The organism is Duganella fentianensis (assembly GCF_964031615.1).
Classification (GTDB): domain Bacteria; phylum Pseudomonadota; class Gammaproteobacteria; order Burkholderiales; family Burkholderiaceae_D; genus Rugamonas; species Rugamonas fentianensis_A.
Genome location: NZ_CAXIQN010000019.1, coordinates 1 through 56,597, shown reverse-complemented (window position 1 = coordinate 56,597; position 56,597 = coordinate 1). Strand labels below are relative to the sequence as shown.

The 56,597-nt window shown below is 61.8% G+C and carries 54 protein-coding genes and 2 tRNA genes (1 of these 56 running past the window's edge); 20 read left to right on the top strand and 36 right to left on the bottom strand.

What is annotated here, in order from left to right:
• Both ABNT42_RS12925 and ABNT42_RS12920 read left to right on the top strand, forming a co-directional pair.
• A protein-coding gene (locus ABNT42_RS12925; RefSeq protein ID WP_348697538.1) for an HD domain-containing protein crosses the window boundary here: on the top strand, window positions 1–86 show its final stretch. It extends 583 nt beyond the left edge of the window; only the last 86 of its 669 coding nucleotides appear in the window; its start codon lies beyond the left edge, outside the window; its stop codon occupies window positions 84–86.
• 15 nt (window positions 87–101) lie between these two features.
• Complete coding sequence (locus ABNT42_RS12920; protein WP_348697537.1) at window positions 102–1,358, top strand: TCR/Tet family MFS transporter; 1,257 nt, start codon at window positions 102–104, stop codon at window positions 1,356–1,358.
• Here the strand turns inward: ABNT42_RS12920 and ABNT42_RS12915 are convergent.
• Entirely contained in the window at window positions 1,355–3,304 is a 1,950-nt protein-coding gene (locus ABNT42_RS12915; RefSeq protein ID WP_348697535.1) for a CocE/NonD family hydrolase, read from the bottom strand. The genes ABNT42_RS12920 and ABNT42_RS12915 overlap by 4 nt on opposite strands.
• 292 nt (window positions 3,305–3,596) lie before the next feature.
• Between ABNT42_RS12915 and trpS the strand changes: the two genes are divergently transcribed.
• From trpS to ABNT42_RS12900, 3 genes are read left to right on the top strand one after another with little or no spacing between them, the layout of a single operon-like run.
• Window positions 3,597–4,646 (top strand): tryptophan--tRNA ligase, encoded by a 1,050-nt coding sequence (gene trpS / locus ABNT42_RS12910; RefSeq protein ID WP_348697533.1) that lies wholly within the window; start codon window positions 3,597–3,599, stop codon window positions 4,644–4,646.
• Entirely contained in the window at window positions 4,646–4,948 is a 303-nt protein-coding gene (locus tag ABNT42_RS12905) for a DUF1294 domain-containing protein (protein ID WP_348697532.1), read from the top strand. Before trpS ends, ABNT42_RS12905 begins: the two co-directional genes overlap by 1 nt.
• A 4-nt stretch (window positions 4,949–4,952) precedes the next feature.
• The gene (locus ABNT42_RS12900) at window positions 4,953–5,912 is read left to right on the top strand and encodes a DMT family transporter (protein ID WP_348697530.1); all 960 of its coding nucleotides are present in this window, start codon (window positions 4,953–4,955) and stop codon (window positions 5,910–5,912) included.
• Window positions 5,913–5,936: 24 nt separating this feature from the next.
• On the opposite strand, the gene ABNT42_RS12895 is transcribed toward ABNT42_RS12900, so the two are convergent.
• From ABNT42_RS12895 to ABNT42_RS12885, 3 genes are all read right to left on the bottom strand, one after another.
• The gene (locus ABNT42_RS12895) at window positions 5,937–6,569 is read right to left on the bottom strand and encodes an LON peptidase substrate-binding domain-containing protein (protein ID WP_348697529.1); all 633 of its coding nucleotides are present in this window, start codon (window positions 6,567–6,569) and stop codon (window positions 5,937–5,939) included.
• Between the two features lie 65 nt (window positions 6,570–6,634).
• Window positions 6,635–7,972, bottom strand: coding sequence for an amidohydrolase family protein (locus ABNT42_RS12890; protein ID WP_348697527.1), 1,338 nt, complete (start codon window positions 7,970–7,972; stop codon window positions 6,635–6,637).
• 79 nt (window positions 7,973–8,051) lie between these two features.
• The gene (locus ABNT42_RS12885) at window positions 8,052–8,342 is read right to left on the bottom strand and encodes an H-NS histone family protein (RefSeq protein ID WP_348697526.1); all 291 of its coding nucleotides are present in this window, start codon (window positions 8,340–8,342) and stop codon (window positions 8,052–8,054) included.
• Window positions 8,343–8,670: 328 nt separating this feature from the next.
• Here ABNT42_RS12885 and ABNT42_RS12880 point away from each other — a divergent pair, with 328 nt between their 5' ends.
• The 5 genes from ABNT42_RS12880 to asd all read left to right on the top strand — a co-directional run bounded on the left by ABNT42_RS12880 (window position 8,671) and on the right by asd (window position 13,512).
• Window positions 8,671–10,053 carry a HAMP domain-containing sensor histidine kinase gene (locus ABNT42_RS12880; RefSeq protein ID WP_348697524.1) on the top strand — a complete coding sequence of 461 codons (1,383 nt, stop codon included), beginning with the start codon at window positions 8,671–8,673 and terminating at the stop codon, window positions 10,051–10,053.
• Entirely contained in the window at window positions 10,050–10,799 is a 750-nt protein-coding gene (locus ABNT42_RS12875; protein ID WP_348697522.1) for a response regulator transcription factor, read from the top strand. Before ABNT42_RS12880 ends, ABNT42_RS12875 begins: the two co-directional genes overlap by 4 nt.
• Before the next feature lie 133 nt (window positions 10,800–10,932).
• Window positions 10,933–11,619 (top strand): choice-of-anchor E domain-containing protein, encoded by a 687-nt coding sequence (locus ABNT42_RS12870; RefSeq protein WP_348697520.1) that lies wholly within the window; start codon window positions 10,933–10,935, stop codon window positions 11,617–11,619.
• Between the two features lie 109 nt (window positions 11,620–11,728).
• Window positions 11,729–12,589, top strand: coding sequence for an MHFG family PEP-CTERM protein (locus tag ABNT42_RS12865; protein WP_348697519.1), 861 nt, complete (start codon window positions 11,729–11,731; stop codon window positions 12,587–12,589).
• A 77-nt stretch (window positions 12,590–12,666) separates the two neighbouring features.
• Window positions 12,667–13,512, top strand: coding sequence for an archaetidylserine decarboxylase (asd, locus tag ABNT42_RS12860; protein WP_348697518.1), 846 nt, complete (start codon window positions 12,667–12,669; stop codon window positions 13,510–13,512).
• Here asd and ABNT42_RS12855 read toward each other — a convergent pair.
• Window positions 13,509–14,420, bottom strand: a complete 912-nt coding sequence (locus ABNT42_RS12855; RefSeq protein ID WP_348697516.1) for a LysR family transcriptional regulator — start codon at window positions 14,418–14,420, stop codon at window positions 13,509–13,511. The genes asd and ABNT42_RS12855 overlap by 4 nt on opposite strands.
• A 119-nt stretch (window positions 14,421–14,539) precedes the next feature.
• On the opposite strand from ABNT42_RS12855, the gene ABNT42_RS12850 reads away from it, so the two are divergent.
• Genes ABNT42_RS12850 through ABNT42_RS12840 form a run of 3 tightly spaced genes read left to right on the top strand, consistent with a single transcriptional unit; the run spans window position 14,540 to window position 16,537 of the window.
• The gene (locus ABNT42_RS12850; protein ID WP_348697514.1) at window positions 14,540–15,139 is read left to right on the top strand and encodes an NAD(P)H-dependent oxidoreductase; all 600 of its coding nucleotides are present in this window, start codon (window positions 14,540–14,542) and stop codon (window positions 15,137–15,139) included.
• Window positions 15,140–15,157: 18 nt separating this feature from the next.
• Window positions 15,158–16,027, top strand: a complete 870-nt coding sequence (locus ABNT42_RS12845) for a pirin family protein (protein ID WP_348697512.1) — start codon at window positions 15,158–15,160, stop codon at window positions 16,025–16,027.
• 45 nt (window positions 16,028–16,072) lie between these two features.
• Entirely contained in the window at window positions 16,073–16,537 is a 465-nt protein-coding gene (locus ABNT42_RS12840) for a hypothetical protein (RefSeq protein ID WP_348697510.1), read from the top strand.
• Here ABNT42_RS12840 and ABNT42_RS12835 read toward each other — a convergent pair.
• Window positions 16,534–17,706, bottom strand: a complete 1,173-nt coding sequence (locus ABNT42_RS12835) for an acyltransferase (RefSeq protein WP_348697508.1) — start codon at window positions 17,704–17,706, stop codon at window positions 16,534–16,536. The genes ABNT42_RS12840 and ABNT42_RS12835 overlap by 4 nt on opposite strands.
• A 92-nt stretch (window positions 17,707–17,798) precedes the next feature.
• Here ABNT42_RS12835 and ABNT42_RS12830 point away from each other — a divergent pair, with 92 nt between their 5' ends.
• Complete coding sequence (locus ABNT42_RS12830; protein ID WP_348697506.1) at window positions 17,799–18,758, top strand: succinylglutamate desuccinylase/aspartoacylase family protein; 960 nt, start codon at window positions 17,799–17,801, stop codon at window positions 18,756–18,758.
• Window positions 18,759–18,781: 23 nt separating this feature from the next.
• On the opposite strand, the gene ABNT42_RS12825 is transcribed toward ABNT42_RS12830, so the two are convergent.
• Window positions 18,782–19,099 (bottom strand): SMR family transporter, encoded by a 318-nt coding sequence (locus ABNT42_RS12825; protein ID WP_155433842.1) that lies wholly within the window; start codon window positions 19,097–19,099, stop codon window positions 18,782–18,784.
• A 113-nt stretch (window positions 19,100–19,212) separates the two neighbouring features.
• Between ABNT42_RS12825 and ABNT42_RS12820 the strand changes: the two genes are divergently transcribed.
• The gene (locus tag ABNT42_RS12820; protein ID WP_348697503.1) at window positions 19,213–19,572 is read left to right on the top strand and encodes a DUF1304 domain-containing protein; all 360 of its coding nucleotides are present in this window, start codon (window positions 19,213–19,215) and stop codon (window positions 19,570–19,572) included.
• Here the strand turns inward: ABNT42_RS12820 and ABNT42_RS12815 are convergent.
• A complete protein-coding gene (locus ABNT42_RS12815; RefSeq protein ID WP_348697502.1) occupies window positions 19,543–20,607 on the bottom strand; it encodes a hypothetical protein in 1,065 nt (354 codons plus the stop codon). The genes ABNT42_RS12820 and ABNT42_RS12815 overlap by 30 nt on opposite strands.
• A gap of 157 nt (window positions 20,608–20,764) precedes the next feature.
• Between ABNT42_RS12815 and ABNT42_RS12810 the strand changes: the two genes are divergently transcribed.
• Both ABNT42_RS12810 and ABNT42_RS12805 read left to right on the top strand, forming a co-directional pair.
• On the top strand, window positions 20,765–21,055 hold the full coding sequence (locus tag ABNT42_RS12810) for a helix-turn-helix transcriptional regulator (protein WP_155433839.1): 291 nt from the start codon (window positions 20,765–20,767) through the stop codon (window positions 21,053–21,055).
• A gap of 9 nt (window positions 21,056–21,064) precedes the next feature.
• Window positions 21,065–22,120, top strand: a complete 1,056-nt coding sequence (locus tag ABNT42_RS12805) for an alkene reductase (RefSeq protein ID WP_348697500.1) — start codon at window positions 21,065–21,067, stop codon at window positions 22,118–22,120.
• A 55-nt stretch (window positions 22,121–22,175) separates the two neighbouring features.
• On the opposite strand, the gene ABNT42_RS12800 is transcribed toward ABNT42_RS12805, so the two are convergent.
• The 7 genes from ABNT42_RS12800 to ABNT42_RS12770 form a co-directional block, all read right to left on the bottom strand.
• Window positions 22,176–23,132 (bottom strand): MBL fold metallo-hydrolase, encoded by a 957-nt coding sequence (locus ABNT42_RS12800; protein WP_348697498.1) that lies wholly within the window; start codon window positions 23,130–23,132, stop codon window positions 22,176–22,178.
• Between the two features lie 71 nt (window positions 23,133–23,203).
• A complete protein-coding gene (locus ABNT42_RS12795; protein WP_348697496.1) occupies window positions 23,204–24,151 on the bottom strand; it encodes an acetate kinase in 948 nt (315 codons plus the stop codon).
• A 123-nt stretch (window positions 24,152–24,274) separates the two neighbouring features.
• Window positions 24,275–24,763: a hypothetical protein gene (locus tag ABNT42_RS12790; protein ID WP_348697494.1), complete on the bottom strand. Its 489-nt coding sequence runs from the start codon at window positions 24,761–24,763 to the stop codon at window positions 24,275–24,277.
• 10 nt (window positions 24,764–24,773) lie between these two features.
• Window positions 24,774–25,466 carry a C39 family peptidase gene (locus ABNT42_RS12785; protein WP_348697492.1) on the bottom strand — a complete coding sequence of 231 codons (693 nt, stop codon included), beginning with the start codon at window positions 25,464–25,466 and terminating at the stop codon, window positions 24,774–24,776.
• Window positions 25,463–25,876: a hypothetical protein gene (locus ABNT42_RS12780; RefSeq protein WP_348697490.1), complete on the bottom strand. Its 414-nt coding sequence runs from the start codon at window positions 25,874–25,876 to the stop codon at window positions 25,463–25,465. Before ABNT42_RS12780 ends, ABNT42_RS12785 begins: the two co-directional genes overlap by 4 nt.
• A 78-nt stretch (window positions 25,877–25,954) precedes the next feature.
• Entirely contained in the window at window positions 25,955–27,670 is a 1,716-nt protein-coding gene (locus ABNT42_RS12775; protein ID WP_348697488.1) for a hypothetical protein, read from the bottom strand.
• Between the two features lie 282 nt (window positions 27,671–27,952).
• Window positions 27,953–29,344 carry a sigma-54 dependent transcriptional regulator gene (locus ABNT42_RS12770; RefSeq protein WP_348697486.1) on the bottom strand — a complete coding sequence of 464 codons (1,392 nt, stop codon included), beginning with the start codon at window positions 29,342–29,344 and terminating at the stop codon, window positions 27,953–27,955.
• A 171-nt stretch (window positions 29,345–29,515) separates the two neighbouring features.
• Between ABNT42_RS12770 and ABNT42_RS12765 the strand changes: the two genes are divergently transcribed.
• Entirely contained in the window at window positions 29,516–30,154 is a 639-nt protein-coding gene (locus ABNT42_RS12765) for a 1-acyl-sn-glycerol-3-phosphate acyltransferase (protein WP_348697484.1), read from the top strand.
• Between the two features lie 13 nt (window positions 30,155–30,167).
• Here ABNT42_RS12765 and ABNT42_RS12760 read toward each other — a convergent pair whose 3' ends face one another.
• From ABNT42_RS12760 to ABNT42_RS12670, 19 genes are all read right to left on the bottom strand, one after another.
• Window positions 30,168–30,725: a HupE/UreJ family protein gene (locus ABNT42_RS12760; protein WP_348697482.1), complete on the bottom strand. Its 558-nt coding sequence runs from the start codon at window positions 30,723–30,725 to the stop codon at window positions 30,168–30,170.
• A gap of 24 nt (window positions 30,726–30,749) precedes the next feature.
• A complete protein-coding gene (gene ureG / locus ABNT42_RS12755) occupies window positions 30,750–31,379 on the bottom strand; it encodes an urease accessory protein UreG (RefSeq protein WP_348697480.1) in 630 nt (209 codons plus the stop codon).
• 13 nt (window positions 31,380–31,392) lie between these two features.
• Window positions 31,393–32,073 carry an urease accessory UreF family protein gene (locus tag ABNT42_RS12750; RefSeq protein ID WP_348697479.1) on the bottom strand — a complete coding sequence of 227 codons (681 nt, stop codon included), beginning with the start codon at window positions 32,071–32,073 and terminating at the stop codon, window positions 31,393–31,395.
• A complete protein-coding gene (ureE, locus tag ABNT42_RS12745) occupies window positions 32,073–32,603 on the bottom strand; it encodes an urease accessory protein UreE (RefSeq protein WP_348697477.1) in 531 nt (176 codons plus the stop codon). The genes ABNT42_RS12750 and ureE overlap by 1 nt, the downstream gene beginning before the upstream one ends.
• Before the next feature lie 15 nt (window positions 32,604–32,618).
• Window positions 32,619–34,319, bottom strand: a complete 1,701-nt coding sequence (ureC, locus tag ABNT42_RS12740; RefSeq protein WP_348697475.1) for an urease subunit alpha — start codon at window positions 34,317–34,319, stop codon at window positions 32,619–32,621.
• A gap of 11 nt (window positions 34,320–34,330) precedes the next feature.
• Window positions 34,331–34,657 (bottom strand): urease subunit beta, encoded by a 327-nt coding sequence (locus ABNT42_RS12735; protein ID WP_155433827.1) that lies wholly within the window; start codon window positions 34,655–34,657, stop codon window positions 34,331–34,333.
• An 87-nt stretch (window positions 34,658–34,744) separates the two neighbouring features.
• Complete coding sequence (locus ABNT42_RS12730; protein WP_161034481.1) at window positions 34,745–35,047, bottom strand: urease subunit gamma; 303 nt, start codon at window positions 35,045–35,047, stop codon at window positions 34,745–34,747.
• Window positions 35,048–35,074: 27 nt separating this feature from the next.
• Window positions 35,075–35,932: an urease accessory protein UreD gene (locus ABNT42_RS12725; protein WP_348697473.1), complete on the bottom strand. Its 858-nt coding sequence runs from the start codon at window positions 35,930–35,932 to the stop codon at window positions 35,075–35,077.
• 157 nt (window positions 35,933–36,089) lie between these two features.
• On the bottom strand, window positions 36,090–37,904 hold the full coding sequence (locus tag ABNT42_RS12720; RefSeq protein ID WP_348697471.1) for a DUF885 family protein: 1,815 nt from the start codon (window positions 37,902–37,904) through the stop codon (window positions 36,090–36,092).
• 19 nt (window positions 37,905–37,923) lie between these two features.
• Window positions 37,924–40,131 carry an EAL domain-containing protein gene (locus tag ABNT42_RS12715; protein ID WP_348697469.1) on the bottom strand — a complete coding sequence of 736 codons (2,208 nt, stop codon included), beginning with the start codon at window positions 40,129–40,131 and terminating at the stop codon, window positions 37,924–37,926.
• 55 nt (window positions 40,132–40,186) lie between these two features.
• Window positions 40,187–42,379: an ATP-binding protein gene (locus ABNT42_RS12710; RefSeq protein WP_348697467.1), complete on the bottom strand. Its 2,193-nt coding sequence runs from the start codon at window positions 42,377–42,379 to the stop codon at window positions 40,187–40,189.
• 107 nt (window positions 42,380–42,486) lie between these two features.
• A complete protein-coding gene (gene sulP / locus ABNT42_RS12705) occupies window positions 42,487–44,157 on the bottom strand; it encodes a sulfate permease (protein ID WP_348697465.1) in 1,671 nt (556 codons plus the stop codon).
• Between the two features lie 94 nt (window positions 44,158–44,251).
• Window positions 44,252–45,718 (bottom strand): diguanylate cyclase, encoded by a 1,467-nt coding sequence (locus ABNT42_RS12700; RefSeq protein ID WP_348697464.1) that lies wholly within the window; start codon window positions 45,716–45,718, stop codon window positions 44,252–44,254.
• A gap of 250 nt (window positions 45,719–45,968) precedes the next feature.
• Window positions 45,969–46,685: an FxDxF family PEP-CTERM protein gene (locus tag ABNT42_RS12695; protein WP_348697461.1), complete on the bottom strand. Its 717-nt coding sequence runs from the start codon at window positions 46,683–46,685 to the stop codon at window positions 45,969–45,971.
• Between the two features lie 240 nt (window positions 46,686–46,925).
• Window positions 46,926–48,410, bottom strand: a complete 1,485-nt coding sequence (locus tag ABNT42_RS12690; RefSeq protein ID WP_348697460.1) for an efflux transporter outer membrane subunit — start codon at window positions 48,408–48,410, stop codon at window positions 46,926–46,928.
• Window position 48,411: 1 nt separating this feature from the next.
• Window positions 48,412–51,594, bottom strand: a complete 3,183-nt coding sequence (locus tag ABNT42_RS12685; protein ID WP_348697459.1) for an efflux RND transporter permease subunit — start codon at window positions 51,592–51,594, stop codon at window positions 48,412–48,414.
• Window positions 51,595–51,600: 6 nt separating this feature from the next.
• Complete coding sequence (locus ABNT42_RS12680) at window positions 51,601–52,899, bottom strand: efflux RND transporter periplasmic adaptor subunit (RefSeq protein WP_348697458.1); 1,299 nt, start codon at window positions 52,897–52,899, stop codon at window positions 51,601–51,603.
• A 144-nt stretch (window positions 52,900–53,043) separates the two neighbouring features.
• Window positions 53,044–53,916, bottom strand: a complete 873-nt coding sequence (locus ABNT42_RS12675; protein WP_348697457.1) for an alpha/beta hydrolase — start codon at window positions 53,914–53,916, stop codon at window positions 53,044–53,046.
• Window positions 53,916–54,122 (bottom strand): hypothetical protein, encoded by a 207-nt coding sequence (locus tag ABNT42_RS12670; RefSeq protein ID WP_348697456.1) that lies wholly within the window; start codon window positions 54,120–54,122, stop codon window positions 53,916–53,918. The genes ABNT42_RS12675 and ABNT42_RS12670 overlap by 1 nt, the downstream gene beginning before the upstream one ends.
• Window positions 54,123–54,247: 125 nt before the next feature.
• Here ABNT42_RS12670 and ABNT42_RS12665 point away from each other — a divergent pair, with 125 nt between their 5' ends.
• Both ABNT42_RS12665 and ABNT42_RS12660 read left to right on the top strand, forming a co-directional pair.
• Entirely contained in the window at window positions 54,248–55,204 is a 957-nt protein-coding gene (locus tag ABNT42_RS12665) for a LysR family transcriptional regulator (protein WP_348697453.1), read from the top strand.
• Between the two features lie 12 nt (window positions 55,205–55,216).
• Window positions 55,217–56,188 carry a D-2-hydroxyacid dehydrogenase gene (locus ABNT42_RS12660; RefSeq protein ID WP_348697451.1) on the top strand — a complete coding sequence of 324 codons (972 nt, stop codon included), beginning with the start codon at window positions 55,217–55,219 and terminating at the stop codon, window positions 56,186–56,188.
• 89 nt (window positions 56,189–56,277) lie between these two features.
• On the opposite strand, the gene ABNT42_RS12655 is transcribed toward ABNT42_RS12660, so the two are convergent.
• Together ABNT42_RS12655 and ABNT42_RS12650 are read right to left on the bottom strand one after the other, a co-directional pair.
• Window positions 56,278–56,354 (bottom strand) — tRNA-Arg (locus ABNT42_RS12655).
• A 145-nt stretch (window positions 56,355–56,499) separates the two neighbouring features.
• Window positions 56,500–56,576 (bottom strand) — tRNA-Arg (locus ABNT42_RS12650).
• Between the last annotated feature and the right edge of the window lie 21 nt (window positions 56,577–56,597).

Sequence of the window (56,597 nt, the reverse complement as noted above, 5' to 3'; positions counted from 1 at the left end):
AGCTGGCCAACGCCCGCCTGCTGGCACTGACCAGCTTCCGTGACGACTTTATCGCCGAATGGGCTAGCAGCCCAGCCACTCCCTGAAATCCGAATCTATCCATGTCCAGCACTCCCGCCACTCCCCGCCGCATCGGCGCTACGGCTCCGGCCAGCCTGAACTTCATCCTCATCAGCGTGTTCATCGACATGCTGGGCATAGGCCTGATCGTGCCCGTACTGCCCATGCTGGTGGGCGAATTTACCGGCGACCGCGAACATCAGGCGCACTGGTTCGCCATCCTCAGCGCTGTATTCGGCCTGATGCAGTTCCTCTGCATGCCCATGCTGGGCGCCATCAGCGACCGCATCGGCCGCCGCCCCGTGCTGCTGTATTCCATGGCCGGCATGTGCATCAACTTTCTCACCACGGCATGGGCGCCGAATCTGGCCTGTCTGTTCATCGGCCGCGTGGTAGGCGGCATGTCCTCGGCCAGCATGTCGGTGGCCTCGGCCTATGCGTCCGACATTTCCACGCCGGACAACCGTGCCAAGAGTTTCGGTAAAGTGGGAGCTGCCTTCGGTCTGGGCTTTATCTGCGGCCCCATGCTGGGCGGCCTGCTAGGCAGCGTCGATCTGCACCTGCCATTCTATGTGGCCGGTGCCCTGTCGGCGCTGAACTTCGTGTATGGCTATTTCGTCGTGCCGGAATCGCTGCCGGCCGAGCGTCGGGCGCCCTTCAGTCTGGCCCGTATCAATCCGCTGACAGCCCTGCTGCGCCTCGCCCAGCGCAAGGATATCCGCGGGCTGGTGATCACCTTCGCCCTCGTCACCTGTGCCCAGATGATGTTGCAGACCACTTGGGTGCTGTACACCCACTTCCGCTTCGACTGGACGCCGGGCCAGAATGGTGCCGCGCTGTTCTGCGTGGGACTGACAGCAGCGGTGGTGCAGGCCGGCCTGCTCGGTGTGCTGATCAAACGTTTCGGCGAAGTGCGTCTGGCCCTGCTGGGCATGACGTCGGGCGCGCTGACCTTCCTGCTGTATGGTCTGGCGACGCAGGGCTGGATGATGTATGTGCTCATCCTGTGCAACATCCTGTCCTTCGCCGTTGGCCCTGCCCTGCAGGCGCTCACTTCCAAAGCCACGCCACCGGCCGAACAGGGCGAACTGATGGGTTCTCTGCAATCCGTCAACAGTCTGGGCATCATCTTCATGCCCCTGATCGGCGCCGAGATACTGGGCCGCGTCAGCCACCTGTCTTCCGGCGACTGGCGCATGGGCGCCAGCTTCTACTTCTGCGCCCTGCTGCAAGTGCTGGCCATCCTGGTGGCGCGCCATTATTTCAAAGCACACCAGCAGGCCAGCACTACCGCTTAATCCACCACCGGCAGTTCGATCGCGCTGGCACTAGTGCCACCATGATAGATGCGCATGGTGGCCTTCTGGTAATCGGCCGGCTTGGCGTAGAAGATGTTCGGCACATAGGTCTGCGGATTGCGCTCATACAGGGGGAACCAGCTGGACTGGATCTGCACCATCACGCGGTGACCGGGCAGGAACACGTGGTTGGCATTCGGCAGCGCAAAGCGATACTGCTCGACAGCGTTGGCCACGATAGGCGCCGGCTGCTCCAGACTGTGGCGATAGCGGCCACGGAAGATATCCATCGCCACGCCCAGCTGATAACCGCCCAGCTCCGGCTGTGACGGCACTTCATCCGGATACACGTCGATCAGCTTGACCACCCAGTCGGCATCCGTGCCCGTGGTGGCGGCATGCAGCTGCACCTGCGCGACACCGGCGATGCGCAGCGGCGCGGTCAATGGCGGCGTCACATAGGTCAGCACATCGGGCCGATCCGAATAGCTGCGCTGGTCGCTAACCAGCCATGGCCGCCAAACCGCGGCGTCGTTCATGCGCACGGGACGGGGCACGAACGGCACCGGCTTGGCCGGATCGCTGACATATTCGTCGTAGCTTGCCGCACCAGCCGGTGCCGTGAAAGCCAGCTGGTTACCCGGCTGCAGATACAGTGGACGCAGGGGCGCAGCGCAGCCCTGCGCACAGGCCAGCGGCCATTGCTGCAAACGCTGCCAGCGGTTGCTGCCGCTCTGGTAGAACAGCACGGGCGGGGTCTCCGCCACCGGTGCACCATCCTTCAGATACTGGTCGAGGAAAGGCTGCATCACGTCGCGACGGAATTCCAGTGCCGTGTCGCCGGTGAACTTGAATACGCCCAGACTGGAGCCATCGTAATTCACCCCGCTGTGGCGCCACGGCCCCACCACGAGGAAGTTTCGGCGATTGTCCGTATCCTTGGGCTCCAGTGCTGCATACACGGCATAGGCGCCGTAGATGTCTTCCTGATCCCAGTAGCCCACCACCGTCATGGTCGGCACTTTCAGGGGACGCTGTGCCAGCAACTGATCCACCGCCTGATGCTGCCAGTAGCTATCGTAAGCGGGATGCTCGAACAGTTTGCGGGTGAAATTGAGTTTATCGAGGCCGAACTGGCGCGCGTAGTCGGCGGTGGAACCGGCGCGCAGCACACCGTCGTAATCGTCATACACACCGGTGGGCAGCGCCATGCCACTGCCATGGGCTGTGGTCTGGTGGGCGATGTACGCGATATTCGTCATGCGGAACACGCCGTTATGGAACCAGTCGTCGCCACGCCAGCCGTCCACCATGGGGCTCATCGGCACCGCCACCTTGAGCGCCGGATGCGGGTCGATCAGCGCCATCAGCACCGTATAGCCTTCGTAGGACGAACCTATCATGCCCACTTTGCCATTACTCTCGGGGACATTCTTCACCAGCCAGTCGATGGTATCCCACGCATCCGTGGAGTGGTCAGTACGGGTGTTATTGAGCGGGCCACGCAGCGGCCGCGTCATCACGTAATCGCCTTCCGAACCATATTTACCGCGCACATCCTGATACACGCGGATATAGCCGGCGCCCAGCAGCACTTCATCGCCCTGCCCGCCCGTCGCCAGCACGCTAGGACTATCGTTACGGCGCGAGCGTCCACTGGCACTGTACGGCGTGCGGCTCAGCACCATGGGGGCGTTCCGAGCCGTCTTGGGGATCAGCAGCACGGTATGCAGGCGCACACCGTCGCGCATGGGGATCATCACTTCGCGCCGCACATAATCGGCATCCGGCATGCGCATCTCGAAACGGGCAGGAACATCAGGCGCCATCGGTGCCGTCTGGGCATGGGCATGGGCGGTAGGCGCCAGCACAGCACTGGCAGCGATCAGAGCAACTCCCAAGGTAGCATTCAGGGCAGTAGATACGGCAACAGCAGGTAAAGACATTCCGGCTCCGGTAGTTAATTGAATGGAAATAGCGCGAAAAAAGCAATACTACTCCATGCCAGCCCTTCCTGACGAGTTACGCGGCTTGACAGACCGCCAGCGAACTGCAACCATACGGCCATGAATTTTCTGTCCACACTACGTCCCTGCCTGAATTGGCGCCGCTGCTGACCAGCGGCCCTGAATCACCCCTAGTGATGTGATATTTTTATCAATGCCGCCCTCGTCTGGTGGCGTTTTCACGACTGTGCGCCACCGTCAGGGCTAGTGTAAGCAACCTGAAGGAAGTCTGATGAGCCAGTCCCCTACCGCCGAAGTTATTGCCACCCCGGGCGCCAGCAAAGGCCCCAGCATCATCCTGACCGGCGACCGTCCGACCGGCCCGCTGCATCTGGGTCACTATGTGGGCAGCCTGCGCAACCGCGTAACCTACCAGCACGAATATCAGCAGTACATCATGCTGGCCGATTCGCAGGCCCTGACCGACAATATGGACGACACCAACAAGGTGCACCGCAATGTGGTGGAAGTGGCGCTCGACTATCTGGCCGTGGGCATCGACCCCGCCAAATCGACCATCCTGATCCAGTCGCAGATTCCGGAACTGGCCGAGCTGACCTTCTACTACCTCAACATGGTCACCGTAGCCCGTCTGGAACGCAATCCGACGGTAAAAACCGAGATTGCCCTGCGCGGCTTCGAGCGCGACATTCCGGCTGGCTTCCTCACCTACCCGGCTTCGCAGGCGGCCGACATCTCGGCCTTCAAGGCTTCCATCGTGCCGGTGGGTGAAGACCAGATCCCCATGATCGAGCAGACCAACGAGATCGTGCGCCGCTTCAACCGCATCGCCAACCGCGAAATTCTGGTCGAGTGCAAAGCACTGGTGCCGGAGATCGGCCGCCTGCCGGGCACGGACGGCAAAGCCAAGATGAGTAAATCGCTGGGCAACACCATCAATCTGGGCGCCAGCGCTGCAGAAATTACGGCCGCCGTGAAAAAGGTCTACACCGACCCGCTGCACCTGCGCGTAGAAGACCCCGGCCATCTGGAGGGTAATGTGGCCTTCATCTATCTGGACGCCTTCGATCCGGAAAAAGACAAGCTGGAAGAAATGAAGGCGCATTACGTGCGCGGCGGTCTGGGCGACTCCATCGTCAAGAAGCGGCTGGAAGTGGTGCTGCAGGAAATGCTGGCGCCGATCCGTGCCCGTCGTGAAGAACTGGCACAGGACCGCGGCTACATCATGCAGATCCTGAAAGAAGGCACGGCCCGTGCACGCGAAGTGGCTGCCAAGACAGCCGACGAAGTCAAGGCCGCACTGGGCCTGAGCTACTTCTGATGCCAGAACTGGCGCCTACCCTGCTGGGCCTTGCGGCACTGTACGGGTGCGCCAGCATCATCTGCTATGTGCTGTATGCGCTGGATAAATCGGCCGCCATCGGCCAGCGCCGCCGCATCGCCGAACGCACGCTGCTGCTATGGGGCCTGTGCGGCGGCTGGCCCGGCGCATGGCTGGCACAGCAGACGCTGCGCCATAAAACCCGCAAGCTAGCTTTTGTGCTGGCGTTCTGGTTCAGCGTCATACTGAATCTGGCTGCCCTGACGGGTTTCATGCACGTATATTTCAACCAGCAGGGATAGCATTATGTGGCAAGGTGTGTTGTGCGGTTTGCTGGCAGGCGCCATGTGGGGACTGGTGTTCGTGGCACCGGCCTTCCTCACTGCGTTCACCCCGCTGGAGCTGGCCTGCGGCCGCTACATCGCCTACGGCCTGATCTCGGCCACCCTGCTATTCAACCGCCTGCCCGCGCTATTGCGCCGGCTGGACCGCGCCGACATGGTGGCACTGGTCAAGCACGCGCTGGCCGGTAACATCGTCTACTACATGCTGCTGGCCATGGGGGTCAAACTGGCGGGTGTGGCCGCGACCTCGCTGATTATCGGCGTGCTGCCCATCAGCGTCACCCTGCTGGGCAAGAACGACCACGGCTCGGTGCCGCTGCGTCAGCTCGCCTTGCCGCTACTGCTGGTGGCAGCCGGCATCAGCTGCATCAATTTCGAAGTATTCTCGCAGCCCACCGCCGCCAGCGGCCCGCTGGCGCACAAGATCATCGGCGTGCTATGCGCTACCGGTGCGCTGCTATGCTGGACGTGGTATTCGGTCGATAACGCGCGCTACCTGAAACGCAACCCGCACTACAGCAGCGGTGAATGGTCGGCCCTATATGGCGTATCCAGTGGCCTGATCGCGCTGCTGATTGCACTGGTGGCGCTGGCCATCTTCCATGCCGACGTGACGGGGGCTGGCGCACAGGCCAGTGGCCGCGACTGGGGACTGTTCTGGATCGTCAACGGCCTGCTGGCACTGGGCGCTTCCGTGATCGGCAACCATCTGTGGAATATCGCCAGCCGCAAAGTGCCGCTGACCCTGTCCGGCCAGCTGATCCTGTTTGAGACCCTGTTCGCCCTGCTGTACGGCTTCATCTACAAGCAGCAGCTACCACAGCCGCTGGAAATCGCCGCCATGCTGCTGCTAACCTCGGGGGTAATGTGGTCGCTGCGCGTGCACGCGCTGGACGAAGAAAGTGAAGCCCACGCGGGCTAAGCTTGCGTCCCGCTAGGCAGCCCGCTAGGCAGTCGTTTCGCCGGAACCCAGCAGACCATTAGCACCCAGCACATCCTGTATCAGTTCCAGTCGCACCAGCGGATTTTCCTGCACCAGCAGGCGCTGTTTTTCCAGCGTATCGAGCCGCAGCAGTTCGCACCAGCGATTGGCCACCCAGCCTGCATCGTCCAGCCGGTAAGGCGGGGCCAGTTGCATGCGCTCGGCGGGTATCTGTTTTTTCTGCAGGGAGCGGATCAGGGTTGCCAGCGCATTCGCCACATCCTGCTGCTCGCTGGGCACAGGCACATCGAGATCATCATTGAGCGCCACCACTTCGCCCAGCCACAGACCATTCTTCTGCTGCTCGCACGACAATATGCGGAAACGGGTAGTACCGATGCAGTGGATCTTCAGCAGACCGGCGGCCGGCGCATCCCAGTTGATGATGCGCGCCATGGTGCCGGCGCCGCTCAGCTTTTCCTGCTGGCCCGGCACCCGCACCTCGCTACCTTCGAGCAGCGGCACGACGCCGAAAGCCTCGCCGTTCTCGATGCAGCGCTTGACCAGATCGAGGTAGCGCACCTCGAAGATCTGCAAAGGCAGATGGCCACCGGGGAATAAAACCGTGTTCAGCGGAAATAAAGGGAGCGTTACCATAGCCATATCATCGCACGAACTGGCGCACTTGGGATTAGTGAATCCCTTACAAGTTTTATGTTTTTTTAAGGACGACGCACCAGCTGTCCGTTTTTCACCACCGCCACCACCTCGCGCAGCGCCGCGATCTCGCGGGTAGGATCACCGCGCACGGCCACCAGATCGGCCAGATAGCCTTCGCGGATCTGGCCCAGCGTGCCGGCACGGTCCAGCACGGCGGCATTGACCACAGTGGCAGCCCGCAGCGCCTCCACCGGCGACATGCCCAGCTTGACCATCCATTCCAGTTCGCGCGCATTGCTGCCGTGGGCGAACACACCCACATCGCTACCGTTGCCGATCACCACGCCCAACTGGCGCGCCAGCCGGAACGCCCGCGCCGCCGCCTGCATGGCTGGCGTGGGTGCGCCGCCGCGCTGGTATTTCTGGAAGTATTCGCTGGTGGCTTCCGGCGCGGTCAGCGTGGGGAAATACGCCACCTTGCGCTCGGCCATCAGGCGGAAAGTGGCTTCGCTGCCGCCATAACCATGTTCTATGCTGTCCACGCCAGCCAGCGTGGCACGCCGCATACCCTCGTCCGTACTGGCATAGGCACTAACCTTGCGCCCCGAAGCATGGGCCGTACTGACCAGCGCATCAAGTTCGGCCTGGGTAAAAGTGGCGTGCGCGCTGCCGTCCGGCCCGTTGCGGTAATCGGCATACACCTTGATCCAGTCGGCGCCACGGGCGCTCTGCTCGCGCACTGCACGCACTACTTCATCTACCCCGCTGGCCTCCTGCGCGCCCTTGGGCAGCTCGACATCGGCCCGATAACTACGGGGCGAGGGACCATAACTGCCCGTCGCCACGATAGCGCGGGTGGCAATCCACAGGCGCGGGCCCGCAATCACGCCATCCTCGATGGCTTTTTTGATGGCCACATCGGCATACAGCGCACCTTCGCTGCCCAGATCGCGCAAGGTGGTGAAACCCGCTTGCAGCGTCGCAGCGGCATGGCGTGCCGCCAGCAAGGTACGGTATTCGACTGATTCTTTTAAAACCTGATCGTCCCACGAGGTTTCATTATAAGGATGCAGTAAAACATGGGCATGCAGATCCATTAATCCGGGTATCAGCGTAGTATCCGGCAATACCAGCCGCTCGGCTTCCGGGGCAGCTTTTATTTCAGCCGTCGGCCCCACGGCCGCAATCCTGTTCTGGACAATTAATACCGACCAGCCAGTATGCACATTACCCTCGCCCGTCCACACCCGCGCCGGCGTAATTAACAGCTGCCCACCTGCAACAGCACTGCTATCGGCGGCAAATAAAGACTGGGCTGCACTCAGCATTAGAACCGCAGCGATTAAAGCGCCGCAGCGCTGCTTTACTGACAACATGGCATGCTGAATAACTGGCTTCATGACTGGTATCCGGTAACGAAAACGACAACAGCGGGTTTATATCCACTATAAACCCGCTGTTAAAAACCGCGCGTAACGATTATTTGATCAGATACTGATCTTTGTTTTTACCTTCCAGCCATTTCGGCGCGCGACCGCGCCCCGTCCAGGTCTGGCCAGTGGCGTCATCGCGATATTTGGCAGGCACCGGCGCGCGTTTCTTGCCAGTCTTGGTTTTAGCGGGAGCACCCAGATCGGCAACACTCAGACCATACTCGCGCATAATGGAACGGATCTGTTCAATCGCAGCCGCTTTCTCGTTCTTGCGCGCGGTTTCTGCCAGAGTTTCCAGTTCGGCGATCTTTGCTTTGTATTCCTGATAGGTTGTCATCTTATTTCCTTCTTATCGGCAGCAGGGGTTATAAAACACGGCAGATTCTTCCTGAAAAATCTACTGGCGAAATTTACCATAAGCTGAATATCTGAAACACATCAGTGACCGATAAATATCAATATAATCGGCAAATCGGGGCATTTCCAGTAGCAAGATAATAATTATCCTCCACTCCACGGGAATTAAAGATTATTACTGCGCGGCTGGCATTAATCAGCGCGGCGGCAAGCGATACTGCAGCGCTTATAGCATAGGAATTAATTTATTTATGCAATAAAATCCCTATCGGTGCTACATTCCCGCATCAGCACTCACCCGCGCCCCTATGGATACACCTACCGCCAGCCTAGCCCTTGCTATTACCCAGCTATGCATCTCCTTTGTCATGGTCGGGGTATATTTTGCGGCACCGGGTGAACGCCATACCCGGCTATGGGCACAATTCGGCGTCTGCAGCGCGGCTGGTATGACCCTGATCGTCGTCAGCGCCGCCAGTGCTCCCGGTGTAATGCTAGTAATTGGCAATGTCCTGCTCTATACGGGTTGCCTGCAAGTCTGGGCCGGCCTGCGCGAGTTCTTCGGCCATAGCACCCGTCACAGCGCCGTAGGGCTGGGGCTGGCATTCGCGCTGGTGTACATCCTGATGATTGCGCTGGAAGCGACGCTGAGCACCCGTTTGCTGGTCAGCAGCGCCAGCCTGATACTGGTTTTCGCGCTCTGCCTGCACACCTTGCTGGTGTGCGCGCGCGATCACAGCAGCGCGCGCCATGCCTATGCGCGCCGCATGGCCATCACCGGTCTATGCCTGCTGCTGACGGGGCATGGCGGCCGTATCCTGCTGCTGCTGACACAGCAGGGGGAAAGCGCACAGGCCGCCGTTTCCCAGCTCAATGCGCTGCTGGTCTACCTGATACCGCTGGCCGGTACGGTGCTGTTCTTCCCTGCCCTATTGCTGCTGAATTTCGAGCGCATCAAGGACCAGTTGCTGCTGTCGCTCGATGCGCGGCAGGATGCGCTGGAAACCCAGACCCGCTTCGTCGAAATGTTCTCGCACGAATACCGCACACCGCTAGCCATCATCCGCACCAACCTCGACATCCTGCACACCAAGCTGCAGGCAGGTAGCCCGGGCACGGGACAGAATCTGGAAAAAATGCAGCGCGCCGTGGGGCGGCTGGTGGAAGTGGCCGAGACGGCCGTGCGCAGCGACCCGCGCGAAGATGGCAAGATAGGGCCGATCCGCGCGACTATCCAGCTGAACGCACTGCTGCAGGAAGTCGTCGCCGAGGCGGCCGAGTTCTGGAGCGAGAAAGCGCCGCAGCTCACGCTCGACGCCGCACAGGAATACCACATCATCGGTGACCGTGCGCTGCTGAAGACGGCCATACTGAATCTGCTCGATAATGCCATCAAATACGGTCCGCCTGCCGGTCAGGTTGGCCTGCAACTGGCCACGCAGGGCGATAGCCTGCGTCTGATCATCACCGATCAGGGGCCGGGCATCCCCGAACACGAACTCGATCTGGTATATGGAAAATATTATCGCGGCAGCCGTACCCGTCTGGTCGCCGGCAGTGGCATGGGACTGTATCTGGTGCTGCGCATCATCAGCCAGCATGCCGGCGGCGTCGGGCTGGCCAACCGCCCCGAAGGCGGCACGGCCGTGACCATCACCCTCCCCTTGACTGCGCAGGAGTTAGCAGTTTGACCGAGCAAATCAAAGTATTACTGGTAGAAGATGATCCCGACCTGCGCGATAGCGTGGTCGAGTGGATGGAACTGCACGGCACGCCCGTGACGGCAGTGCGGAATGCCGCCGAGTTCTATCAGGCCTTACCGAATAGACAGTTCCACGTTGCCATCATCGATGTCGGCCTGCCCGATCAGGAGGGCTATGTGCTGGCCGAATACGCCCGCGCCAATACCCGCATGGGCATCATCATCCTGACGGCCCGCAGTACGCTGGACGATAAGCTGCGCGGCTACCAGTCCGGTGCCGACCTGTTCATGGTCAAGCCGGTGGACTGCCGCGAACTGGCCGCGGTGGTCCACAGCATGGGCGCACGCGTGCAGGCGACCGCGGCAGCTGTAGCGCCGCCCGCCGTCAGCGTTGCACCGCCATCCTCCGCCAGTACTGAGCAATGGCACTTCTCCGCCACGCTATGGGAATTGCGGCTGGGCGATGGAGCGGCCGTCACCCTCAGTCAGAAGGAATTACAACTGATGGATTTACTGGCGGCCCAGCCCGGCACTGCAGTGCAGAAGCGCGCCATCCTCGCCCGGCTCTACCAGCGCGACGATTATTCCAGCAGCCGTTCGCTCGATACGCTGGTGCGCCGCCTGCGCGCCAAGATATTCAACCAGCTAGGCGTCGAGCTGCCGCTGCGCACAGTCCATGCGGTCGGCTACTGTTTTGCTGCCGAAATCAGTGTGGAGGAGTCCGAAACGGGCTAGCGCCCGAGCGCATGTCACATCCGGTCACATTCGGTCAGGATTGGTGGTTTGCCCCATGTAGAGGGCAACAACTATTATTGAAATGTAACTTTTAGTTTTCACTACATTCCATCACTCCTGTTCCGAGGTCGCCATGAAAAAGATCCTGATCGCACTCGCCTGCACCAGCCTGTTAGCCGCCACCAGCGCCCACGCCAGCGTTATTTCCTATGATGTCAGCAAAGCCAGCACCATTACCAACTGGAGCGACGTGCTGAGCGTTAAGAAGTTCGATAGCACGCTGGGCACGCTCAACTCCATCACCTTCGAGCTTGGCGGCAGCGTTGCCGGCAGTGGCCGCGCCGAATCACTCGATGCAGCGGGCAGCACCATTACCCTGTCGCTCAGCTCCCTGCTGACCCTGACCCGTCCCGATGGCTCGACCATCGTGGTAACCAATCCCGTGTTCAGCAATAGCTACGGGGTCACGGCTTTCGATGGCATCATCGACTTCAGCGGCAAGTCCGGCGTCGCCACTGGCACCGTCGGCAGCAGTCATACGGAGAGCAAGATCTCCACTTCCGCCAGCGACTTCGCCCTGTTCTCGCAGGCTGGCGGCGGCACTATCAGTCTGTCCCTGCAGGCAAATGGGCTGTCCAGCGCTTCCGGCGCCGGCAACCTGATCTCGCAGTTCAGCACCTCTGCCGCGGGCGACCTCAAAGTCAGCTACGACTACACCGCAGCTGCACCGGTACCTGAACCGGAAACCTACGCCATGCTGATCGGTGGTCTCGGTCTGCTGGGTCTGGTACGTCGTCGCGCCGCCAAACAGGCAGCCTGATAACGCTGCTGCGCCGGCTGCCTAAGCGGTGGCCGGAGCGGCTATGCGCCGCTGCACCCGCACCTATCAAGCGCGGGCGCAGCGCGCTTTCCACTCATCTCTGTTTGACATGTCGATTACTCTAGCCTTCGCGCTCGCCAGTGCCAGCGTAGTGCCTGCCGAGCCACCCTGCTCGTGGGATCGCCCCGGGGTCCATCCCTACCGGGGCAGCATCGGGGCGGCAATAGACCGCTATACCGATATTCCGCCCGCCGTCGCCAGCACACTGAAGCGGCGCATGGCGGAGAACCAGCCAGACGACAACGTGATCATCACGCGCGATGCCATTACGGGCCGTGAACGCTATGCCGCGCAGATCCGCGACATGCACTTCGGCGCCGCTTCCGTATGCCATAGCGTTACCCGTAGTGGCTGGAGCGAGCGGCGGCAGGAACCAGCCAAGGTGTATTGCGTCGGTCAGGTCTGCATATTGGTACCTAAAATTTGCGGCAACATCAGCCGCATCACCCGGCTGGAGGCACCCGCTACCGGCCACGCAGCCTATGGCGGCGCAACGGCAGGGCAGACACCTGCGGCGGCAGCGCTTCCTACACATCGCAGCGTGGCAAGCGCCGCGCCCCCTGCCGCCAGTCCGGCAGCGCCATTGCGCAGCGCCATGCGACCGCTTGCCGATACCACCGCAGCGCCCGGCGTGCCGCAATTCGAGCTCGACACACCGGCGCCGGCAGAGGAAGTGGCGCAGGCCGGGCTTGACGATGCCGATCGCAACCGCCTGCCCGGCCGCACCACGGTGAGCTGGCAGGCCACAGACACCGGCTGGCATAACCCGGGACGGGATAGCGGTGGCGGTGGCGGTGGCGGTAGCATCCCGTCGCCAGTGCCGGAACCATCAACTGGCGCCATGCTGGCACTGGGTCTGGCAGGCATCGCACTACTTCAGCGTTTGCGCCGCAAAGACAAAAACCGCTAGCACTACGGCCGGCTGCGCAATAGCGGCCAGATGTAGCGCTATAATGCGCCATCTTTCACTTGTAGGAATCTGCCATCGTGTCCGACCGTCTTGCCGTCCTGCCGCAATATCTGCTCCCGAAAGGAGCACTGACCAATTTCGCCGGACGTATTGCCAATGCGCGCGGCGGCAGCCGTACCACGGCGCTGATCCGCTGGTTCGTCGGCCGCTACAACGTGAATATGGATGAAGCGCTCGATCCCGATATCAGCCACTACACCAGCTTCAACGAATTCTTCACGCGCGCCCTGCGTCCGGATGCGCGCCCGTTGGCAAATGCCGATTTTATCTGCCCTGTAGATGGTCGCATCAGCCAGTTCGGCGCCATCAACGACGACCAGATTTTTCAGGCCAAAGGCCATAACTTCAGCACCACCGCACTGGTGGGCGGCGATGCCGAACTGGCCGCACAATTCCGCAATGGCAGCTTCGCCAATCTGTATCTGAGCCCGCGCGATTACCACCGCATCCACATGCCTTGCGATGGCCGCCTGACCCGCATGATCTATGTGCCGGGCGACCTGTTCTCCGTCAACCCCACCACGGCACGGGGCATACCGGGTCTGTTCGCCCGCAACGAACGCGTGGTCTGCGTGTTCGACACGGCGCACGGCCCCTTCGTCATGACGCTGGTGGGCGCCACCATCGTCGGCAGCATGGCTACCGTCTGGCATGGCGTCGTCAACCCGCCCCGCTCCAGCCATGTGCGCGAGTGGCAGTATGACGACCAGAACATCATGCTGAAAAAAGGCGATGAACTGGGCCGCTTCCTGCTTGGTTCTACCGTGGTCATGCTGTTCCCGAAAGATGTACTGACATTCAATCAGTCCTGGCAACCGGCCGCCGCCGTGCGTCTGGGCGAAACCATGGCCAACTGCCGCTAGACTGTGGTTCCGGCCTGCGCTTCGAAGACACTTTGCAGCAGGTCGAGAAATACCCGGGTCTTGGCCGGCATCAGCCGGCGCCCGGGGAACACCGCCCACGCCGTCACTGGCGGAAACGCCCACTCGGGCAGCACCCGTACCAGCTTCCCCGTCCTCAGTAACTCCCCCGCAATCAGTTCGGTCGAAGTAGCAATACCGATGCCGGTGCTGGCCATGCGCACCAGCAGTTCCGGTGAATTGGCCTGCAAGCGCACGGGCAGATCGCGCTCCCAGCGGGTTTTGCCACGCTCCAGCGTCCAGTGCACCATACCGCCCGTGCGTGGCGGCAGACTCAGTAGATCATGCCGGAACAGTTCATCAGGATGCTCGGGCAGGCCACGCAAACTGGCATATTCGGGCGCCGCATACAGCGCGATCGAGCTGCGGGTAATCGCCCTTGCGGCCAGCGAAGCATCATCGGGCAGATTGCCCATGCGGATAGCCAGATCGAAATTCTCCGCCAGCAAATCGACCCGCCGTGGCGACAGATCCAGTTCCAGCGAAATAGCCGGATAGTCACGCAGCAGACGCGCCATCAGCAACCCCATGGTCTGGCTGGCGAAATCAGCCGGCATCGACACTCGCAACAGACCACTGGGCTGGCCCTGCCGGTGCTGCGCCAGCGCGCCCGCTTGCGCAGTTTCTTCCGCCACGCGGCGCGCATGTTCGAGCAGGCTGGCGCCAAATTCCGTCAGCGTTAGCTTGCGCGTGGTACGCAGCAGCAAGCGTTCGCCCAGCTGGCCTTCCAGTAGTGAAATGCGGCGCGACACGGTGGATTTGGGCAATTGCACGCGCTGGGCTGCCAGACTGAAACTGCCACATTCGACGATGCGGGCAAACAGCAAGAGGTCGGCTGGATCGATTTCCATAATTGTTCCATGTATGGACTAATGTTATCCATTTTAACGACTTCTGGCATGAATATGGAACTGATAAAGTACCTCCATCGCAGCACAGAACTCGACAACACCCCAACACCGGAGGCTTTATGAACATCCTGCAAATTAATTCCAGCGCCCGCAGCAGCGGTTCCGAATCCACCCGTCTGGCTGACGCTCTGGTCGCCAAAATCCGCGCCGCCAACCCGCAAGCGCAAGTGCAGCGCCGCGATCTGGCCAGCGATCCCCACCCTGTGCTGGACGAAGCGGCGCTGGGCGCCCTGTTCACGCCAGCCGACCAGCGCAGCGCCGAGCAAGCCGCCCGCGTCGCCCTCGATGATGCGCTGATCGCACAGGCCCAAGCGGCCGACGTGATCGTGATCGGCGCACCGACCTACAACTTCGGCATCACCACCCAGCTGAAAAGCTGGTTCGATGCCATCGCCCGCGCCGGTGTCACTTTCAAATACACGGCGACGGGCCCGGTAGGCCTGCTGACCGGTAAAAAAGTCTATGTCGCGCTGTCGCGTGGCGGCCTGCATCGCGATGCGCCGACCGACACCCAGCTGGCACACATCAAGATGTTCCTTAACTTTGTGGGCCTGAGCGATGTACAGTACGTCTTCGCCGAAGGCATGGGCATGGGTCCGGAAGCAGTGGCCAAAGCCCAGGCACAGGCCGAAGCCGAAATTAACGCCATTCTGGTTTAAACCGACAGGGAGCAAAACATGACGCAAGCAGTCACACAGGCACGCAGTGTCGAACGTATCATCACCGGCCAGGCCGTCATGGATGGCGCGGGCGTCAAGATCAACCGCATCCTGACCCAGACGCTGCAGCGCCGGCTCGATCCTTTCCTGATGCTGGATAACTTCGGCAGCGATCAGGCCAACGATTACATTGCCGGCTTCCCCAGCCACCCGCACCGTGGCTTCGAGACGGTAACGTATATGCTGGAAGGCCGCATGCGCCACAAGGACAGCGCCGGTAACGAAGGTCTGCTGACCAATGGCGGCGTGCAGTGGATGACGGCAGGCCGTGGCGTGATCCACTCGGAAATGCCGGAACAGGAAGAAGGCCTGATGTCGGGCTTCCAGCTGTGGCTCAATCTGGCCGCCAAGGACAAGATGTGCCAGCCATGGTACCGCGACTTCAATGGCGATCAGGTGCCTGCCTACACCACCCCTGACGGCGTAGCGGTGAAAGTGATCGCCGGTAGCAGCCATGGCGTGGCTGGCGCCGTACAGCGCCCCGTGACCGAGCCGCTGTATCTGGACATCCATCTGCCGGCGGGCGCCAGCTTCGAGCAGGCCATCCCGCCCGGCCACAACGCTTTCATCTTCACCTATCAGGGTGCGGCGCAGGTGGGTGACAAGGAAGTGGCCACGGGACGCATGGCGATACTGGCAAATAGCCCGCAAGCCGATGGTCTGCGCGTGCACGCTGACGCCGCCACCCGTCTGATACTGGTGGCCGGCGCACCGCTGAACGAACCGATTGCCCAATACGGCCCGTTCGTGATGAATACACAGGCCGAACTGCATACGGCCGTGGAAGACTTCCGCGCCGGCCGTCTGGGCGAACAGGCGCCGCAGTAAAGCGCGCCGGCAGCAGGGTCAGGCATCTCAGGCTACAATGCCGCCATGATGCCTACCCTACTCCGCTGGCTGCGCCGGCTCAGTCATTTGCTCGGCTTTGAAACGGCCGACTCCTTCCCTGCCGGCCATCTGTACGAGCGCACGCGCTGGCAGGGCGCGTATTTCGATATCGCTTCCGACGTCAAGCCGGAGCAGATCGAACAGCGCCTGTGCGACGCCATCAGCAATACCCCGCTGGTATTCGGTTATATCACCAATCCCACGCCGCGCATGCAGCGCACCCTGCTGTCGGTACTGGAAGAACGCATGCGCAACAACCGTGGCCGCGCCAGCGAACTGGCAGCACTACTGGTCACTGCCTACGACAGCCCGCACATCATGGAAGTGTTGCCGGGCCTGCGTGCCGCCGTGGCGGCCACCCGCCATGCCGACATGACGGAGCGTGCACTGAATCTGATGGCTTTTCTGAGCGATATGCGAGCGCCCTTCGACGTCATCGATATCAACTAGGCTGCGGCCGGAGCCACACGCAGCACTTCGTGGCTAGGCACATAGCGGTCACGCAACGCCATGAAGGGCCGTTCCACCAGTTGGTACAGCAGGAAGCCGCCCAGCACACTGGCCGCAGCCATCAGCAGCACGGTAGCCCAGTGATCGGCTTCCCAGCCCTGCGCCTGCAACGGTGCACGCAGCAGCATGCACAGCGTCTTATGCACCAGATAGATGGCATACGACCACAGCGCGATGGCGCCCGCACCGGGGATGCGCAGCTTCTGCAGCAGCGCACCGGGACTCAGGGCCGCCAGCAGCAACAGGGCAAAACTCACAGCCAGCAAAGGGTAGCCAAACACCGTCATGGCATAGCCGTAGTGATCGGCGAGGAAGTGCGACCACACCAGCGCCAGTGCCGCGCACCCTGCCAGCAGCAGCCAGTTGCCATGCGCCGTCAGGCGCGCCCACACGGCGCCATGGTAGTTTTTCAGCAGCGCCAGTGCCACGCCCACCACCAGTTCATCGAAGCGGCACAGCGAAGAATAATAGATCAGCGTATAGAACACCCGGCTGCCTTCCGGCTCGGCGGCCACGTAGTTGATCCACAGATGGCTGCGGATCAGCATCCCGGCGATCAGCGCGGCGGCCACGGCCAGCCATGCCAGCAGCAACGGCTTGCGGCAGGCCGCAATCAGCAGGGCCAGTGCCGGCAGCAGGAAATAGAACTGCTCCTCCACGCACAGCGACCACGCGTGGGAGAACGCGGTGCCCGGCTGCAGACCGATATTCTGAGTGAAGGTCAGGAACTGCCACAGGGGTGGCAGCACCAGATCCATGCGGAAGTAAGGCCAGCAGGCAAACAGCGCCAGCACCACATAGAAATTGGGCAGGGTACGCAATAGCCGGCGCGCATAGAAGCGGCTGAGGGAAAACCGGCTGCCGCCCTGCTGGCTGCGCCGGATCGCACCCAGTATCTGGTTGCCAATCAGGTAGCCGCTAAGCGCAAAGAACAGATCGACGCCACTCCAGCCGATTTCGCCAAACCAGCCCAGCGTAGGCGCACCGCTGACAAACAGCATGTAGTGATTGGCAAACACCAGAGCAATCGCCAGTGCTCGCAGGGTATCGAGTCCGGCATTGCGCGCGCTAGTGCTTACGCTCGTGCCTATTTTAGTGGTCAAATTCATGCGCGGATCATAGCAAAGCACGGCAACGCCGCATAGCTAGGGTCGCAGCAGCATGGTATAAAGCCGGTATTCCTGAACCGAGGCTAGTCTGCATGAACTCCAGCGACCATCTGCAATTCATCTCCCACCAGTACAGCGGCCAGTTGCCGGGGCCACGCCTGATCGTCACGGGCGCCGTGCATGGCAACGAAACCTGCGGCACCAAGGCGATCCGGCGCGTACAGGCCATGCTGGAAGATGGCAGCCTGCTGATCCGGCGTGGCAGTTTGACGCTGGTACCAGTGACCAATCCGCTGGCCTATGCCAGAGGCGAACGGGCCGGTGAACGCAATCTGAACCGCAACCTGTTCCCGCAGGAGGCGCCGCAGGATTTCGAAGACCGCATCGCCAACTGGCTATGTCCGCTGCTGGCGCGCCATGATGTGCTGCTCGATCTGCACTCCTTCAACGCCCACAGCGAACCGTTCGTGATGGTCGGCCCGCGCAACAACGACGGCCCGCTGGAACCGTTCCGCCACGAGCAGCAGGAGCGTGCGCTGGCGCGCCGCCTTGGCGTGCGCCGCTTCGTCGATGGCTGGCTGCGTACCTACGGCGCCGGTGTGCAGCGCCGCCTGCGCCAGCAGAGCGAACTGCAGACCGTGCTGCGCTATGGTATGGGCACCACGGAATACATGCGCAGCACGGGCGGCTATGCCCTCACCCTCGAATGCGGCCAGCACGACGATCCTCAGGCGCCCGAGGTGGGCTACCGCGCCATTCTGAACACCCTGGCCTTCCTCGGTCTGATCGACGCGGCGGCGCCCGCAGCGATCGCCAGCGAAGCGATGGAAGCGCTGAGCATGGCGGCGGTAGTGGACAAACAGCATGCCGACGATGTTTTCAGCCGGCCATGGGCCAGCTTCGATCCCGTGCGGGCCGGTGAACAGATCGGCGTGCGGGCCGATGGCTCGGCAGAACTGGCGGCCTTCGATGGCCGCATCCTGTTCCCCGATGCCGCTGCAGGCGCCAATTGCGAATGGTATTACCTGTGCCGCAGTAACCCGGATTTCTGAACCGGCGATGGGGGCGCTTAGGTTCAGGCTGTGGTCAGCTTGAGGCCGACGATACCGCCGATAATCATGGCGATGCAGCCCAGCCGCAAGGCGCTGGCCGGTTCATTCAGTGCCACGATGCCGAAGATCACCGTGCCGACAGTGCCGATGCCGGTCCAGATGGCATAGGCCGTCCCTAGCGGTAGCCCGCGCAGGGCCAGACCCAGCAAGCCCACGCTGCCGGCCATGGCGGCCAGCGTGCCAGCCGTAGCCAGCGGGCGGGTAAAGCCTTCGGTATATTTCAGACCGACCGCCCACACCACTTCGAGCAGGCCAGCCAGTATCAGTGCTATCCACGTCATAAACTTCTCCATTGTTGCGCGCACTATAGCACTGCCGCAAAAACAACGCTGAAGCTTCCCCATCAGGCCGCTAGCAGACATAATCAATCTTCAATATTGCTAACGGAGACAACATGCAACTGCTGGCCCACATCGTCACGGCGCTGGTCGCCCTGATCCACGTCTATATCGTCCTGCTGGAAACAGTGCTATTCCCCACGCGGGGCCGGCGCGTGTTCGGGCTGTCGCAGGAAAAGGCCGAACTGATGCGCCCTGCCATGTCGAATCAAGGCTGCTACAACGGCTTTCTGGTGGCGGCACTATGCGTGGGCTGGCTGCATCCCGATGCGGCCACCGGCGCCGCGTTCACCGTATTTGGCCTGTGCTGCGTGGCCGTTGCCGGTATTTGGGGCGCCGTCACCGTCAAGCGCTCCATCCTCTTCATCCAGACCGTGCCAGCCGTGCTAGCGCTGGCCCTGCGCTCCCTCGCCTAAGCGGGGCGTGCTGCTGGCCGGACGGGCACCCGTACCACGCAAAGCCAGCAGCCAGCCTACCCCGTCGAACCAGAACGGCGCACCGAGCGACGCGGCAAACGCCGTCAGCAGCCAGCCCAGTAACGTGAGCAGTACGGCAGCCGCGGCCGTGCTGCTACTCTGCTCGGCCAGATGCTGCAGCCGCGCCGACGGCCAGCCTATCGGCAGGCCAGCTAACTGGCTACCCGCGGCAGCGAGCATGGCCGGCGAGGCCGGTGCCGGTTCGACCGGCGGATTCGGCTGCCCCATTTGCGCAGCCATCTGGGCAGATAGTTGGGCCGTGTGTTGGGCCGATAATTGGGCAGATAATTGGGCCGACAGTTGCGCCGCCATCTCGGCGCTCTGCTGCGCGATTATTTCATCGCTCCACAGGCGCTGGCTCAGGGCTATGGTGTCGATATTCAGGGCGACCGCAAACCCCAGCGCCACGCCGAACAGCACGCTCTGCGAACGCCGCTTATACCAGCCGGTGGTACGCGCCATCACCGTGTCGTACCAGCTAGCCAGCACCCGTTCCAGCGCTGCCAGATCATCCGCCTCGCCCAGCAAAGCTAGCAAGGTACGCTGCAGGGCAGGATTCTTCAACTGGACCAGCAAGGCGCGCGCGCTGCTCTGGTGCCCGTAGCGCTGCTGCAGCGTGTCCATGGCGGCGCGGGCAAAAATACCGGACGGGATATACGACGGCATGCGTCCAGCCTGTGCCTGCCCCGTCACCAGCGGATGGCGCATCACCGCAGCGGTCAGCGAATCGCTGCCCAGCCCGCGCAGATCGAAACCGCCCTCGCGCCGCAACAGACGTTGCAGAGATGGTAGGATGCCACGCAACAGCGGCAGGCCAGCCGGTTCATACAGCATGGTCAGCACGGCGTCGAACAGCATTTTGGCGCGGCTCTGGAACAGCGACGCAATCGCCTCGCGACTGGCACTGCACAGCAGGCTCAGCGCCAGATAAGTAGCCGACAGCCCCAGTGCGACATCGAGATAATGGTGGCTCATGATGAAATTATTTTTTGATCAAGATAGCCATAAAATAAACCATTTCCGCGCATACGACAGCGCACTGAGCAGAAATTTTTCACATATCGTAGAATTCCGATATTGAAATCGGAAAAATGCGATGCATATAGAATTCAGCATAGCCCGAGGTAACAAGATGGACATAGACGCTATCCATAAAGCCCTCGCCAACCCGATGCGGCGCCAGATACTGGCGTGGCTGAAGGAGCCCGAGGTGTATTTCGCAGCACAGCAGCATCCACTGAGTCTGGGCGTATGTGCCGGTCTGATCGACCAGCAGACCGGTTTATCGCAGTCCACCGTATCGGCGCATCTGGCCATCCTGCTTAAGGCGGGCCTGATTACCAACCAGAAGGTGGGTCAGTGGAATTACTTTAAACGCAATGAAGAGACCATCGCGGCCTTCATCGCTCAAATGACACTATAGGAACTTTACATGGCCACTCTGTTCGACCCCATCACCATCGGCGATCTGACGCTGAAAAACCGTATCGTCATGGCGCCCCTGACGCGCGCTCGCGCTATCGGCGGCGGCCGCGTACCTAACGCCCTGATGGCCGAGTACTACGCCCAGCGCGCCAGCGCCGGCCTGATCCTGAGCGAAGCCACTGCCGTTACGCCGCAGGGCGTAGGCTATGAAAACACGCCGGGCCTGTGGTCGGACCAACAGGTAGAAGGCTGGAAGCTGGTTACTGCCGCCGTGCACGCGGCCGGTGGCCGCATTTTCGCCCAGCTGTGGCACGTGGGCCGCATCTCCGATCCTAGTTTCTTCGACGGCGCCGCACCGGTCGCGCCTAGTGCGATCGCAGCGCAGGGCCACGTCAGCCTGCTGCGTCCGGAACGCCCCTACCCTGTGCCACGCGCACTGGAAACCGCGGAACTGGCCGGCATCGTCGCTGCCTACAAGCTGGGCGCAGAGAATGCCAAAAAAGCTGGCTTCGACGGCGTGGAAATCCACGGCGCCAATGGCTATCTGCTCGACCAGTTCCTGCAGGACAAAACCAACCAGCGTACCGACAACTACGGTGGTGCTATCGAAAACCGTGCCCGTCTGATGCTGGAAGTGACCGATGCCTGCATCGAAGTATGGGGCGCCAGCCGCGTCGGCATGCATCTGGCACCGCGCCGCGACGCGCACGACATGGGCGACAGCAATCCCGCCGCCACCTTCGGCTACGTGGCACAGCAACTGGGCCAGCGCAAGATCGCTTTCATCTGCGCACGCGAAGCCGTGGGCGAAGATAGTCTTGGCCCGCAGCTGAAACAGGCTTTCGGTGGCGTCTACATCGCCAACGAAAAGCTCGACAAGGCCGGCGCTCAGGCGCTACTCGACGCGGGCAAAGCCGATGCCGTGGCTTTCGGTAAGGACTACATTTCCAATCCGGATCTGGTGCAGCGTCTGCAGCAGGATGCCGCGCTCAACCCATGGCAGCCGGCCACCTTCTACGGTGCCACGGCGGAAGGCTATACGGATTATCCGGCACTCGCCTAAAGCAAAAGGGCTCAGTCCAAACTGAGCCCTTTTTCCGTTGGCGCTCGCGCGCTGGTCAGCGCGGCTGGCTGTAGTTCACGGGAATGAACTCGTAAGCCTTGCCGGCCGTGCGCACATGGCCCAGCGCAGGGAATGGCAGGTGCGGCGCACCGATCAGATAGCCACCCTTGGCCGCCGCCGCAAATGCTTCCTTACGCTCGGCAATGGCGATCTTGCTGTCGGTGTCGAACTGTATGCCGACCGCGGGATGGGCAAACTGCACCGCCTCGACGTGCAGCAAATCGCCCAGCAGCACCAGTTTCTGACCTTTGCTTTCCACCACATAGGTGATGTGGCCCGGCGTGTGGCCGCCATTGAAGTAGGAGCGCACGCCCGGCACCAGTTCCGTATTCGCCACGATGGGCTGGAACTTGCCCGCCTTCACATAAGGATTAACCGACACCATAGGCCCGAGGAAGTTATCCTTGGCTTCGGGACCGGCCTTGTCCAGATTGGCCTGATTCAGATAATAGTCCGCATCGAGCTTACCGGCGCGCACGATCGCATTCGGGAACACGCGCTGCTCGTTGGCAGACAGGCCGCCCACATGGTCGCTATGCATGTGGCTGATGTAGATCTCGTCCACCTGCTCCGGCTGGTAGCCAGAAGCCTTCAGATTGGTCAGCAGACGGCCCAGCGTAGGGCCGAACAGACTGGCGGCACCCGCATCAATCAGCACCAGCTTGCTACCCGTATTGATCAGGAAGCCATTGACGGAAGTTTCCAGCGGGCTGCGCTGGAACACTTTAGCCAGTGCAGCATCAGTCTTTTCCGCCGGCTGTTTGAGCAGCTTGTTGACCGGCAAATCGACCGTGCCGTCATTCAGCACCGTCACTTCGAAATCACCGAGCGTGGTGCGATAGAAGCCGGGCGCCTGAAATTTGGCCATGGGCGCGGCGGCCTGCGCCAGCGAGGTCAAGGCTGCCATGGCAGCCAGCGCAGCAGCAGAACGGCTAAATTTAAACGGAATCATAGCGCTCCTTATTATTGTGAACAGAAGAAACGCTACGATACCGGAATTTTCATTGCTGTGTTGGCCTGCTGCTAAAACGTCATAGGCATGCGCACCGACAGCTGGACATCGGGCGTATCACGGGTCAGACCCGCGCCTATCGCCACATTGATAGAGCGCTTGGCATCCAGCCGGTAGGACAGGCCCATCAGCAATGTGCCCAGCTGGGTGCGCACGGAACCGGGCACGGCTATGCCATTCTGGCGCGTACGGGCGATAGAACTATGGTCGTAGCCGAAACTGATCAGGGCCTTGTCGTTCAGTGCCAGCCCCAGCCCGAAATTGAAGCCGAACACGCCACCGGGCGCCAGCGTGCCTAGCGGCTCCATTTCACCGGCCAGCACGCGCCGGTTCACATTGTGGCGCTTGAAGTTGTACAGATAGCTGATGCCGCCGAACAGTATGGCGGGATCACTGGCATACAGCCACGTCAGGCTGGGCTGGACGGCATAGAAACCCGAGCCCGTGGGCAAGTCCAGCGGTAGCCCCGTGCCCGTTGCATCGGACCCCACGCAGCGGCGCGTACAGTCCGTCACCACACTGAACGGGTCCGTACCTGTGCGGGATTTGAAACGCAGCCCCGCCACATAATACGGGCTGTCATTGCCACCCTGATTGAGCTGGTAGCGCGCCGCCAGTTCGGCATCGCCCACGCCTTTACCGCTAGTCTCGAACACCTTGTCCACCCCTGTGCCCGTGAACAGCTCGCGGCTGACCGTGGAATCGGAGCGATAGACATATGGCAGCTTCAGTTCCAGTTCGGCACGCCGCCCCAGACCATAGCGCAAGGTCAGCGCGCCGGTCACCGTATTGCGTTTCACTTCCCGCACATCCACCAGCCCGATCAGCAAGGCGGGAATGATGGTGTAACCCACCAGCACCACCCGATTGCTGGACGAATAGCCAAACTGGGCCGATGGTTCGATGATGATCTGGCCGCGCGGCGTCAGCACGCCCGGCTGCTCGAACAATGGGGCCACGGCCGGTAGCGTGGCCTCCTCGGCCTGCGCCAGAGCGCCCGCCGTGCATGTTAGTGCTACTAGCCACTGATGTAAGTTCGCTAACCTCGGTAACTTCGGCATGCCTGCCCTCCGCGCTGGTGTTCACTTGGGTCCCACTGCCGCGCTCAGAGCTGCTCTCAGCACTCCTTCAAAATTAAGACTTTTGAGCATGGCCAGATTGCTGACAGTGGTGCTGATGGTGGTCTGGCTGCGGATAGCCTGATCATTCAGGCTGTTCTGGATCAGCAAGGCACCGGGGTTGTCCGGCAGCCGGATCGCGCCACCGTCCTGTACCCGTATGCCGGCCAGCGCCATGCTGGCTTCACTAATCTCCGCAGCGCTCAACTTTGTCACATCTGCGTAGCCAAACCGACTACTGGCTACAACACCGCCATTGATCGAAACCAAACGTTCTACACCTAAGCTCACTTGCAGCCCGTTCGCCAGCTCGAAGCCGCCCCTTGCCTGATCCAGTTGCGCCGTACTGACGGGGCGCCAGTCGTCCGGCAACGATGCTGCCGATAGCGGCCAGCACAGCGGCCAGGCCAGCGCTAGCCAGCCATAGGGGAACCACCTTCGCATCCTATGCATCGCCACTCCTTCAGAAATTACCGCTGCCTGTTTTCGGCAATACGGACATGGCCGGTACCACATCGGCCAGCGCGCCGGCCAGACGCACCTGCGGAACGACCTGCCAATCGCTGGCCAGATTGAAACGCGGCTGGCCGGGCCATTCGTGGATCACGAACAGCAACCCATCCTGCCAGATCCGCTCGAACGCTACGCGGCTCATGGCACGGGTGCCACTGGCCGGATCGCCCAGCAGGATGCGCTCGCCCCGTATCCCCTTGATGACCACAAAATGGGCATAGCCCTGCTCGACGATACGCACGATGGCAGGCAGACCCGCTTGCGCCAGCTTCTCCAGCGGCTGCTGGAAGCCATCGGCAATAAAGCCCTGAGTGGTCAGCAGACGCTGCATGTCCAGCAGCGAGAGCCCTTGCTGGCGTATGCGCGCCTGATCGCCCTGTGCAAACATGGCATCGAACACCTGCCGCTCCGTGACGGCACGGCCATAATGGAAGCTCAGTAAAGTTGCCAGTGCCGCCGAACCGCAGCTGTAATCCGCCTGCTGGTGCAGCGTGGTGAGAAAGCGTGCCGCCTTCATATTTGTAACGGGTACAGCAACGCTAGCACCGGACGGCAGCGCCAGCTCCGCCGCATTGCCAGTCAGTGTGACCGCGCATAGCAGCACGAACTGCCAAGCCAGTCTTATCGGCAAAGGCGTCTTCATCGCATCTGCACGTTGATAATGGTGGCATTCTGGATCAGCACATTCGCCCCCGAATTCTGGATGGCCACCGGCAGGCCGGCCGCATTGGCGAACGATGCCGCAGAAATGGCATTGGCGCCCGTCACCACATTAATGGCTGAGTTGCCACTCACCGAGCCAGCCACGTCCATGTTATTGCTGACGGTATCGCTGCCCGCACGCTTTTCGGCCAGTACAGCCAGTGCCAGCGGCTGCCAGCCGGAACACGCCGCCGTCCGTGCGCCCCGCTCTGCTGTCTGGCTAGGCGGCTGGACAGGTGCCACAACCGGTGCTAACACAGGCGGTGCTGCCTCGGTCTGTGCCTGCGCTGCCGCCCCGGCGCCCAGCATCAGCCACAGCAAGCCCGCTGTCATACCAAAAAATTTTTGCATCGTAACTCCCTTCGCAGTGCGCTGTTACGGAACGGGCCGCGCCCTCCTATGCACGGCCCGCCACTTACTTTCCGACAGTTACTTGCCGACGGCCAGATTGGCCTGCACGTTCACGCTCTGCTGCACCAGCGAAGCAATCCCGCTGTTCTGCGCCACTACCATCACCCCGGCTGCCGACTGGCCCACATTGCTCATGGCATTCGACATATTGAAGGTGCCGGCATTTACCGAGACATTGCCGCCTGCGCCACCGGTGCCGCCGCTTGCCGCGCCGCCCGTGGCAGCTCCGGCCGTATTGCCGCCGCCACTACCGCCAGCGCCGGCCAGATTGCCGCCACCGCCTGCGCCACCGGCACCGGCCGCACCGCCGCTGGAACTGCCGTTAGTGGGATTGCCGTTGCTAGCCGTGCCACCGGCTGCTGCACCACCAGCTGCGCCGTTGCCGCCGGTATTGCTGGCGCTACCGCTGGCAGCGCCATTGCCTCCGGCCGCACCAGCGCCACCGGCCGCACCTGTGCTACTGGCTGCACCGCCCGTACCGCCGGCACCACTATTACCCGTGCTGGCAGTTGCGCCGGCGCCGCCCGTCTGGCTAGCCGCGGCACCCGCACCGCCGGCGCCACTGCTAGCTGCGCCACCGGCCGCACCATTGCCTGCCGTGTTATTCCCCGCCGTGGCAGCAGCACCAGCACCGCCCGCACCACCGGCCGCGCCACTACCGCCGCCACCACCCGTAGCCGCGCCCGTACTGCTGGTCGCGTTACCGGCCGCACCATTGCCGCCAGCCGCATTGCCGCTGCCTGCACTGGCCGTCTGGCTAGGCGGCGTAGCGCCCGTACCGCCTTCCGGCACACCATTCATATTCGACGCACTACCGGCGCCACTGCCGGCACCACCACCCATGCCGCTGCTGGCAGCGCTGCCCGAGCCACTACCGGCGCCGCCACCTGCTGCGCCAGCGCCGCCCATGCCGGCCATACCGCCCGCACCACCGGCCGCACTGCCGGCATTGCCCGTGTTGCCACCGGCTCCGCCATTGCTGCCCGTTGCTGCACCCGTCATGCCGCCGGCACCACCGGCTGCCGCGCCATTGGCGCCACCGGCACCGCCAGTGGCCATGCCGCCTGCGCCGCCATCACCACCATTGCCGCCCAGCGCTGCGGCACCGCGTCCACCTGCACCACCGGCACCACCCATGCCACCGGCACCGCCGGCGCCGCTGCTGGCCGCAGCCGCATAACCGCCGGCACCGCCCGCACCACCGACACCACCAGCTGCCGTGGCTACGCCATTGCTGGCACTGCCGTTGTTGGCATTACCGCCGTTTCCGCCTGCTGCGCCGGCGCCGCCATAGCTGTCGCCGCCATAGCCGCCGCTGCCGCTGGCTGCACCGCCGCTGGCATTGCCGGCTACGCCGCCATAGCCAGTGCCGCCTACACTACCGGCACTGTTGCCTGCGGTATTGCCGATATCGTGCACAGTATTGCCCGAAACGGTGCCGCTCAGCGTGCTGTTGGCATTGGCCGCGGAATTGTTGTATGAACCGCTCACGGCCGAAGTTGCCGTGGCACCGTTGTTGGCGGCGGCTGCACCCACCTGACTGGCAGTCGCACCACCACTACTGTTGTTGTTATTGTTGCTGCTATCCTGCACCACTGACGATGCATCGTTGGCGTGGGCACCTGCGCCAGACTGGGTATTGGTAGGCGGCGTGGTGGTTTGCGCCATACTGGCGCCGCTATATGCCACGGCCAGTGCCAGTGCCAGCGCAGTGGCTAAGTTGGTTTTTTTCATAAAAACTCCTGCTTCGACAAGTTAGGGGAAAAGTACAGAGGTGTACCGGGCCTGCCTGCTCCCGATATACGCCTCTAGGCAAACTCGGTGCCATCTGCCTTCGTCGCCGCCTAAGTCCTTGAGTTGCAGAGAGATTTCAGCAGCGCTGAAGCTGCTTATAGAAAAGTGCGACAACGCACATGCGAGCACCTGTCACATCGTTGTGACAGCCGTGCCGAGCATAATTCGCCGGCGCTGCGCGCCAGCCATGCTGCTAGCTTGAAGGGAAACAATAAGGAAAGATTAGTCGCTGGCCACACGGGCCATGTCACGCTGATGCGACCGGACGGCTATGCCATGCTTGGCCAGCAGACGATACAGCGTCATGCGCGACACTCCGAGCCGGCGTGCTGCCTGCGCCACATTGCTGCCCGCTTCCAGCAGGCTGGCGGCGATGGCAGCGCGTTCGGCCAGTACCCGTGCATCGTCGAGCGCCAGCGCGGCGTGGCTAATACAAGCCTGTGCCTGTGACGGCACCTGCGCCAGCCCCAGATCAGCCGGCATGATCAGCCGCCCCGTTGCCATAATCAGCGCACGCCGGACCCGGTTGAGTAGTTCGCGTACATTGCCGGGCCAGTCATGCGCGGCAATGGCCTGCTGCGCCGCCTTGCTAAAGCCGCGCAACTGGCTACCGCGCTCGCTGGCAAAACTTGCGAAAAAATGCTCGGCCAGCGGCAGCAGGTCTTCGCGCCGTTCGCGCAGAGGCGGCACTTCCAGCGCCAGCACATTCAGACGGTAATACAGATCCTGCCGGAAGCTGCCGCGCGCCACAGCCTGCACCAGATCAACGTGGGTAGCCGCCAGTACGCGCACATCCACCTGCCTGCTTACGGTCGCCCCCAGCCGGATGATGGTCTTTTCCTGCAAGAACCGCAGCAGACTGGCTTGCAGATCCAGCGGCAGATCGCCGATCTCGTCCAGCAGCAAAGTGCCGCCCTGTGCCGCTTCGATCAGGCCACGGCGCTCGCGGCTGGCGCCGGTGTAAGCACCGCGCTCATGGCCGAACAGCTCGGCATGGATCAGGCTGGCCGGCATGGCCGCGCAATTGATGGCAATAAACGGCGCATTGCGTCGTGCCGACAGACCATGCACGGCCTGCGCCACCATTTCCTTGCCGGTGCCGCTTTCACCCGTGATCAGCAGCGGTGCCAGCACTCTGGCCACGCGCGGCAACTGGCTGCGCAGGCGGCACAGCGCAGGGCTGCGGCCCACCATCTGCGGCAGTAGCGCAGCGTGATCTGGCGCAGCAGGCGGCGCCAGTGCTGCCATGCCCAGCGCATGGCCTAGGGTCTGCTTCAGCCTGAGCAGATCAAGCGGCAAGGTATGAAAGTCGTCACAGTGGGCGTGCAGCAAGCTGCGCCAGTAAGGCTGGGCCAGCAGACTGGCAGGCAGCACGGCTATCCAGCGCATCTGCCAGCAGCGCTGCAGCAAGGCTTCCAGCTGCGCCTGCGGTTCAAGCAGCCCGCTCCCCAGCCACAGCAGCCCTACCCGCACGGCCTGCAGCACCTGCAAGCGTTCAGCCTCTTTCAGACTATCCACCTGATGCACCACATAGCCCTGCAGCGCCGCTGCCAGCGCCGGATCTGGCCGGGCCATGCCTAGCGTCACACTTAATATGGCTGAGTGGGGAGTCATGCCTGTTCGATTGGCATAAATGACAATAGTTCGTTCTTGTCATTTAATCCAGAACAAGTTGCTTGCCGCGTTATGAGCATCAATATAGAATGCCTGCGCAGTTTTTTTGACTAGGGATGTGCCGACCTGTCAATAGTGAATAAATATTAAAACAACGACGGGATCAAACAAATGAGTAATTTTCAAGTGAAACCGGCCGACCTGCCCAAGTGGGGCCAGCGTACGGCCTTGCGCGTCCTCCAGCTATTCGGCTGGAAATTGCTGTTCCGTCCTCTGCCCGGCCCGCGTGGCATCTGCGTGATCTATCCCCATACGTCCAACTGGGATTTCATGGTGGGACTGTTCGGCAAGTGGGCGCTGGACCTGCCCTTCCGCTGGCTGGCCAAGGACTCGCTGTTCAAGACCCCGCTGGGCAACTGGTTCCGCTCTATGGGCGGCGAACCGGTGGAACGGGGCACACCCAGTGGCACCATCAAGACGCAAGCAGCACGCATGAATGCCGCCGACTGGTACTGGGTGGGCATTACACCGGAAGGCACGCGCAGCTACCGCTCTTACTGGAAAAGCGGCTTCTACCACCTCGCACTGGAAGCCAAGGTGCCGCTGGTACTGGTCTACATCGACTATGCCACCAAGTCGCTGGGCCTGATCGAGCATGTCGAACTGACCGGTGATATGGAAGCCGATCTGGCCCAGATCCGCGCCGGCTTCGCCGGCCGTCAGGGTCTGTATCCGGAAAAAGCCGCCCCCATCGTGTTTCAGGAGCGCCGTCCCGACGAGGACAGCGGCAGCCAATCGAAACAGGCTTAACAGGCCTCGCCCGTTAAGCCAGCGCCAGCAACATGGTGCCGGTGGCTGCAATCGCAGCGCCGGCCCATTTCACTGCCACCAATGGCAGTTTCCGGCCCAGCACGCGGCCACCGACAATCAACCCCGCACTCGATAGCATCAGGCCCAGCGTGCTGGCTACTTGCGGCAGTTCATGGCCGTGTGCATTCCCGTGCAGGATGGCAAACGTCGCCAGCATGCCCGCAGCCAGCGCTGGCGGCAGACGTAAAGCTGCGGCAAGCAGCACGCCCAGCAGCGCCACGGTCAGCGCTATCCCCGTTTCCAGCGCCGGTATCGACAGCCCCGCCACGCCCGTAAGTACGCCTAGCAGCATCACCGCGAGAAAGCCCAGCGGCAGGCGCAGCGTAGCGCTCTGGCGCACACTCCAGATGCCCACGGCCAGCATGGCCAGCAAATGGTCCAGCCCCGTCAGCGGATGCAGCAGGCCCGCGCGCAGGCCATGGGTGTGCCAGACGCCGCCCTGAACATGGGCTTGCGCATAAGTGCTGGCAATGGCCAGTGCAGCCAGAGCGATCAGACGTAATAGATTCATAGTGCGACTCCTCGGAATTCAGATTCAGGCAGCGTCACGGGCTTCCATCAGCCCCTGTACGCGGATAAAGTCGATCACCGCCTGCACGCCTTCGCCGCTGCGCAGATTGGTGAACAGGAAAGGACGTGCGCCGCGCTGCTGCCTGGCATCGCGCGCCATGATGTCCAGATCAGCCCCCACATGGGGCGCCAGGTCAGTCTTGTTGATGATCAGCAGATCGGAACGGGTGATGCCGGGGCCGCCCTTGCGCGGAATCTTTTCACCACCGGCCACATCGATCACATAGATGGTCAGGTCCGACAGTTCGGGACTAAAGGTAGCGGCCAGATTGTCACCGCCCGATTCCACCAGAATCAGATCGAGCGCGGGGAAATCTGCCTGCATGCGGGCGATGGCTTCCAGATTGATGGACGCGTCTTCGCGGATAGCCGTGTGCGGGCAGCCCCCCGTCTCCACCCCCATCAGCCGTTCCGCCGGCAGCGCATCGGCGCGCAGCAGGATCTCCATATCTTCCTTGGTGTAGATATCGTTGGTAATCACGGCCATGTCGTAACGCTCGCGCATACCCTTGCACAGCATTTCGCACAGCGCCGTCTTGCCGGAACCAACCGGCCCACCGATGCCGACGCGTAGGGGATTGCTAGGAATACTCATAAAAACTCTCTCGTTAAGAACGGTATAAACGGCTGTACTGCACTTCATGCTGGGCCGACAGCAGCGATAGCCCCGGCGCCCAGTTGCTCATCGCTTCATCCGGCACGCTCTGCGCATGGCGCGCTGCCGCTTCCAGTTCGCTGCGCAGCGACAGCAGCAGACGCTGGCCCGCCACCTGCCCCAGCGGCACCGACTTGACGCACACCAGCACCTGATTCTCGGCCCACGCAAATAGCATGGCCAGCAGGGCCGCTTCGTGCGGTATGCCCAGCGCCGCCACGGCGCAGGCATAGGCCGTGGGCAGTGCCACTTCGCTCTGCTGCTGCAACTGGGCCAGCATCTCAGCATCGACAAAGCCCAGTTCCGCCACCAGCCGGGTCAGGGAAAACCCCATCTGGATGGTCTCGGCACGGAATTCGGCCGTATCGCGCGAAGCGATAAAGCGTTCGCTCCATAGCGCCACATCGACCCAGTCGCGCCGCGTGTAGGCCTGCATCAGGCGCCAGCACACGGGCGCCTCCCAGCACGCCACCACCTCGTGCAGATGCCGCACTATCCAGTCGCGTGCCGTGGCCGCATCGTGCACCAGCCCCCGCTCCAGCGCCGCTTCCAGCCCTTGCGAATAGCTGTAGGCACCGATCGGCAGGGCCGGACTGGCAAACTGCAGCAAGTGCAGCAGTGCGGCGGCCTGCATCAGCGCGTATCGCCGGGACGGTGAATCTTCTGACGCAGCGGCACGGGTGCCAGCAAATGGCTGTGCTGTCCCGCCTCGTGGTGATGGCCGTGACCACCGCCATAGGCGCCGGACTCCGGCTCGAACGGTGCCAGTTCTTCCGTCACCGTAGCGCCCAGTCCCAGCAGCATTTCCTTCAGCACCGCATCAGCACGGATGCGCAGAAAGCCATCGCCCACCTGCGCCTGCGTGTGACGGTTACCCAGATGGAAGGCGCAGCGCAGCAAAGCCTGTGCATCGCCGCAGGAAATCATGTAGGTAGGCTCGACTGCGGCCACCACGCGGATCACGCGGCCATCTTCACCCGTCAGCAGATCACCATCGCGCAGCACCGTGCCGCGCACGGTGAACACGGCCACGTCCTCGCCATCATCGAGGGCAGCGCGCAGACGGCACTTCTCGCGCAGTTCGTAGGGCAGTATCAGCTGGCCGGCAATCTGGCGGGGGCCAGTCTGTCCGGCAGCATTCAGTTTGGTATGTAAAGTCAGCATAGTCGGTTCACACGCTCAGAAGAGGAAATAGCGCTGCGCCATGGGCAGCACGCTGGCCGGCTGGCACACCAGCAGTTCGCCATCGGCGCGCACTTCATAGGTTTCGGGGTCGACCTGCATATGCGGCGTGGCGCCGTTATGGATCATGTCGGACTTGCGCAGCGTGCGCATATTGCGCGCCACGATCAGGGTTTTGTTCAGCTGCAGCTGCTGGCCTATGCCCGCGTCGTAGGCCGCCTGCGACACAAAGGTGAAAGACTTTTTCAGGCCGCCACCAAAGGCACCGAACATCATGCGGTAATGCACCGGCTGCGGCGTGGGGATGGACGCGTTCGGATCGCCCATCTGCGCCGCTGCAATCATGCCGCCCTTGAGTATCATCGATGGCTTGACACCGAAGAAGGCCGGCTTCCACAGTACCAGATCGGCGATCTTGCCCGCTTCCAGCGAACCGACCGCATGGGCAATACCATGCGTGATGGCAGGGTTGATGGTGTATTTGGCGATGTAGCGCTTGACGCGGAAGTTATCGTTGCGTGCAGTATCCGGCGCCAGTGCGCCGCGCTGCACTTTCATCTTGTGCGCCGTCTGCCACGTACGCATGATCACTTCGCCCACCCGTCCCATGGCCTGCGAATCGGACGACATCATGGATATCGCGCCGATATCGTGCAGAATATCTTCCGCTGCAATGGTTTCGCGCCGTATGCGCGATTCGGCAAACGCCACGTCTTCGGCTATCGCCGCATCCAGATGGTGGCATACCATCAGCATATCCAGATGCTCATCCAGCGTGTTCACCGTGTACGGACGGGTAGGATTAGTCGACGAGGGCAGCACATTGCCTTCGCCCACGGCAGCGATGATGTCCGGCGCATGGCCGCCACCAGCCCCCTCGGTATGGAAGGTATGGATGGTGCGGTCCTTGAAAGCGGCCAGCGTATCGGCCAGATAACCGCCCTCGTTGAGCGTATCGCTATGGATGGCCACCTGCACATCGAGCTGATCGGCCACGCTCAGGCAGTTATCGATGGCGGCCGGCGTGCTGCCCCAGTCCTCGTGCAGCTTGAGGCCGATGGCACCGGCCAGCACCTGTTCTTCCAGCGGCTGCGGCAGGCTCACATTGCCTTTGCCGAGAAAGCCCAGATTCATGGGGAAGGCATCGGCCGCCGACAACATGGCGTGCAGATGCCACGGCCCCGGCGTGCAGGTGGTGGCGGAAGTGCCGGCCGAGGGCCCCGTGCCGCCGCCTATCATGGTGGTCACGCCGCTCATCAGCGCTTCTTCGATCTGCTGCGGACAGATGAAATGGATGTGGGTATCGACCCCGCCAGCCGTGACGATCATGCCTTCGGCCGCGATGATTTCTGTCGCCGCGCCGATTGCCAGCGTCACATCCGGCTGGATATCGGGATTGCCGGCCTTGCCTATGCCTGCAATCAGGCCGTTCTTCAGGCCGATATCGGCTTTGACGATGCCCCAGTGGTCGATGATGACGGCATTCGTCAGCACCGTATCCATCACCTCGGCCGCCAGCCGCTGCGACTGGCCCATGCCGTCGCGGATCACTTTACCGCCACCGAACTTCACTTCTTCGCCATAGGTGGCGTAGTCATGTTCGATTTCGATAAACAGTTCGGTATCGGCCAGACGGATGCGATCCCCTTTGCTAGGGCCGAACATCTCCGCATACGCGCGCCGCGTCATCGTTACCATGTCTGTCCTTGTTACTTGCGGGGCGGCTGGTCGGCCAGCTTGCCCATCACTTTGCCGTTAAAGCCGTAGACCTTCTGCTCGCCGCCCAGCTTCACCAGTTCCACCGTGCGCTGCTGGCCCGGCTCGAAGCGCACCGCCGTACCGGCCGCGATATTGAGACGCATGCCGTAAGCCTTCCAGCGCTCGAACTTGAGCTCCGTATTGACTTCAAAGAAGTGGAAGTGCGAACCCACCTGTACCGGCCGGTCGCCCTGATTGCTGACCACCACGGTCGCCGTGGCACGGCCCTGATTGAGTCCGATTTCGCCCTCTTCGAGCAGGTATTCACCGGGTATCATCGTGCGCTCCTTGTCAGACACTGGATGCGGTTAGGGGTAATGCTGGTTTTCTGCTGTTTCATTCAAACTCTGTATTACGGTTGCTATTTAAGGTATGGGCTGGTGCACCGTGACCAGCTTGCTGCCATCGGGGAAAGTGGCTTCCACCTGTATGTCGGGGATCATCTCCGGCACGCCTTCCATCACATCTGCGCGCGTCAGCACGCGGGTGCCATCGGACATCAGCTGTGCCACGCTCTTGCCATCGCGCGCGCCTTCCATGATGGCGCAGGTGATCAATGCCACGGCTTCCGGATAATTGAGTTTCAGGCCGCGCGCAAGGCGCCGCTCCGCCACGATGCCGGCGGTGAAAATCAGTAGTTTGTCTTTTTCTCTCGGGGTCAGATCCATATCGCTGCTTCGCTATCGTTGTCTGGTTCAGGTCTGCCAGATGCGCGGCGTGATCGCGGCGCGTTCCAGCAGATAGGGGCGCAGGCGCTGCCACACGGCCAGCATCAGGCGGCGCGCCGTTTCGCTATCGTGGCCCAGATGGCGTGCCACCAGCACGCTGCGGGTCTGGCTAATGCCGAATAGGTGGTCGCCATCGGCGACGATGTCGTTGCGGATCTGGGCCAGCACGGGCGCCGGGACTGGCCGCCCCGCTGCAAGAAAAGTGGCGCACACGCTGTGGCCCTGCAACGCCAGCGGGCTATCGAGCTGACCACCCAGCAGACTGCCCTGCTCCCACCAGATCAATTTGCCATCGAGGTAGATGCTGCTGCGCTGCTTTACCCAGCCGCTGGCATACACTTCACCCGAACTGCGCCGCCCCATGCACAGAATCTCGCAACCGAGGTAGTGCGCACCGGCCGCCAGCCGGATTTCCTGCTCCAGCTGAACCTGCGCCGTATCGAAGAATATGCTTTCCTGCGGCAGCCATTCGAGCGCCGCCGCAGCGTCCACCTGCAGCTTGACTTGCTGGCGCGAGACTTTGCCATGGGCCTTGTACCACTTGGCCGCACCCGGCGTGGTCAGCAGCGCATGCGCCTGCGCGCCCACGCTGACCTCGATGCCGAGCTGATCGCCGCCCACCACACCGCCCGGCGGATGGACGATGATGGCGTGGCATACGTCACCGCCTTCCGGATACAGCGCCTTCTGTACGCGCAGGGGGCCGGCATGCAGATTGTCATACAGGCGGGTGGTGTCGCCATCGCGGCCAAAGCCGAGCGTGAGGCTGGCCTGCCAGGGCTGGCTGGCGGCATGGAATTCACGGATGGCGGTGGTATCAGGCATGCAGTAATCTATGCAATCACCATGCCAGCCCATAGCAGTGCACACTGCGTGTTTGCAGTCGCCAGAACGACAACGGCGCACCAGAGTGGTGCGCCGTTGTCGTGGGTTTTATCCGGGGCGCCGCAATGGTGCGCTGCCTCGCCCTGCCTCTACTGACCTAGTCCAGACTGGGGTACGGACTCTTGCCGCCTTCGGCGATGAAGCTGTCTATGCGCGCTTCCAGCACCGGCAGCGGCACCGAACCCAGTTGCAGCACGGTGTCGTGGAAATTACGGATATCGAACTTGCTGCCCAGCGCAGCTTCGGCCTTGCGGCGCGCCGCAATGATGCTCATCTCGCCCAGATAATAGGACAGCGCCTGGCCCGGCCACGAAATATAGCGGTCCACTTCCGTTTCGATTTCATGCTCGGACAGCGCCGTGTTCTGGCGCAGATAATCCTGCGCCTGTTTGCGCGTCCAGCCCTTGCTGTGGATGCCGGTATCAACCACCAGACGCGATGCGCGCCAGGCCTGATAACTGAGCATGCCGAACATTTCGTAAGGCGTTTCGTACATGCCCATCTCCACCCCGAGGCGCTCCGAATACAGTGCCCAGCCTTCACCGAAGGCCGAGATATACGCGTTACGGAAGGCCGGCCGGCCTTTCTGCTCCATCGCCACCGGCATCTGGAAAGCGTGGCCCGGCGCCGATTCGTGCAGCGTCAGCGCCGGTACCGAATACAGTGCGCGCGACGGCAGATTATAGGTGTTCACCAGATACACGCCGGGACCACCGCGGCCGGAAGTATAGAACGGTGCCTGATCATCCGGCACGGGGATCACGGCAAAGCGGCGCCGTGGCAGATAGCCGAAATACTGGCTGATCTTGCCGTCGAACTTTTTCGCCACCCACGCCGAGCGCATCAGCAGTTCTTCCGGCGTCTTGGCATAGAAGCGGGGATCGGTACGCAAAAAGCTCAGGAAAGCCGGCAGATCGCCCTCGAAGCCCACCTGCTTGATCACGTCATGCATTTCGGCGCGGATCTTGGCCATTTCGGACAGGCCGATCTGGTGGATCTGGTCGGCACTCATGTCGGTGGTGGTGAACTCCACGATCTTCGACTGGTAATAGGCTTTACCGTCCGGCAGACTTTCGGCCGCCAGCGCTTCGCGCGCCTGCGGCACATATTCTTCGCGCATAAACTGCAGCAGCTTGCGGTAGGACGGCAGCACCGAAGTCTCGATGGCTTTTACCGCTTCGGCACGCAGGGCTTCCTGCTGGGCCGCAGGCATGCTGGCCGGCAGGGTCTTGAACGGGAAGTAGTACACCGTATCCTGCGCCGACTTCGCCTCGCTGATGGAACTGATGGAACTATCGCGCCCCACCAGCGTTACCTTGGGCGGAGTAAAGCCGCGCGCCAGACCGGCGCGCATATTCACGATCTCGTCATTGAAGTAACGGGGCACATCGGCCAGCTGCTTCAGATAGTCGCGCAACTGCTTTTCCGTGCTCAGCGGACGGCGTGCGCTATTGGCCAGATTCGACCAGAAGGCCGAATCGGCATTCAGCGGCTTTTCATATTCGCGAAACTGCTGGGCAGCGATCAGCGCGGCAATCTGCGCCTTGTAGACCTGATAGTTGACTTTCTCGCCAGCCGACAGCTGCTTTTCGCTGATGCCATCGAGCTGCTTCATCACCGCCTGCCAGTAGACCAGCCGCTGCTTCTGGGTCGCGGCATCGATGCGGGGCAGGCTGGAATCGACGCCGCTGTCATCATCATCTTCGCCCTCTTCCAGCTTCTGGCTATGGCGCCACTTCCATTCGCGCGTGTAGATTGCCTTGAAGCGGGCATCGGCCGGACCGGCACGTTCGGCCCTGGCAGCAGGCGCCGGCTGGTCGGCAGCGCTGGCCGGCAGCGGCAGGGAAACTGCGACACCCAGTGCCAGCAGCATGCTTGCGCCAGTCAGCGCGGCGTTGAACTTCTTATCCATAACACTCCTGTGAGTCGGTTTAAGACAGGTCCTGCAAACAGCGCCGCTCGCGCAGCAAACTGGTGAAAGCCGCCGCATCGACGGGACGGCTGAAATAATAGCCCTGCATTTCGTCGCAGCCATGCTGGCGCAGGAATTCCATCTGTGCGCGCGTTTCCACCCCTTCGGCGATCACCCGCATGTTCAGATTGTGTGCCAGCGTCACCACCGACAGGGCAATGGCCGCATCGGCCGGATTGGTGGTGATATCGTCGACAAAGGATTTGTCGATCTTCAGCACGTCGATAGGGAAGCGCTTCAGATAACTGAGGCTGGAATAGCCTGTGCCGAAATCGTCTAGCGAAATGCTGACACCGATAGCCTTCAGGCGACGCAGCGCAGCCACAGCTTTATCCGGATCACCCATCACCGTACTCTCGGTGATCTCCAGTCCCAGGCACTGGGGCGATACTTTGAAATCGCGCAGCGTGCTCTCCACATACGGCACGGTGGCGTCGTTGACGAACTGGCTGGCCGCCAGATTCACCGCGACCTTGATGCTGCCCAGCCCCTGATCCTGCCACACCTTGATCTGCGCACACACGCTGGCCAGCACCCATTCGCCGATGGAATTTACCAGCCCGTATTCCTCGGCCAGCGGAATGAAGCGGTTAGGCGGCACCCGCCCCAGCACAGGGTTATCCCAGCGCAGCAAGGCTTCGGCACCGACAATAGCGCCTGTTTGCAGGCACATCTGCGGCTGATAATAGACTTCGAATTCGTCGCGCGCGATAGCACCGCGCAGCTGGTTCTGGATGGCCAGCTTGTCGCGTACTTCCGCATCCATCCGTTCGGTGAAGAAGGCGTAGTTATCGCGCCCCACTTCCTTGGCACGGAACAGCGCCGTATCGGCATTGCGCACCAGTTCATCGAAGCTGTCGCCATCGCTCAGGCTGACGGCGATGCCGATACTGGACGTGACGGTAATCGCGTACTGGTCGATGATCAGCTCCTGCCGCAGGCCGGCCAGTATGCGCTGCGCCAGCGCCATGGTCAGAGCCAGCTGCTGATCATCGGCCACAATGATCTGGAATTCGTCGCCGCCCTGACGGGTAACGATATTGCCTTCGCCCACGCAGGTAGCGAGGAAGGTGGCGACCACCTGCAGTGCCTTGTCGCCCACTTCATGGCCGTAGGAGTCATTGATGCTCTTGAAGTGGTCCAGATCGAGACACATCACCGCCACACAGCGCTGCTCGCGTTTGGCCGCTGCGAATTTCTGTTCGAACTGCTGGCGCGCCAGCAGGCGGTTGGGCAGGCCCGTCAGGGCATCATGGTGCGACAGGAAATCGATCAGATGCTGCTCGGCCTTGCGTTCGCTGATATCCATGAACACGGCCACATGGTTGCTCACCTCGCCCTGCGCATCGCGCACGACCGAAAGACTGAGCAGGCCGGGGAAGGTGTCGCCGCTCTTGCGCCGTGCCATGATCTCGCCCGACCAGTGGCCCGTCTTGACGATGGCCTGCACCATGGTCTGGAAGGTGCTCATGTCCGCTTCGCCCGCATGTAGCAGCGCTGCGCCCTGCCCCATCACTTCATCGGACGGATAACCGGAAATCCGCGTAAACGCGGGATTGCAGGCGACGATGCGGCCATAGCGGTCGGTCACCACGATGGCATCCTGCGTGGCCTCGAACACCTGGCTGGACAGGCGCATGAATTCTTCATTGGCACGCCGCTGCTCTACTTCCTTTTCCAGCGAGGCCGCCAGCGCCGCCAGCTCCGCGGTGCGCTCGCTGACGCGCTGCTCCAGCATGGCGCGTTCGGCCGCCAGCGCCTTCTGGGTACGCGCCAGCCGCACATGGGCATCGGTGCGGGCGAGAATTTCCTCGGTCTGGAACGGTTTGGCGATGAAATCCACCGCCCCCAGCGCGAAGCCCCGCACCTTGTCGTCGGTATCATGCTGGGCCGACAGGAAGATCACGGGAATCTGGCTCAGTTCCGGCGCCGCTTTCAGACGCTTGCAGACTTCGAAACCGTCGATGCCGGGCATGCGGATATCCAGCAGGATCAGCTCGGGCGGGCGCGATTGCACCGTCCATAGCGCCAGCTCGCCATTGGGCGCCTGACGCACGTAGTAGCCTGCTTCCGTCAGCAGATCGCTGAGCAGCTTGAGCGAGGCTGGCGTGTCTTCCACGATCAGCACTTCACCCTTGCTAGACTGCTCCGAAATTTCCCGCACCATGTAAAACTCTCTCGTACTGTTTGCCGCCGCGCGGACTTGGTTGATGATATACCGTTCAGTCCCGCGCCGCTGTGCTGCTTTCCGCATCTTCCAGCAGGCGGCACAATTGCGGATACTGGTGCTGGCGCAGCATGTATTCTATGCCGGCCACCACCCCCGCCAGTTCGGCTGGCAGCGGTGCCAGCAACTGCCCCACTCTGGTCAGATTGAGTTCCAGCAGGGCGTTCTTCATGTCGCGACGCAGACCGCCATCGAGCCGCAGCAGATCCTCCAGCGTCAGCGCATGGGGCACGGGCTGACGCACCTCGCTCGCTTGCGGCAGGCTGACCACCGCCTCGTCGCCACAGGTCGCACCCGCTGCGCCGGCCAGCGGCAGCGCCAGGCGGAAGCGGAAGGTCGAACCGGCGCCCAGTTGCGATTCCACTGTCAGTTCGCCGCCCATCAGCTGGACGAATTCGCGCGAAATGGTCAGCCCCAGCCCCGTGCCTTCATGGCCGCCCGGTGTATCGGCCTGTATGAAAGGCTCGAAGATGCGGCTCTGGTCTTCCGGCGCAATGCCGGTGCCATTGTCGCTGACGGCAAATTCCAGCGCATAGCTGTCGCCCGCCGCTGCCTGCTGCAACTGGCCATGCACGGCCAGCGTCACCCGTCCGCGCGGGGCAAACTTGACGGCATTCGACATCAGATTCAGCAGCACCTGACGCAGCTTGGTGCCGTCCACGCAGGCACCGGGCGGCAGGCCGTCGGCCTCCAGCACCAGCTCCACATCGTTCTGGCTAGCCTTCATGCTGACCATGTCCATGACTTCCTGCAGCATATCCGCCAGCGCTACCACATCGGTCTGCAGCACAGCGCGCCCCGCCTCGATCTTGGACAGCTCCAGAATATCGTTAATCAGGGTAAGCAGGTGCTGGCCGGAACGGTGGATGATGGCCAGATTGCGCTTCTCTTCCGGCAGCATGCTCTTCGAATCGGCCAGCAGTCGCGAAAAGCCGATCACCGAATTAAGCGGAGTGCGCAGCTCGTGGCTCATATTGGCGAGGAAGGTACTCTTGGCCTTGTTGGCGGCCTGCGCCTGCAGCACCGCCACCGACAGCGCATTGGTACGCTCGGTCACCAGATCTTCCAGATGGATACGGTGACGCCGCAGTTCCTGCGCCGCCTCGCGGCTCTCTGTCACATCATAATTGACGCCCACCATACGGGCCGGCTTGCCGTCGGGGTCGCGGAAGATCATCGCGTCGGCCTTGATATGGTGCACCGAGCCATCCTCCCACACCACACGGAACTCCACATCGAATTCGGCATGGCCATCGAGCGCCTGCTGCAGCAGTGCTTCGGTGGGAATGCGGTCGTCCGGATGCATCATGCTGCGCCACTGCTCCATCGGGCGCGGCAGCGTACGACCATCAAGACCATAGAGGCGATACATCTGCTCGTCCCACACCACGATATCGTCGGGAATATTCCAGTCCCAGATACCGATGGCGGCAGCGCTACTGGCGATCTGCAGCCGTTCTTCACTGGCGTGCATGGCCACATAGCGGCTATCCATCAGCGCCACCATCTCGCGGATCGAGCCGTTGAGGGTTTTCAGCTCGCCCAGAAACAGGTCGCGCGGCGGCTCGGCACCCAGGTTCTGCCCCGCTTTGACATTGGCCGCATAGCGCCCGATGGTGGTCAGCGGTTTCAGTACCAGATGCCACAGCAGCAGGTACAAGCTCAGTACCAGCGTCACCACCATCACGAAGATCATGCCGACGATGCTGTACAGGCGCTGGCGCAGCTGCTCGATCAGCTGGGCCGGCGAGGCATATACGGTGATGGTGCCGATATGCTGGCCCGCTACCAGTATCGGCCGCTGGGCGGAAATCAGATCGTCGCGCTGGGGCAGCAGGGTCGACTCCACCAGCTGTCCCGTTTCGCTACGGGTCAGGATAAACGGCGGGCTGCTGGAAACGGGCGTGACGGCACTGGCATACAAATCGCGGTTACTCAGCCCGCTTTTCATGATGGTGACGATCTGGGTTTCGTCGAAATTCCACGCCGGCAGCGCCACCGCCACCGCCAGTTCTTCCGCGCTGTCGGCCAGCGTCTTGTGCAGCTGCTCCCAGCGCTGGGCGCGCTCTTCCTGATAGGAGTACAGCGCAAAAGTGGCCAGCACCAGCGTGACCACGGCTGTCAGCGTGACACTGACATACACGGCGATCGAGACATTGGCGGCGCGGCGGGCAAGGCGGTCTAACATCGGCTAACCATCTTCGGGGTTAATCTGTCGGCAACGCGTGAAATCATAGGTTCAAAGACCGCTGAAGTCTATGAATATAGTTTCTGAGTCGTCTATAAAAAAGCAGCTCAGATCCCTGAGCCTGCCGTTTCACCGGGATATTTCTGGGCTGCCTGCAACGCTTCGCAGGCCATCAGCGTGCTCAGATACAGTTGTCCATGCAGTTCGCGCAGCAAAGCACTCTGGCGCAGCCGGTCCAGCACGGGCCCTTTCACTTCAGCCAGATGCAGGCCCAGCCCGCGCTGCCCCATGCGCTGGTTAAGCTCGCCCAGTGCATACAGGGCGCTGGTATCGATCGAGCTGACGGCGCTCATCACCAGCACCAGATGGCGGGTTTGCGGGTGCAGCGCCAGTTCGTTCTCGATACGCTCGGTGATGGCTTCCATATTGCCGAAGAAGAGATTGGCGTCGATACGCAGCACCAGTAGTTCCGGCACGGTGACGGCCGGATAGCGCTCGATATTGCGGAAATGCTCGCTGCCGGCGATACGCCCCAGCACGGCGATATGGGGCCGGCTGGCGCGCCAGATCAGGGTACCCATGGATAGCGCCACGCCGACCAGCACGCCCGCCTCTACCCCCATGGCCACCACGCCCAGACAGGTGGCGCCCCATGCCAGCACGTCACCACGGTCATACTCCCATGCCGTGCGCAAGATGCCCAGATCGAGCAGGCCCAGTACCGCCACGATGATGGTGGCGGCCAGCACGGGCAGCGGCAGCAGCGCCAGCCAGCCCGTTGGCGCCAGCAGCGCACAGGCCAGCAAGGTGGCAGTAATCAGACTAGCCAGCGGCGTGTGCGCACCGGCGGCGAAATTCACGGCCGAACGTGACAGGCTCCCCGTGACGGGAAAACCGCCGGTCAGCGCGCTGGCGATATTGGCTGCGCCCAGCCCGATCAGCTCATGGTTGCTGACCAGTTTTTCGTTGCGCTTCAGGGCCAGCGACTGGGCCGCCGACATCGACATCAGGAACACGATAAAGCCGATCAGCAGACCCGGTTGCAGCAGGCTGCGCCAGTGCGGCGCCGAGGTGGCCAGATTCAGTCCGGGCAGACCAGCGGGTATCGCACCGGTCGTGCGCACGCCCTGCTCGGCCAGCGTGCTGCAAGCCATCAGCGCAATGCCGCCCAATACCACCAGCATGGGCGCCAGCTTGGCCGCGATATCGGCCAGCGTGGCCGACAGACCGCAGCGGCGCAGCAGCGTTGCCAGATACATCCGGGCCAGCACCAGCAGCAGCAAGGCGCTAACGCCCAGCATGGCACTGGGCAGATGGATCAGTCCGACGGGTGCGCCCAGCAGCGTATGCAGCTGGTCGTAGGCGATCAGCAGTGCCGAGCCGACCGTAAAGCCGTTCATCACGGGGCGCGAAAAGAAATTAGCCAGAAAACCCAGCCGCAGGAAGCCGCACAGTAGCAGCACGGCGCCGGACACCAGCGCCAGTTGCGCCGCCAGCACCACGGCCAGACTGGAACCGGCCGGCGCCAGCGGTGCGATCACGCTGGCCGTCATCAGCGAAATGATGGCCATGGGACCGACCGACTGCGTCATGCTGCTGCCGAACAGTGCGTAGACGATGGGTGGCAAGATACTGGCGTAGATGCCCACCACGGGCGGCAAGCCTGCCACCAGCGCATAGGCCGTGCCCTGCGGGATCATCATCATCGCCACGACGACGCCGGCAGAAAGGTCGCCCGCCAGATAGGCGCGCCGGTAGTGTCTCAGCCAATACAGCATAATTTATCCACGGTACTGAAAAAAATACCGCAAGACTACGCCATCAGCTGGCGCAGGTCTAGCGCTGCCTGCTGGCAGCGCCGCTGATACCGGCCTAGTCGGCCAGTTCGATGCAGCAGCGACCCACCCGTTTGGCGCGCTGCAGCGCCACATCCAGCCGTTCCAGCACGCCGGACACGCCGTCGTCGGTGCGGGTCTGGCTGACACTGAGGCTGATCACCACCGTCGCTTCGCTCGGCAGATCGGCTTCCATGATGGCCTTGCGCAGCTTCTCGGCCAGACGCATGGCATCGGCCGCATTGGTGTGGGTAGCGATGACGATGAACTGCTCGCCTTGCATACGGGCCAGCAGATCGGAGGTACGCAAGCGCTCCTTGACGATAGTGGCAACGGTGCGCAGCACGGCATCGCCCACATTGGAGCCATAGATATCGTTGTCGGACTGGAAGCCCACCACATCGAACGACAGCACGGCCAGCGGAATGCCATAGCGGCGTGCACGGCGCAGTTCGTGGTCGAGCATTTCCTCGCCGGCGCGGCGGTTGGCGGCGCCCGTCAGGCTGTCCACGGTGCTCATCTGCGACAACTGGCCGCTCAGTTCTTCGTTCTGGTGCTGCAGCGCGCTCATGCCGAGCGCGAAGCTGATGATCTGGGCCAGCCCCGTGAAGCAGGCAAACTGCTCGCGCGAGAACATGATGTGACGGTCAAACATCAGGCTGATCGCGCCGATTTCCGGACCGCCCGGCGCCGCACGCAGCGGCAGCGACAGCACCATGCGCACGCCGCGGTCATGCAGGGCCATGGCAAATTCCGGGTTACCGGCTTTTTCCGGCGCGTCCAGCAGCATCAATTCGCCACGCGCCACCGACAGCAGCGGCGGGAAGATATCGCGCAGCGGCGATTGCAGCAGACGGTCACGCCGCTGCAGCAGGCGGGCCAGATCCAGATGATTGCGCGATTCCTGCGCCACCAGTTGCAGATCGCCGCGCTCTTTCATGTGCAGCAGTGCCGTGTGACGTACGCCGGGGAAGTTGCACAGCGCCAGACAGATATGCGCAGCCATGGATTCCACCGGCTCGATCGAGGCCAGCGCACGCTGCAGACTGCGCTGCACGCCCAGCACATCGCGCAGTTCCTTTTCCTTGTCCAGCAATTGCTGCTGCAGGGCGGCAGCGGCATCCACCGGCTGTACCAGCGCCTGCGCCACGGCCTGACGCAGTTCGTCGTCGATCAGGGGACAGATGCGGTAGTCGAAATGGCCGAAAGTCATCAGTTCCGGCAGCCACGAGGTGTGGTCGAATGGGCACAGCACCAGCACCGGCGCGCCGGCACGGCTGCGGATCAGGGTGCCGATGCCGGCCAGTTCGTTCAGGTAGTTATAGCCGTTCAGGTCCAGCACCAGCAGGTCCGGCTGACGCTGGCCTAGCTGCTCCACCACCTGATCGACATTTTCGGTTAGATGCAACTGTGCAAACATTTCGCCGCACAGCGCCTGAAAGGCCATACGCTGGACGCTGTCCGTACTGAAAAACACGCCCGCACTTACGCTCCGACCCGCCATCTTGCACTCCTGCATCAACCAAAGAAATTAGAAAATTACAAACCCGTATAAGTTTGACACATCATTCACGAATAGCAATAAATTTTGTCTTTTAGATCAAAATATTTCCATGGAAACTTATTAGCCACGGGTTTTTTGTTGCTTTTTTGTGAACAAGGCCGCCCAGGGCGGCCTTGTACCAGCCTGCTGCTCGGCAGGCGTGCTGATGTAGAACAGACGGGGCAGGCTTGCGCCTGCAAGGGGTAGACGCTTAGCGCGCCTGACGGCGGCGTGCCGTCCAGCCCAGCAGGCCCAGACCGGCCAGCAGCATGGCATAGGTCTCTGGTTCTGGTACGGGCGTAATCGGATTACCGCCGGACGGTACGGTGGTCACCGTCAGCGAAGTCAGTGCGCCATTCGCGCCCATCATGGCGTGCGTGCTCACCGAGGAGTAGGTGTAATAGAAGGCCGAATTATTGAATGCCGAGAAATCCAGCGTCGTTGGCACAGTGTTGCCCGAGAACGCCAGACCGGTCGAATCGAACAGGCTGAGCGCCATCATCTGGCTGCTCTGGCCATTCGCGCTGACATTGGCGATGCCGAAACTATCGGCGCCGCGCAGCGCGGCGGCATTGTTAGCGACCTGCACGGTGGTGGTGTTGCTCAGCGTATCGGTCAAACCTAGTTGCTGGCTGCCGATTGCAGCGCTCAGCACATTCTGCGCTTGCGCAGAGGAAAACATAGTGATGCCGCCCACGTTCGTGATCTGAGCCGTCGCCGTATCGTAAGTAAAGTGGCCACTGACCACATCGCCCACCGAAATCGTATTGCCGCTCAGGTTGCTACTACTAACCATGCCGCCGGAGAAAGTCAGGGGCGAGAACTGCACCATTTCCTGGATCTTCGCGGTGAAATCGAACTGCAGCACAGCTGCATTTGCAGAACCAGCCATCGCCAGACCGGCCAACAACAGAGGTAATTTTTTCATCTTGAAAGCTCCAGAAATCGTGTAGATGCGACATTAAAACATTCACAATAACTGTTGTCAAGCGATAATTTAAGTTATCTTAAAGAAATTGAGTTTTATCAATGTAAAGTTCTTTAAGGAAATTTATCTGAGGGCTGTCAATACGTAAAAAAGGGCAGTTGCAGCAGTACGGTTACCCGCCCTGCCCCAACTGCCCCGCTCAGCCTACGCGCTGGCTTAGTGCGCTGCGTAGTACTGCTCTTAGTGCTGTGCCAACTGCTGGCCCGTTCCGGCCGGTGCCCAGCCGCCGCCCAGTGCGCGTATCAGTGCCACCGTGGTAATGGCACGGCTCCCGCGCAATTGCACGGCACTGCGCTCCACCGCCGCCAGATTGCGCTGCGCATCAAGCAGGTCCAGATAGCTGGAACGCCCTGCTGCATACAACTTCTGCGCCAGATCCGCCGAACGGCGCGCCGACACCAGTGCCTCATCCAGTTGCAGCGCCTGCGCCTGCAGGATGCGCAGACCGGCGAGGTTATCCTCTACTTCGGCAAACGCCTGCAGCACGCTCTGACGATAACTGCCCACCGATTCTTCCAGCGCCGCTTCGGCACGGCGGATATTGGCCGAATTACGGCCGCCATCGATCAGCGGCATCGACATCATGGCGCCCAGCACCCACGAACGGCTACTCCACTTGAACACCTCTGCCACCGTGCTGCCAGAAGCACCGGCCGCGGCAGCATTCAGGCTTAGTGCCGGGAACATGGCCGAGCGGGCCACGCCGATGCGGGCATTGGCCGCCTCCATGCCGCGCTGGGCTGCGGCGATATCAGGACGGCGTTCCAGCAGCGTCGATGGCATACCCACAGGAACCTCCGGCAGCAGTGCACTATCGAGCAGCGGACTATTCCCGGCCGTATAGCTGGCGGCCGGTCGGCCCAGTAGAACCGCCAGCGCATGCTCGGTGGTGGCACGCTGACGCTGCAGGCCGATGGCTTCGGCGCGGGCGCTCGCCAGTTCCGTCTTGGCGCGCGATAGATCGAATTCACCGATATCGCCCAGATCGAAACGACGCTGGTTGACTTTGACGTTTTCTTCGCGCGTCTGCACCGTGCGGTGCAAGGTTTCCAGTTCGGCGTCGGTGGCACGCAGACGGAAATAAGTCTGCGCCACATCGGCCTGCACCGCCAGCAGCACTGACTGATAAGTCGCTTCGATCGAAGCGGCATCGCTGCGCGCCGCACTGACATTACTCGATACTCGGCCGAACAGATCGACTTCATAGCTGGCCGTCAGGCTGGCATTGAAGGCTTTGGTGGGTGCCACCGGCGTACCGGCCGGCAGCCCCAGCGACAAGTCGGAAGCGCGCTGACGCTGACCGGAGGCACTCACCCCTACCTGCGGAATGCGGTCCGCTTCGGCCACGCCGGCAATGGCACGCGCCTGTTTGACGCGCGCAGCCGCCACCGCCAGATTGGCATTGGCACGGGTCGCGTCGTTGATCAGCACATTCAGTGCCGGATCATTGAACGCCAGCCACCAGTCGCCACGGGGCTGGGCTTCGGCCGCCTGCGCTGGCTGCCACGTGCTGCCATCGGCCGCCGTACGTACACCCTGGGTTTCTTTATAGGCAGCAGGCACTTCCATACTCGGCTGCTGGAAGCTTGGCGCCGCGCAGGCCGTCATCAGCAGCGCCGCCATGACAGGCGCCACGCCACGGGCAATCATTTGCAAAGTATTCATCTTAATGGCTCCCTTCCAGTTTTTCTGCTGCTGCCGGCAAGGCAGCAGGCTTTTTCTCCAGACGTACGGCCAGCGTACGCAGCAGCACATAGAACACGGGCGTCAGGAACAGGCCGAAGAAAGTCACGCCCAGCATGCCGCCAAATACAGCCACACCCATGGCATGGCGCATTTCCGAACCGGCGCCATGCGAGAACACCAGCGGCAGCACCCCCATGATGAAGGCGATCGACGTCATCAGAATCGGACGCAGACGCAAACGGCAAGCTTCCAGCGCGGCCTGCACGATGCTGCGGCCATGGTGTTCCAGTTCGCGGGCAAATTCCACGATCAGAATCGCATTCTTCGAGGCCAGCCCCACCAGTACGAACAGGGCGATCTGGGTGAACACATTGTTATCACCGTGGGTCAGCTTCACGCCCAGCAGTGCGCATAGGATCGACATCGGCACGATCAGGATCACAGCCAGCGGCAGAGTCCAGCTTTCGTACTGGGCGGCCAGCACGAGGAACACCAGCAGCACGCACAGCGGGAACACATAGATCATGGTGTTACCGGACAGGATGTCCTGATATACCAGCTCGGTCCATTCGTAGCCTATGCCCTTCGGCAGCACTTCGTTGAGGATCTTGGTCATCTCGGCCTGCGCTTCACCCGACGAGACGCCCGGTGCGGCACCGCCATTGATCTCGGCTGCCACGTAGGCGTTGTAGCGCTGTACCCGATCCGGGCCATAGCTATCCTTGACGCGTACCAGCGACGACAGCGGAATCATCTCGCCCTTGTCGTTACGGACTTTGAGCTGGGCGATATCCTCGGCGTGCGAGCGGAACTGCTGGTCTGCCTGCACCCGCACCTGATAGGTACGGCCGAACTGGTTGAAGTCGTTCACATACAGCGAACCCAGATTGATCTGCAGGGTCTGATAAATGGTCTGCAGCGGCACGCCCAGCTGTTTGGCCTTGGCGCGGTCCACATCGGCAAACAGTTGCGGCACGTTGATCTGGTAGCTGGAGAACACGCCAGCCAGTTTCGGGTTCTGCCATGCCTTCATCTGCACGGCCTGAATTGCCTTGTACAGTGCGTCGTAGCCTAGGTTATCGCGGTCTTCGATCATCACCTTGAAGCCGCCCGTGGTACCCAGACCATTCACCGGTGGCGGCGACAGCACCATCACGAACGCGCCTTCGATCACGCCCATGCGCTTATTGATTTCGGCGGCAATCGCTTCGGCCGATTCGCTAGGCTTGGTACGTTCCTCGAACGGTTTCAGCGGCGTAAACACGATGCCCGCATTCGGAGCATTGGTAAAGCCGTTGATCGACAGGCCGGGGAATGCCACCGAATCGGCCACACCGGGAATATCCTTGGCGATGTCCGACATCTTGCGGATCACGGCCGTGGTGCGGTCCAGCGAAGCAGCGTCCGGCAGCTGGGCAAAGCCGATCAGGTACTGTTTGTCCTGTGCCGGCACAAAGCCCGGTGGCACCAGTTTGAACATGAAGCCTGCGGCCACCGCCAGCACGGCATACACCACCAGCGAACCACCTTTGCGCTTGAGTACCGCCGTCACGCCCGTTTCGTAGCCATGCGAAGCACGGTTGAAGAAGCGGTTGAACCAGCCGAAGAAGCGGCCGAAGATACGGTCCATGATGCGGGTCAGACGGTCTTTCGGTGCGTCATGCGGCTGCAGCAGCACGGCCGACAGGGCCGGTGCCAGGGTCAGCGAGCTGAATGCCGAAATCACGGTAGAAATCGCAATGGTCAGCGCGAACTGCTTGTAGAACTGGCCCGACAGGCCGGACACGAAAGCAATCGGCACGAACACGGCGCACAGTACCAGTGCGATTGCGATGATGGGACCGCTCACCTCTTTCATCGCCTGTATCGTCGCATCATGCGGCGACAGGCCGTTGGCGATGTTACGCTCGACGTTCTCCACCACCACGATGGCGTCATCGACCACGATACCGATGGCCAGCACGAGACCGAACAGCGACAGCGTGTTGATCGAGAAGCCGAAGCCCAGCATCACGGCGAAAGTACCGACCACCGAAACGGGGACGGCCAGCAGCGGAATCACCGAAGCGCGCCAGGTTTGCAGGAACACGATCACCACCAGAGCAACGAGGATGATGGCTTCCACCAGCGTATGGATCACGGAACGGATCGATTCACGCACGAATTGGGTCGGGTCGTACACAATGCTGTATTCGACGCCTTCCGGGAAATCTTTCGACAGACGGGCCATGGTAGAACGCACGTCGGCCGACAGTTGCAGCGCATTCGCATTGGGCGCTTCAAAGATAGGAATTGCCACCGCCGAGTTATTATTCAGCAGCGAACGCAGCGCGTAGGAATTCGAGCCCATCTCCAGCCGTGCCACGTCCTTCAGCAGCGTGACCGCGCCGTCGTTATTGGTCTTCAGGATGATGTTGCCGAATTCTTCTTCCGTCTGCAAACGGCCCTGGGTATTCACGGTCAGCTGGAAGTCTGCATCCTTGCTCGGGCCCTGACCGATCACGCCGGCCGCCACCTGCACGTTCTGTTCGCGAATGGCATTCACCACGTCGCCCGCCGTCAGGCCGCGCTGGGCCACTTTCTGCGGATCGAGCCAGACCCGCATGGCATAGTCGCCCGAACCGAACATCTGCACCTCGCCCATGCCGGGCAGACGCGCCAGCTGGTCTTTGATATTCAGCACCGCGTAGTTACGCAGATACAGGTCGTCGTAACGGCCATTGGGCGAATTCAGGTGGACCACCATGGTCAGGTTAGGCGACGACTTGACGGTGGTCACGCCGATCTGGCGCACCTCTTCCGGCAGACGTGGCAAAGCACGCTGCACGCGATTCTGCACCTGCGTCTCGGCCTGCTCGACGTTGGTGCCGATCTTGAAGGTGACGGTCAGCGCCAGCGCGCCATCCGAGGTGTTTTGCGAGGACATGTACAGCATGTTCTCGACGCCGTTGATCTGCTCCTCCAGCGGCGCAGCCACGGTTTCGGCAATGATCTTGGGATTGGCACCCGGATACTGGGCGCGCACCACCACCGAAGGCGGTACCACGTCCGGATATTCCGAGATCGGCAGCTTGAAGATCGAGATCAGGCCGGCGACAAAAATAACGATCGATAGCACGGCCGCGAAGATGGGCTTATCGACAAAAAATCGGGATATGTTCATGAGTTCTTATTCCTTGCGAGTGCCAGTCTTGGCGATGGCAACTTTTTCATCCTTGGCAGTGTGCTTGTCGGCTTTGCCCGCATCCTTGCCAGCGTCCTTGGCCACTTCCTTGCCGGCAGGCGGCTGGGCACTGGCGGCCAGCGGGTCGACATCCATGGCCACCACGTTAGGCGTGATCGGGGCACCGGGGCGTACCCGCTGCAGGCCGTTGACGACGATTTTCTCGCCCGGCTTCAGACCATCACGCACCACGCGCAGACCATCGACTGTCTGCCCCAGTTGCACGGGACGGTATTCAGCCTTGTTGTCCTTATCCACCACGAACACGAACTTGCGGTTCTGGTCCGTGCTGACAGCGCGCTCGTTAATCAGCAGCGCCGGCTTGGCATTGTCGGAACCAACCAGCTGCACGCGGGCGAACAGACCGGGCACCAGCGCACCGTCGGCATTGTTCAGCGTAGCGCGCATACGCACGGAACCACTGCGCACATCGAGCTGGTTGTCGACAAATTCCAGCTTGCCTTCATGCGGATAGCCTTCCTCGTTGGCCAGACCGATCCGCACCGTGGCCGGTTTGCCCTGATGGGCCGCAGCACCAACGCGCAGATAGGTTTCTTCGTCGCCGTCAAAGGACGCATAGATACGATCCAGCGACACCACGGACGTCAGCACGGCCGACGCATCAACCAGATTACCCAGGGTGATTTCCGCTTTCGACACGCGTCCATTGATAGGCGACTGCACTTGCGTATAGCTGAGGTTCAAACGGGCCGCTTCGAACTGCGCCTGCGCTGCGCGGGCATCGGCATCCAGCTGTTTCAGACTGGATGCGCGTTCATCGTATTCACGCTGGGCGATGGCTTTATCGGCCAGCAGCTTTTCCGCACGGTTCAGTTCCAGACGGGCCAGATCCGCTTTAGCACGGGCCGAGCCGGCCGCCGCTTCGGCGCGATTGGCTTCGGCCTGGAATGGACGGGGATCGATCACGAACAGCACATCGCCCTTCTTCACCTGACTACCCGGTTTGAAGTTGATGGCGGTGATGAAGCCGCCCACGCGGGGACGGATCTGCACCTGTTCGATGGCTTCCAGACGTCCCGAGAACTGCTGGGTCTCGGTGACAGTTTTCTCCACGACCACGGCAGCCGAGACGGGCGGACCGCCGGCAGCCGGCGCTTCGGCCGTCTTGCCGGTAGCAGTATCGCAGCCGGTCAGGGTCAATCCGGTCACTGCGGCCAGTCCCGCCAGCGCCATGGCGGCGGCCAGTGGCCGGGCCTGGGCGGTCAAAAATTTAACGTTTTTCATTTTTATTCCTTTTTACATGAAAAAATTTAATAGAAATGGCGGCACCGGCCGGCTCGGATAAATCGCGAGAAAACACGGTACTAGCGCCCCGCCGGCAAGCCAGTGGGGACGTTTCGGTTACAACAGCAAGAGATACAGGGAGTGCTAGTCAGTCGCTGCGGTGTCAGCCCGTTCCAGACCAGCGATGAAGCTGGCGATTTCTCCCAGTGCGTAGCGTTTGCACGCACATTCGTTGCGCGCCCCTGTTTCGTGCAGGGGTGCAGGCGGCATGCGGGTGACGGTGGTTTTCACCCCGCAGCTCATTAACTTGGCGCCGTATTGTTCGGCCTCGTCGCGCAGCGGATCGTCCTCGGTGGACAGGATCAGCGCCGGCGGCAGATTCTTCAGACGGCTCGATTGCAACGGCGATGCATACGGATGGATGCGATCGGCCGCATTCGGCAGATAACCTCGGTAGGCGGCAGCGCAGGCATCGGCCACCTCCAGCAGCTCCTGCCCGTGCTGCATATCACGCATCGAGCAGGTGGACAGGCCGGGGTCCAGCATCGGCATGATCAGAATCTGGCCAGCCAGTGCCGGGCCACCCCGGTCACGCGACATCAGCGTGCACACCGCTGCCAGATTAGCGCCCGCTTCAATGCCGGCCACCACCAGACGTTTGCCACTCCAGCCTAGTTTGGCCTTGTTCTTCTTTACCCACAGCAGCGCGGCGTGAGCGTCTTCCACGGCAGCGGGAAACGGCTTCACGGCAGCCAGCGTGTAGGTACTAGCCAGCACCACGGTGCTGGTATTCTCGTCGGCCAGATGGCGCAGGAACAGATCGGCATCATCCAGATCGCCGCTGGTAAAGCCGCCACCGTGGAAGAACACGATCAGCGTGTCGCGCTTGCTGGCATCAGGCGCCACCGCATACAGCCGTGCCGCCAGATTGCCTTCGGCACCGCCCACCTGCAGATTGCGGATCTTCAGGTGGGCAGAGAACTCCGGCATGTCTTCCACGCTGACGCCCTTACCCATCACTGCACCTGTACGGGAGCAACGGCCAGCAGCGCCGGTTCCACGGAAGCCAGCGTAGTGCCGGCCGCCACTTCGGTCAGAGCGCGCACACCCGTCGCTTCGGCCTTGGCCGCCTGCGAATAGGCATCGGTCGTGACTACGCCGGCCAGTGCCAGCGACGTCAGCGCCAGTGCCAACGTAGCAAAAAATCCATCGCGATATTTCATGTGCATCTCCTTTCCTGAAGCTGGTTTTCCTTGAACAGTACGCACATGTTAAACATGATTTACAATCCAATAAATACGCATAAGTTGAATTGATTGTTCAGAATCCCGAACAATGAGGTGGATCGATGAATAAATTGCAAGCCATGGAAGTGTTTGTACAGGTAGTCGACGCCGGTGGTTTCACCCGTGCCGCAGAACACCTGCAACTGCCCAAGGCCACGGTTTCTACCCTGATCCAGTCTCTGGAGACGGCGCTGTCCGTCAAATTATTGCATCGGACTACACGACAGGTCAGCGTGACGGCGGACGGCGCCGCCTATTACGAGCGCTGCCTGCGCATACTGTCCGATGTGCGCGAAGCGGAAGAGTCGCTTTCGCGTACCCGCTTGAGCCCCAGCGGCCGGCTGCGGGTGGATGCTCCTACGGGGCTGGCCAGTTTGGTGCTGATTCCTGCGCTGCCCGAGTTCTTCCAGCGCTATCCCGACATCCAGCTCGAACTAGGCTGCAGCGACCGCACCGTAGATCTGATTGAAGAAGGCGTGGACTGCGCCGTGCGGGGCGGTGCACTGGCCGATTCCAGCCTGATTGCTCGGCGTGTCGGCATCCTCGAATTCATTACCTGCGCCGCGCCATCCTATCTGGCGACCTATGGCCGCCCCGCCCATCCGGAAGAACTCAAACGGCACCGCTGCGTCAACTATTTTTCTTCCCGCACGGGCAAAATCTTCGACTGGGATTTCGCCAAGGGTAACGAGCGGGTACAACTGCCCCTGCCCGGCCTGATCGCCCTGAACGACAGCAATGCCTATACGGCCGCCGGTATCGCCGGTCTGGGCGTGGTGCAGATGCCGCAGTTTATGCTCGAACCCATGCTCAAGGCAGGCAGTCTGGAACAGATCCTCGCCGACTGGCAGTCCGACCCGCTGCCCATCCATGTGGTGTATCCTCAGAACCGCCACCTGTCCGCCAAAGTCCGGGTATTTGTCGAATGGGTGGCCGAACTGTTTTCCAACCATCCGGGCATGCGCCTGCCAAAACTGGCGCCCGCTGCACGCCCGCTGACTGCCGAACTAGCCCTATAGATACGCAAGCCTATGAACGCACCACACAGCATCGTCTTTCTCGACCGCGACAGCGTCATCGCCAATATCCGCCGCCCCGCCTTTGAACACCGCTGGACCGAATATCCGGCTACCCGCGCCGGCGACGCCGTAGCGCGTCTGCGCGAGGCCGGTGCCAGCATCGCCATTACCAACAAGGTGCCGCTGCGTGCGGCCGATCTGGCCCAGTTGCCGGAACTGAAAATGATCGCCGTCGCCGCCACCGGCACCGACATCATCGATCTGGCGGCCTGCCGCGAACGCGGCATCGTGGTTTCGAATATCCGCAACTACGCCGTGCACACGCTGCCCGAGCATACGTTTGCCCTGATCCTTGCACTGCGGCGCCAGATCGTGGCCTACCGCGCCGATATCGAAGCGGGACTGTGGCAGAAGTCCGAGCGCTTCTGCCTGTTCGGCCACCCTATCAGCGATCTGGCCGGCAGCCGTCTGGGCCTGCTCGGTTACGGCGCGCTAGGCAAATCCGTGGCACAGATTGCGCGTGCGTTCGGGATGGAAGTCATCGTCCACACCCGCAGCCCGCTGGCCGATGCGGCCGCCGATGGGGTGCGCGAGGCCAGCTTCGACGAAGTGCTGGAAAGCTCGGACATTATCAGCCTGCACCTGCCGCTCACACCGCAAACCCGTGAACTGATAGGCGCCAGGGAGCTGATACGCATGAAGCGCAACGCCCTGCTGATCAACACGGCGCGCGGTGGACTGGTGGATGAAACGGCGCTGGCCGACGCGCTGCGCGCCGGCGTCATCGCCGGTGCCGGCTTCGATGTACTGGTACAGGAGCCGCCACCGGCCGACAATGTGCTGCTGAATCTGCGCCTGCCGAATTTCCTGCTCACGCCCCACTCCGCATGGGCCAGTACCCAGGCCATGCAGGTGCTGGTGGATCAGCTGATCGACAACGTGGAAGCATGGGTAGCCGGCGCACCGCGCAACGTGGTGGCCTGAGCCTGCGCGGCAACAGTCCCGCCACTTGCCGCAGCAGCAAAACAAAAAGGGCCTGAAGATTTCTCTTCAGGCCCTTCTCGTACGAATTTTGGTGCGGCTGGCAGGAATCGAACCCACGACCCCTTGGTTCGTAGCCAAGTACTCTATCCAGCTGAGCTACAGCCGCGAAAACAGGATTATAACAGCTTTTCCTATCTTGACGAAGTTTTCTGTGAAGTAATTTTGAAGAATTTCAGAATCAAAACACAGGTCTTACACTTATAGCAAAAGGGCCCGAAGATTGCTCTTCAGGCCCTTCCACTTACGAATTTTGGTGCGGCTGGCAGGAATCGAACCCACGACCCCTTGGTTCGTAGCCAAGTACTCTATCCAGCTGAGCTACAGCCGCGTTGTAGTTCACATTATAAAG

Bases quoted from the DNA above. Each gene is read 5' to 3' on its own strand.
- ABNT42_RS12920 (WP_348697537.1), top strand. From the start codon at position 102: ATGTCCAGCACTCCCGCCACTCCCCGCCGCATCGGCGCTACGGCTCCG.
- ABNT42_RS12915 (WP_348697535.1), bottom strand. From the start codon at position 3,304: ATGTCTTTACCTGCTGTTGCCGTATCTACTGCCCTGAATGCTACCTTG.
- trpS (WP_348697533.1), top strand. From the start codon at position 3,597: ATGAGCCAGTCCCCTACCGCCGAAGTTATTGCCACCCCGGGCGCCAGC.
- ABNT42_RS12905 (WP_348697532.1), top strand. From the start codon at position 4,646: ATGCCAGAACTGGCGCCTACCCTGCTGGGCCTTGCGGCACTGTACGGG.
- ABNT42_RS12900 (WP_348697530.1), top strand. From the start codon at position 4,953: ATGTGGCAAGGTGTGTTGTGCGGTTTGCTGGCAGGCGCCATGTGGGGA.
- ABNT42_RS12895 (WP_348697529.1), bottom strand. From the start codon at position 6,569: ATGGTAACGCTCCCTTTATTTCCGCTGAACACGGTTTTATTCCCCGGT.
- ABNT42_RS12890 (WP_348697527.1), bottom strand. From the start codon at position 7,972: ATGAAGCCAGTTATTCAGCATGCCATGTTGTCAGTAAAGCAGCGCTGC.
- ABNT42_RS12885 (WP_348697526.1), bottom strand. From the start codon at position 8,342: ATGACAACCTATCAGGAATACAAAGCAAAGATCGCCGAACTGGAAACT.
- ABNT42_RS12880 (WP_348697524.1), top strand. From the start codon at position 8,671: ATGGATACACCTACCGCCAGCCTAGCCCTTGCTATTACCCAGCTATGC.
- ABNT42_RS12870 (WP_348697520.1), top strand. From the start codon at position 10,933: ATGAAAAAGATCCTGATCGCACTCGCCTGCACCAGCCTGTTAGCCGCC.
- ABNT42_RS12865 (WP_348697519.1), top strand. From the start codon at position 11,729: ATGTCGATTACTCTAGCCTTCGCGCTCGCCAGTGCCAGCGTAGTGCCT.
- ABNT42_RS12855 (WP_348697516.1), bottom strand. From the start codon at position 14,420: ATGGAAATCGATCCAGCCGACCTCTTGCTGTTTGCCCGCATCGTCGAA.
- ABNT42_RS12850 (WP_348697514.1), top strand. From the start codon at position 14,540: ATGAACATCCTGCAAATTAATTCCAGCGCCCGCAGCAGCGGTTCCGAA.
- ABNT42_RS12845 (WP_348697512.1), top strand. From the start codon at position 15,158: ATGACGCAAGCAGTCACACAGGCACGCAGTGTCGAACGTATCATCACC.
- ABNT42_RS12840 (WP_348697510.1), top strand. From the start codon at position 16,073: ATGATGCCTACCCTACTCCGCTGGCTGCGCCGGCTCAGTCATTTGCTC.
- ABNT42_RS12835 (WP_348697508.1), bottom strand. From the start codon at position 17,706: ATGAATTTGACCACTAAAATAGGCACGAGCGTAAGCACTAGCGCGCGC.
- ABNT42_RS12830 (WP_348697506.1), top strand. From the start codon at position 17,799: ATGAACTCCAGCGACCATCTGCAATTCATCTCCCACCAGTACAGCGGC.
- ABNT42_RS12825 (WP_155433842.1), bottom strand. From the start codon at position 19,099: ATGACGTGGATAGCACTGATACTGGCTGGCCTGCTCGAAGTGGTGTGG.
- ABNT42_RS12820 (WP_348697503.1), top strand. From the start codon at position 19,213: ATGCAACTGCTGGCCCACATCGTCACGGCGCTGGTCGCCCTGATCCAC.
- ABNT42_RS12815 (WP_348697502.1), bottom strand. From the start codon at position 20,607: ATGAGCCACCATTATCTCGATGTCGCACTGGGGCTGTCGGCTACTTAT.
- ABNT42_RS12810 (WP_155433839.1), top strand. From the start codon at position 20,765: ATGGACATAGACGCTATCCATAAAGCCCTCGCCAACCCGATGCGGCGC.
- ABNT42_RS12805 (WP_348697500.1), top strand. From the start codon at position 21,065: ATGGCCACTCTGTTCGACCCCATCACCATCGGCGATCTGACGCTGAAA.
- ABNT42_RS12800 (WP_348697498.1), bottom strand. From the start codon at position 23,132: ATGATTCCGTTTAAATTTAGCCGTTCTGCTGCTGCGCTGGCTGCCATG.
- ABNT42_RS12790 (WP_348697494.1), bottom strand. From the start codon at position 24,763: ATGCATAGGATGCGAAGGTGGTTCCCCTATGGCTGGCTAGCGCTGGCC.
- ABNT42_RS12785 (WP_348697492.1), bottom strand. From the start codon at position 25,466: ATGAAGACGCCTTTGCCGATAAGACTGGCTTGGCAGTTCGTGCTGCTA.
- ABNT42_RS12780 (WP_348697490.1), bottom strand. From the start codon at position 25,876: ATGCAAAAATTTTTTGGTATGACAGCGGGCTTGCTGTGGCTGATGCTG.
- ABNT42_RS12775 (WP_348697488.1), bottom strand. From the start codon at position 27,670: ATGAAAAAAACCAACTTAGCCACTGCGCTGGCACTGGCACTGGCCGTG.
- ABNT42_RS12770 (WP_348697486.1), bottom strand. From the start codon at position 29,344: ATGACTCCCCACTCAGCCATATTAAGTGTGACGCTAGGCATGGCCCGG.
- ABNT42_RS12765 (WP_348697484.1), top strand. From the start codon at position 29,516: ATGAGTAATTTTCAAGTGAAACCGGCCGACCTGCCCAAGTGGGGCCAG.
- ABNT42_RS12760 (WP_348697482.1), bottom strand. From the start codon at position 30,725: ATGAATCTATTACGTCTGATCGCTCTGGCTGCACTGGCCATTGCCAGC.
- ureG (WP_348697480.1), bottom strand. From the start codon at position 31,379: ATGAGTATTCCTAGCAATCCCCTACGCGTCGGCATCGGTGGGCCGGTT.
- ABNT42_RS12750 (WP_348697479.1), bottom strand. From the start codon at position 32,073: ATGCAGGCCGCCGCACTGCTGCACTTGCTGCAGTTTGCCAGTCCGGCC.
- ureE (WP_348697477.1), bottom strand. From the start codon at position 32,603: ATGCTGACTTTACATACCAAACTGAATGCTGCCGGACAGACTGGCCCC.
- ureC (WP_348697475.1), bottom strand. From the start codon at position 34,319: ATGGTAACGATGACGCGGCGCGCGTATGCGGAGATGTTCGGCCCTAGC.
- ABNT42_RS12735 (WP_155433827.1), bottom strand. From the start codon at position 34,657: ATGATACCCGGTGAATACCTGCTCGAAGAGGGCGAAATCGGACTCAAT.
- ABNT42_RS12730 (WP_161034481.1), bottom strand. From the start codon at position 35,047: ATGGATCTGACCCCGAGAGAAAAAGACAAACTACTGATTTTCACCGCC.
- ABNT42_RS12725 (WP_348697473.1), bottom strand. From the start codon at position 35,932: ATGCCTGATACCACCGCCATCCGTGAATTCCATGCCGCCAGCCAGCCC.
- ABNT42_RS12720 (WP_348697471.1), bottom strand. From the start codon at position 37,904: ATGGATAAGAAGTTCAACGCCGCGCTGACTGGCGCAAGCATGCTGCTG.
- ABNT42_RS12715 (WP_348697469.1), bottom strand. From the start codon at position 40,131: ATGGTGCGGGAAATTTCGGAGCAGTCTAGCAAGGGTGAAGTGCTGATC.
- ABNT42_RS12710 (WP_348697467.1), bottom strand. From the start codon at position 42,379: ATGTTAGACCGCCTTGCCCGCCGCGCCGCCAATGTCTCGATCGCCGTG.
- sulP (WP_348697465.1), bottom strand. From the start codon at position 44,157: ATGCTGTATTGGCTGAGACACTACCGGCGCGCCTATCTGGCGGGCGAC.
- ABNT42_RS12700 (WP_348697464.1), bottom strand. From the start codon at position 45,718: ATGGCGGGTCGGAGCGTAAGTGCGGGCGTGTTTTTCAGTACGGACAGC.
- ABNT42_RS12695 (WP_348697461.1), bottom strand. From the start codon at position 46,685: ATGAAAAAATTACCTCTGTTGTTGGCCGGTCTGGCGATGGCTGGTTCT.
- ABNT42_RS12690 (WP_348697460.1), bottom strand. From the start codon at position 48,410: ATGAATACTTTGCAAATGATTGCCCGTGGCGTGGCGCCTGTCATGGCG.
- ABNT42_RS12685 (WP_348697459.1), bottom strand. From the start codon at position 51,594: ATGAACATATCCCGATTTTTTGTCGATAAGCCCATCTTCGCGGCCGTG.
- ABNT42_RS12680 (WP_348697458.1), bottom strand. From the start codon at position 52,899: ATGAAAAACGTTAAATTTTTGACCGCCCAGGCCCGGCCACTGGCCGCC.
- ABNT42_RS12675 (WP_348697457.1), bottom strand. From the start codon at position 53,916: ATGGGTAAGGGCGTCAGCGTGGAAGACATGCCGGAGTTCTCTGCCCAC.
- ABNT42_RS12670 (WP_348697456.1), bottom strand. From the start codon at position 54,122: ATGAAATATCGCGATGGATTTTTTGCTACGTTGGCACTGGCGCTGACG.
- ABNT42_RS12665 (WP_348697453.1), top strand. From the start codon at position 54,248: ATGAATAAATTGCAAGCCATGGAAGTGTTTGTACAGGTAGTCGACGCC.
- ABNT42_RS12660 (WP_348697451.1), top strand. From the start codon at position 55,217: ATGAACGCACCACACAGCATCGTCTTTCTCGACCGCGACAGCGTCATC.